Origin of the sequence: Lutimaribacter marinistellae (assembly GCF_042648365.1) — a bacterium.
Taxonomy (GTDB): Bacteria; Pseudomonadota; Alphaproteobacteria; order Rhodobacterales; family Rhodobacteraceae; genus Lutimaribacter_A; species Lutimaribacter_A marinistellae.
In genome coordinates this window covers 457,323-514,993 of record NZ_JBHRXI010000016.1, presented here as the reverse complement: position 1 = coordinate 514,993, position 57,671 = coordinate 457,323, and the positions used below count along the sequence as shown (strand labels likewise).

General features: G+C 59.4%; 36 protein-coding genes and 1 pseudogene (2 of these 37 cut by a window edge). 16 read left to right on the top strand and 21 right to left on the bottom strand.

What is annotated here, in order from left to right:
- The 3 genes from ACFORG_RS16465 to ACFORG_RS16455 form a co-directional block, all read right to left on the bottom strand.
- Positions 1–29 carry the 5' end (the start) of an ABC transporter permease gene (locus ACFORG_RS16465; RefSeq protein ID WP_386736602.1) on the bottom strand. The gene continues 913 nt to the left of window position 1, outside the view, so 29 of the gene's 942 nt are visible here — the first part of the coding sequence; it begins with the start codon at positions 27–29; its stop codon lies off the left edge, out of view.
- 78 nt (positions 30–107) lie between these two features.
- Positions 108–1,703: an ABC transporter substrate-binding protein gene (locus tag ACFORG_RS16460; RefSeq protein ID WP_386736601.1), complete on the bottom strand. Its 1,596-nt coding sequence runs from the start codon at positions 1,701–1,703 to the stop codon at positions 108–110.
- A 146-nt stretch (positions 1,704–1,849) separates the two neighbouring features.
- Positions 1,850–3,304 carry a M81 family metallopeptidase gene (locus ACFORG_RS16455; RefSeq protein ID WP_386736600.1) on the bottom strand — a complete coding sequence of 485 codons (1,455 nt, stop codon included), beginning with the start codon at positions 3,302–3,304 and terminating at the stop codon, positions 1,850–1,852.
- A 191-nt stretch (positions 3,305–3,495) separates the two neighbouring features.
- On the opposite strand from ACFORG_RS16455, the gene ACFORG_RS16450 reads away from it, so the two are divergent.
- A complete protein-coding gene (locus ACFORG_RS16450; protein ID WP_386736599.1) occupies positions 3,496–5,790 on the top strand; it encodes a penicillin acylase family protein in 2,295 nt (764 codons plus the stop codon).
- A 182-nt stretch (positions 5,791–5,972) separates the two neighbouring features.
- Here the strand turns inward: ACFORG_RS16450 and ACFORG_RS16445 are convergent, their stop codons facing one another.
- From ACFORG_RS16445 to ACFORG_RS16435, 3 genes are read right to left on the bottom strand one after another with little or no spacing between them, the layout of a single operon-like run.
- Complete coding sequence (locus ACFORG_RS16445; RefSeq protein ID WP_386736598.1) at positions 5,973–7,529, bottom strand: acyl-CoA dehydrogenase family protein; 1,557 nt, start codon at positions 7,527–7,529, stop codon at positions 5,973–5,975.
- A gap of 2 nt (positions 7,530–7,531) precedes the next feature.
- Positions 7,532–8,710 (bottom strand): cytochrome P450, encoded by a 1,179-nt coding sequence (locus ACFORG_RS16440; RefSeq protein ID WP_386736597.1) that lies wholly within the window; start codon positions 8,708–8,710, stop codon positions 7,532–7,534.
- The gene (locus ACFORG_RS16435) at positions 8,703–9,593 is read right to left on the bottom strand and encodes an amidohydrolase family protein (protein WP_386736596.1); all 891 of its coding nucleotides are present in this window, start codon (positions 9,591–9,593) and stop codon (positions 8,703–8,705) included. The genes ACFORG_RS16440 and ACFORG_RS16435 overlap by 8 nt, the downstream gene beginning before the upstream one ends.
- Before the next feature lie 83 nt (positions 9,594–9,676).
- Here ACFORG_RS16435 and ACFORG_RS16430 point away from each other — a divergent pair, with 83 nt between their 5' ends.
- From ACFORG_RS16430 to ACFORG_RS16415, 4 genes are all read left to right on the top strand, one after another.
- Positions 9,677–10,459 (top strand): crotonase/enoyl-CoA hydratase family protein, encoded by a 783-nt coding sequence (locus ACFORG_RS16430; protein ID WP_386736595.1) that lies wholly within the window; start codon positions 9,677–9,679, stop codon positions 10,457–10,459.
- A 51-nt stretch (positions 10,460–10,510) separates the two neighbouring features.
- Positions 10,511–11,548, top strand: a complete 1,038-nt coding sequence (locus ACFORG_RS16425; protein WP_386736594.1) for a TRAP transporter substrate-binding protein — start codon at positions 10,511–10,513, stop codon at positions 11,546–11,548.
- 80 nt (positions 11,549–11,628) lie between these two features.
- Positions 11,629–12,129 (top strand): TRAP transporter small permease, encoded by a 501-nt coding sequence (locus ACFORG_RS16420; RefSeq protein ID WP_386736593.1) that lies wholly within the window; start codon positions 11,629–11,631, stop codon positions 12,127–12,129.
- Positions 12,130–12,175: 46 nt separating this feature from the next.
- Positions 12,176–13,504: a TRAP transporter large permease gene (locus ACFORG_RS16415; protein WP_386736592.1), complete on the top strand. Its 1,329-nt coding sequence runs from the start codon at positions 12,176–12,178 to the stop codon at positions 13,502–13,504.
- Positions 13,505–13,543: 39 nt separating this feature from the next.
- Here ACFORG_RS16415 and ACFORG_RS16410 read toward each other — a convergent pair whose 3' ends face one another.
- The 3 genes from ACFORG_RS16410 to ACFORG_RS16400 are packed head-to-tail and all read right to left on the bottom strand — an operon-like array spanning position 13,544 to position 16,576.
- A complete protein-coding gene (locus tag ACFORG_RS16410) occupies positions 13,544–15,316 on the bottom strand; it encodes a feruloyl-CoA synthase (protein WP_386736591.1) in 1,773 nt (590 codons plus the stop codon).
- A gap of 10 nt (positions 15,317–15,326) precedes the next feature.
- On the bottom strand, positions 15,327–16,100 hold the full coding sequence (locus ACFORG_RS16405) for an SDR family NAD(P)-dependent oxidoreductase (protein ID WP_386736590.1): 774 nt from the start codon (positions 16,098–16,100) through the stop codon (positions 15,327–15,329).
- The gene (locus tag ACFORG_RS16400) at positions 16,097–16,576 is read right to left on the bottom strand and encodes a MarR family winged helix-turn-helix transcriptional regulator (RefSeq protein ID WP_386736589.1); all 480 of its coding nucleotides are present in this window, start codon (positions 16,574–16,576) and stop codon (positions 16,097–16,099) included. The genes ACFORG_RS16405 and ACFORG_RS16400 overlap by 4 nt, the downstream gene beginning before the upstream one ends.
- 79 nt (positions 16,577–16,655) lie before the next feature.
- Here ACFORG_RS16400 and ACFORG_RS16395 point away from each other — a divergent pair, with 79 nt between their 5' ends.
- The 4 genes from ACFORG_RS16395 to ACFORG_RS16380 all read left to right on the top strand — a co-directional run bounded on the left by ACFORG_RS16395 (position 16,656) and on the right by ACFORG_RS16380 (position 34,024).
- Positions 16,656–17,120, top strand: coding sequence for a DUF3237 domain-containing protein (locus ACFORG_RS16395; protein WP_386736588.1), 465 nt, complete (start codon positions 16,656–16,658; stop codon positions 17,118–17,120).
- A 1,093-nt stretch (positions 17,121–18,213) separates the two neighbouring features.
- Positions 18,214–19,149, top strand: a complete 936-nt coding sequence (locus tag ACFORG_RS16390) for a helix-turn-helix domain-containing protein (RefSeq protein ID WP_386736587.1) — start codon at positions 18,214–18,216, stop codon at positions 19,147–19,149.
- A 189-nt stretch (positions 19,150–19,338) separates the two neighbouring features.
- Positions 19,339–29,154 (top strand): beta strand repeat-containing protein, encoded by a 9,816-nt coding sequence (locus ACFORG_RS16385; protein ID WP_386736586.1) that lies wholly within the window; start codon positions 19,339–19,341, stop codon positions 29,152–29,154.
- Between the two features lie 370 nt (positions 29,155–29,524).
- Positions 29,525–34,024 carry a beta strand repeat-containing protein gene (locus ACFORG_RS16380; RefSeq protein ID WP_386736585.1) on the top strand — a complete coding sequence of 1,500 codons (4,500 nt, stop codon included), beginning with the start codon at positions 29,525–29,527 and terminating at the stop codon, positions 34,022–34,024.
- A 391-nt stretch (positions 34,025–34,415) separates the two neighbouring features.
- Here the strand turns inward: ACFORG_RS16380 and ACFORG_RS16375 are convergent, their stop codons facing one another.
- Positions 34,416–34,883 carry a GAP family protein gene (locus ACFORG_RS16375; protein WP_386736584.1) on the bottom strand — a complete coding sequence of 156 codons (468 nt, stop codon included), beginning with the start codon at positions 34,881–34,883 and terminating at the stop codon, positions 34,416–34,418.
- Positions 34,884–34,930: 47 nt separating this feature from the next.
- On the opposite strand from ACFORG_RS16375, the gene ACFORG_RS16370 reads away from it, so the two are divergent.
- Positions 34,931–35,164 (top strand): hypothetical protein, encoded by a 234-nt coding sequence (locus ACFORG_RS16370; protein ID WP_386736583.1) that lies wholly within the window; start codon positions 34,931–34,933, stop codon positions 35,162–35,164.
- 129 nt (positions 35,165–35,293) lie between these two features.
- Here ACFORG_RS16370 and ACFORG_RS16365 read toward each other — a convergent pair whose 3' ends face one another.
- From ACFORG_RS16365 to ACFORG_RS16345, 5 genes are all read right to left on the bottom strand, one after another.
- On the bottom strand, positions 35,294–36,013 hold the full coding sequence (locus tag ACFORG_RS16365; protein ID WP_386736582.1) for an alpha/beta fold hydrolase: 720 nt from the start codon (positions 36,011–36,013) through the stop codon (positions 35,294–35,296).
- The gene (locus tag ACFORG_RS16360; RefSeq protein ID WP_386736581.1) at positions 36,010–37,551 is read right to left on the bottom strand and encodes an ABC transporter permease; all 1,542 of its coding nucleotides are present in this window, start codon (positions 37,549–37,551) and stop codon (positions 36,010–36,012) included. Before ACFORG_RS16360 ends, ACFORG_RS16365 begins: the two co-directional genes overlap by 4 nt.
- Positions 37,548–38,600, bottom strand: a complete 1,053-nt coding sequence (locus ACFORG_RS16355) for a quaternary amine ABC transporter ATP-binding protein (protein WP_386736580.1) — start codon at positions 38,598–38,600, stop codon at positions 37,548–37,550. Before ACFORG_RS16355 ends, ACFORG_RS16360 begins: the two co-directional genes overlap by 4 nt.
- A 110-nt stretch (positions 38,601–38,710) precedes the next feature.
- Complete coding sequence (locus ACFORG_RS16350; RefSeq protein WP_386736579.1) at positions 38,711–39,670, bottom strand: ABC transporter substrate-binding protein; 960 nt, start codon at positions 39,668–39,670, stop codon at positions 38,711–38,713.
- A 45-nt stretch (positions 39,671–39,715) separates the two neighbouring features.
- Positions 39,716–40,759, bottom strand: coding sequence for a D-cysteine desulfhydrase (locus ACFORG_RS16345; RefSeq protein ID WP_386736636.1), 1,044 nt, complete (start codon positions 40,757–40,759; stop codon positions 39,716–39,718).
- 167 nt (positions 40,760–40,926) lie between these two features.
- On the opposite strand from ACFORG_RS16345, the gene ACFORG_RS16340 reads away from it, so the two are divergent.
- Positions 40,927–41,829 (top strand): LysR family transcriptional regulator, encoded by a 903-nt coding sequence (locus ACFORG_RS16340; protein ID WP_386736578.1) that lies wholly within the window; start codon positions 40,927–40,929, stop codon positions 41,827–41,829.
- Here the strand turns inward: ACFORG_RS16340 and ACFORG_RS16335 are convergent.
- The gene (locus ACFORG_RS16335) at positions 41,815–42,117 is read right to left on the bottom strand and encodes a hypothetical protein (protein ID WP_386736637.1); all 303 of its coding nucleotides are present in this window, start codon (positions 42,115–42,117) and stop codon (positions 41,815–41,817) included. The genes ACFORG_RS16340 and ACFORG_RS16335 overlap by 15 nt on opposite strands.
- On the opposite strand from ACFORG_RS16335, the gene ACFORG_RS16330 reads away from it, so the two are divergent.
- Positions 42,025–43,317 (top strand): ArgE/DapE family deacylase, encoded by a 1,293-nt coding sequence (locus ACFORG_RS16330; RefSeq protein ID WP_386736577.1) that lies wholly within the window; start codon positions 42,025–42,027, stop codon positions 43,315–43,317. The genes ACFORG_RS16335 and ACFORG_RS16330 overlap by 93 nt on opposite strands.
- Before the next feature lie 280 nt (positions 43,318–43,597).
- On the opposite strand, the pseudogene ACFORG_RS16325 reads toward ACFORG_RS16330, so the two are convergent.
- The 3 genes and pseudogenes from ACFORG_RS16325 to ACFORG_RS16315 all read right to left on the bottom strand — a co-directional run.
- Positions 43,598–44,588, bottom strand: a pseudogene (locus tag ACFORG_RS16325) (IS256 family transposase); the annotation flags it as partial.
- 159 nt (positions 44,589–44,747) lie between these two features.
- Positions 44,748–45,005 carry a DUF4242 domain-containing protein gene (locus ACFORG_RS16320; RefSeq protein WP_386736576.1) on the bottom strand — a complete coding sequence of 86 codons (258 nt, stop codon included), beginning with the start codon at positions 45,003–45,005 and terminating at the stop codon, positions 44,748–44,750.
- Positions 45,006–45,032: 27 nt separating this feature from the next.
- On the bottom strand, positions 45,033–48,593 hold the full coding sequence (locus tag ACFORG_RS16315; protein ID WP_386736635.1) for an ATP-binding protein: 3,561 nt from the start codon (positions 48,591–48,593) through the stop codon (positions 45,033–45,035).
- 390 nt (positions 48,594–48,983) lie between these two features.
- Here ACFORG_RS16315 and ACFORG_RS16310 point away from each other — a divergent pair, with 390 nt between their 5' ends.
- Complete coding sequence (locus tag ACFORG_RS16310; RefSeq protein ID WP_386736575.1) at positions 48,984–52,688, top strand: beta strand repeat-containing protein; 3,705 nt, start codon at positions 48,984–48,986, stop codon at positions 52,686–52,688.
- A gap of 229 nt (positions 52,689–52,917) precedes the next feature.
- Here the strand turns inward: ACFORG_RS16310 and ACFORG_RS16305 are convergent, their stop codons facing one another.
- Complete coding sequence (locus ACFORG_RS16305; RefSeq protein WP_386736574.1) at positions 52,918–54,219, bottom strand: glutamine synthetase; 1,302 nt, start codon at positions 54,217–54,219, stop codon at positions 52,918–52,920.
- Entirely contained in the window at positions 54,216–55,061 is an 846-nt protein-coding gene (locus ACFORG_RS16300) for a MurR/RpiR family transcriptional regulator (protein ID WP_386736573.1), read from the bottom strand. The genes ACFORG_RS16305 and ACFORG_RS16300 overlap by 4 nt, the downstream gene beginning before the upstream one ends.
- 80 nt (positions 55,062–55,141) lie before the next feature.
- On the opposite strand from ACFORG_RS16300, the gene ACFORG_RS16295 reads away from it, so the two are divergent.
- The 3 genes in view from ACFORG_RS16295 to ACFORG_RS16285 are tightly spaced (each overlapping or abutting the next) and all read left to right on the top strand, a layout consistent with a single transcriptional unit that may run on beyond the window.
- Positions 55,142–55,915: an N-formylglutamate amidohydrolase gene (locus ACFORG_RS16295; protein WP_386736572.1), complete on the top strand. Its 774-nt coding sequence runs from the start codon at positions 55,142–55,144 to the stop codon at positions 55,913–55,915.
- Positions 55,912–56,556, top strand: a complete 645-nt coding sequence (locus ACFORG_RS16290) for an isochorismatase family cysteine hydrolase (protein ID WP_386736571.1) — start codon at positions 55,912–55,914, stop codon at positions 56,554–56,556. The genes ACFORG_RS16295 and ACFORG_RS16290 overlap by 4 nt, the downstream gene beginning before the upstream one ends.
- A protein-coding gene (locus ACFORG_RS16285; RefSeq protein ID WP_386736570.1) for a branched-chain amino acid ABC transporter ATP-binding protein/permease crosses the window boundary here: on the top strand, positions 56,556–57,671 show its 5' portion. 750 nt of this gene lie beyond the right edge of the window; 1,116 of the gene's 1,866 nt are visible here — the first part of the coding sequence; its start codon is at positions 56,556–56,558; its stop codon lies beyond the right edge, outside the window. Before ACFORG_RS16290 ends, ACFORG_RS16285 begins: the two co-directional genes overlap by 1 nt.

Below are 57,671 nucleotides of genomic sequence, written 5' to 3'. Positions count from 1 at the left end.
ATCACGCGGCGCAGGAGGTAAGATACCATGCCGGATCACCCAATCGTCAGTAGTGAGAGAGGTCCGGCGGCGCAAGCAAGCACGCCGCCGGAGGTCTGATACCGCGATCAGTCCTTCGAGATGTTCCAGAACGTGGCCGCGCCTGTCGGCAGCACCCCGGAGACATTGTTTTGCATCGCCGCACGGCCGGTCCACTGACCCAGGTGAATATGGGTCGGGTAGTCATACCATGCCTGCTGAACCTGATCGACGATCTGCTTTTGCTCCTCGACAGACGTGGCGCGGGCAAAAGCGTCACGCAGTTCTTCGATCTTGTCATCGCATGGCCAGCCAAAGAGAGCTGTTTCGCAGCTGGAGTTCAGGAAGGCCGATGCCACAGGATTGAAGAGGTCGCCCGTGGTCCAGGACGTGATGAAGGCATTCCACCCGCCATCTGCCGGTGCGTCCTGCTTTGAACGACGTGCCACCAGTGTCTGCCAGTCCATTGACTGCATGTCGACGTTCAGACCCACAGCTTCCATCAGATCCTTGGCGACGGGCGCAAGGTTGGTCAGAACGGCAAGGTCTGTCGAGTGCATCAGCAGGATCGGCTCACCATCATAGCCCGACTCCGCGATAAGCTCGCGCGCCTTTTCAAAGTTCGACTCCAAGATGCCATCCATCCCGGCGGTCGACTCAAACGGCATGCCGCATCCAAACAGCGCCTTGCAGAGCTGGTAATACTCCGGATCGCCCACGACGGCCTGCACGAAATCCTCCTGGTTGAAGGCGTAGAGCAGAGCCTGGCGCATCTTCGGATTGTCGAACGGCGGGTGCAGGACGTTGAAGCGGAAGGTGAACTGGTTCCCCGACGGGTTGAAATCGTCAATGGTCAGGTTCGGATCATCCGTCACGAGCGGCAAGAGATCGTGAGGGACTGCTTCGATATAGTCGATCTCACCCGCTTTCAGCGCGTTAACCGCCTGCTGGTGATCGCGGATCGGCAGCCATTCGACACGGTCGACCTTGGCGACCTTGCCCCCTGCGAGGCCCGATGCGGGTTCAGCGCGCGGCATGTAATCGTCGAACTTTTCGTAAACGATCTTGGTGCCCGGCTCCCAGAGGTCTTCGCGGAAAACGAAGGGACCCGAGCCGGTGTAATCCGCGATCTGCTCCGAGGATGGCGTATTTGCCACGCGTTCGGGCATCATGAACGGTACGTTGGAACTTGGCTTTGCCAGTGCCAGCGTCACGAGGCCGGTCGGAGAATTCAGCTTGAACGTGATGGTCTTGTCGTCCGTCGCTTCGAGCGATGAGACAAAGCTCATCATTTTCTGACCCATGGCGTCTTTCGACCCCCAACGGTTGATCGACGCAACGCAGTCCGCCGCAGTTACCGCGGCGCCGTCGTGCCAGGTCAGCCCGTCGCGCAGTGTCATCGTCACGGTCAGACCATCATCAGACGTGGTCACAGTGTCGACCATCTGAGGTTGAACGTTGCCCTCCGCATCCAGTGCGAAAAGCGTGTCATAAACCATGTATCCATGGTTGCGGCTGATGTAGGCGGTCGTCCAGATCGGATCGAGGATTTTCAGGTCGGAATGCGGCACGGCCGTCAGGACAGTCTCCGCCTGAGCGGCAGGCCCCGAAAAGGCCACCCCAAGGCTGAGAACCATCGCACCGACGGCGCTCCGCAGAGCACCGCGTCGAGATGAGTTGAACATTAATGTCTCCCAGTCGGTTATTGGCGCAACTTCTGTGCGCCTGACCAACTATTCGAAATCAATCCGGACCTGTCAAACGATGAAGTTGTCAAATCAACGAAATTATTGACCCAACGTCATCCAAACAGGCACCTGCGCTGCGGATTTCAGCGCGCTGAAAACGGGTCGGCCACCTTGGGCCAGTAGTTCGGATCCCGTTTCGTGTAAGGAATGTTTGCGTAATCCGGCGTGATCGCACCGGGGCCGGAGATATAGACAACCTCTGCCGCGATCGGAGCAAATCCCGCATGGAAATGCTGCGACGATTTCACGACGATCAAGCGCATCCGGGACAGATCAACTCCCAGATCGGTAAAGCACATCGGATGAAAGGCCTGTGTCCTGCGGTCGCTGACAACGATATGCACACCCTCTTTCTCAAGCCAAACGCCAGTGCCCATCGGCATCTGCCCTTCGCCCATCTTCTGGGTCATGTTTTCCCGCACGCCCCGAACGGTCACCATCAGATCCAGCGGATCTCCCGACATAGCGCCGATCTTGCCGCCCAGCCTTACCTGCATGCGCGCGCCCACGCCCGCATCCTGGCACATCCGCACAACGACCGGATCCCAGAAGATGCCGATGGCCACGTTGCGCAACCCGCGCTCAAGAATGTCGCGCAACACAAAGGTCGAGTCCGCCGGCGCACCCCCTCCGGCATTGTCGGCGAAGTCAGCCAGCACAACGGGTGTCGCATTGGCCGCCACCGCGTGATCGACTGCTTCGGGGATTGACGGCCAGTCGACATAGATCTCGTCCCGCAGACTCCACAGCTTCTCGCCGAACTCACGCGCCACGGCCTCCGCCCCTGCCGCATCACCATCGGTGATGGCCAGCATCCGCGCACCGACACGCGCGCAATCCCCCCAAGGGAATCCGTGGGTGAGCGAGAGCGACAAAACACCGCCATGGCCTTCGCGCGCCTGCATGTCGTCGACGAAACCACGCATCGGGGCGCGTGTGGTATGAAACATCGCGATCATTCGGCAGTCATAGTCGCGCATCACAGGCCTTATCTTGCCCTCCGCAGTATCTGCGGCCAGAGCAAAAAGTTCCTGCGCCCGCAAATGCCCGTCAGTATGCGGATACTCCTTGTAAGACACGATCAGGTCGGCGGCCTCCAGCATATCAGCAGTGAGATGGTTGTGCGGGTCTATCTCCAGCCCGATCACTGCGCCCTTGCCAAGGATCGAGCGCGCCCGCTTGAGCGTGTCACCCTCGCAATCGTCGTACCCTTCGGCAATCATTGCACCATGCATGGAAAGAAGCAGGATGTCGGGCCGCGCGGCCTCGATATCGGCGAGGATCTCGTCCCGATAGGCTTCGTAGGTTTCGCGGATCGTGGGCCCGGCAGGCTGAGCAAAGGCAGAAAGACTTTCGATCACTTCCCAGCCCCGTGCCTCGGCCAAGCGACGCCATTCATGCTGAGGAGCCGAGAACAGGTTTGGCGCTTCTTGCGTCGCCTTCCGGCTGACAAAGCTGTCCTCAAAGGCCAACCGCCCGGTTGGAATAGGGGAAAAGCTGTTGGTTTCGGTCGCAAGTCCCGCGATCAGTACTTTCATGCCGGGCTCCTTCTGACGAATGAGTTTCGGGTACGCGAGGGCCAAGGCGCCCTTCACGTGCCGGCAGCTTTGCATGACCTCCGGGAAAATCAATGCCGCACTTGCGGGTAATGGAACTCGTCCGCTCTTGTCGGGACCGGCCCGCCTGCGGCAGACTTGCACCGGACAATTGCGCATTCAGGGAATGACAGATGGCGAACTTTGATCTGAGCGGCCTGCGTGCGCCCGCAAGCATTCACGTTGACCGGTGGGGTCTTCCGCATATCCGCGCCCAATCGGTTCACGACGCATTTTTCACGCAAGGCTTCAACGCCGCGCGTGACCGGCTCTGGCAAATAGATCTTTGGCGAAAGCGCGGCCTGGGGCGGCTGGCAGCCGATTTTGGCCCAGGCTACCTGATGCAGGATCGCGCGGCGCGTCTGTTTCTCTATCGTGGTCCGATGGAGGCCGAGTGGTCCGCCTATTGCGAAGACACGCAGGAGACTTGCACCGCTTTCGCGAATGGCATCAACGCTGCGATCGACGAGGTCATCGCAGGGCGTATGCCTCTTCCAGAGGAATTCGATCGAATGAGCACGGCGCCCGAACACTGGGCGCCCGAGGATGTAGTGCGTATCCGCACGCATTGCCTCGTGCGCAACGCGGCCTCGGAACTGGCGCGCGCGAAGGTTCTCGCACGGGCCGATGCCGAAACCGATCTTTTGCGCGCGCCGCTCAATCCATCGGTGGATCCGGCAGAGTGGCAGCTCAACGCAGGCTCGGACCTTCCCGCCGACGCGCTCGCCGTCCTCGATCTGGCCATGGCACCGGTCAGCTTCTCGCCTGAACGACTGGCCGCATCTTTGGAGGACGCGCCTCGCTGGTCGCAGGTCAACGCCGCCAAAACCGTGATCCGGTCGATCGCCATCGAAGGTTCGAACAACTGGGTCATTTCCGGCAGGCACACAGCATCCGGGCGTCCCATCATGGCAAGCGACCCGCACCGCGCCCATGCCGCCCCGTCGCTGCGCTACATGGTGCATATGACCGCCCCCGGGCTCGACATCATCGGCGCGGGCGAGCCATCATCTCCCGGCATAATGGCAGGTCACAACGGTCATGCCGCCTTTAGCCTGACGATCTTCTGCGCCGATCAGGAAGATGTCATGGTCTATGATACCGACCCGGACCGCCCTGACCACTACCGCTATCAGGACAGGTGGGAAGAGATGCGCAGCGAGACGGAGAGCTTCGAAGTGCGCGGCCATCCCGATCAGGTACTGGACCTGTCTTTCACCCGCCACGGGCCCGTGGTTTGGCGGGACGCAAACCGCGCCGTTGCCGTTCGCACCGTATTTTCCGAGCCAGGCACAGCCCCGTATCTGGCCAGCCTTGCGACCATGCGCGCGCGGAGTTTCGATCAATTCAAGCAAGACGCCACGCGCTGGGGCGCGCCCACTGTAAACCTTGTCTATGCGGACACCGACGGCGATTTCGGCTGGCAGGCTGCAGGCTTTGTGCCTCGTCGAACAGGCTGGCGCGGCCTGGTTCCCGCCGCAGGTGACGGGCGCTTTGAATGGCAGGGGTTCATCACGGCCGCCGACCTGCCCTGCCTCGACGCGCCCGAGGCGGGCTTCGTGTGTTCCGCGAACGAGATGAACCTGCCCGAAGAATGGCCCGCTGACGTGACGGTGGGCCATGAGTGGTTCGAAGACTTGCGTGCCGCCCGCATTGCCGAAGCGCTTGCCGCGGGTTCTGGCGGGCACGACGTGGCCAGCAGCTGCGCCTTGCAGACAGATACGTTTTCTCCCTTCGCGCCGCGCCTGATCGCGCTTTTGCCCGACGATGTCACCGGAGCCGATATACTGCGCGACTGGGATGGAAGATCCCAAGCACAATCCGCGCCCGCGTTGCTTTTTGAGCTCTGGCTTTCCTCGCACCTGCGCCCCGCACTACTGAAGCGTATCGCACCAGACGACGCATTGCGCCGCTACCTCGTTCCGGGAAACATCCCGGTGATCACCGCATTGCTCGAAGGCCAACACCCCAAACTGACCGATCGCGCAGGGCTTTCGACACAGGCAGACCGCGAGGCGTTTCTGTCGGACACGTTGCGGCGCGCTCATGAAGAAGCCAAAGCTCGCTTTGGCCCCGCGGAAAACTGGGCGTGGGGCCAATTGCATCAAGGTTACTTCGATCATGCGCTGCCAGAGCTTTCTCTTGGGCCCTGGCCAAAAGGAGGAAGCAGCACATCCATTATGCTGGCGCACTACGAAGCGTCCGACTACCGCGTCCGCGTCGGTGCCTCGGTGCGCATGGTCATTGATGTCGGTGCCTGGGATAACAGCGTCTGGATTAACGCGCCCGGCCAGTCGGGGCTACAAGGCACATCACATCTGGACGATCTCGCACCGCTCTGGGCAGAGGGCCAATACGTCCCGCTCGCCTACAGCCAAATCGCGGTTGATGCCGTGACCGAAGAGATTATCACTCTGTCACCTGCCTGAGCAGAGCCATCAAACAGCCCAGGTTGACGAGAGCCAGTGCGAGGTTTGGCAAGCCTCGTATGGGAAGGGATAGAAGCATGGCCCGCGGGACAAACCCTTCACTTTGCCAAGCGAATGGTCGCATCCCGGCCATTGAACGATGTCGAACCAATATCGAAAAAGCTTGTGCTCGTCGGACGACGCTACGAATTCACCCTGTCGGGCTCAACCTTGGTTCGCCTGGCAGTCCCAAGTCTGGCAAGCGTGTGCCGACGCATGGCATCTGGGTGCAGATCAGCAACCTTTCGGATTTTTTGCCAGATCGCGTTTTCAAACAATGCGGCAGACGCCTCATAAAACGCTCTGGCCCAGGGGCTCGGATCCTTGGACCCTTGCAACAGACGTCTGAGATGACGCCATGCGTCGAGGAGTTCGGGATCCGGTACACCTTCAGTCAACGTCGATACCAGCGCTTCAAACGCATCGGCCCCTCCGCCGGGTCGCAGGCCCCGGGTCACAAGGCCCTTGGTGTGAATGCCGTTGGCGCCTTCATAGATCGCGCAAATACGGGCATCGCGCCAGATCTGCTCCATCCCGTATTCCGTCAAATAGCCGTATCCCCCCATGATCTGCATTCCCAGATCGGCGGCACGGATACCGGCCTCGGAACCGTAGACCTTGCAAAGCGATGTCAGGAACTCGGCCAACGCAGGATCGGCGCCAAGCTCCATCTCGACCAGCGAGACGTGGCACATTGCGCGCGAGGTCAGAGCGAGGACCTCCTGCTCGTCCAGCATCCGCCGGACATCGGCATGATCGGACAGTACCGCGGGCGCGCCGGCAGCGTTGCGGCCTTGCTTGCGGTCCTGCGCATAGGCTTCCGCAATCCGGGCTGCCCTTGCAGCATGCGCCACCCCCTGCAGTGCTACATCGATACGGGCATGGTTCATCATCGTGAACATGGCGGCAAGTCCAGCGCCCTCCTCGCCGATCAATTCGGCCGCGGCCCCGTCAAAAAGCACCTGGCAGGTCGGCGAAGCATGCAGGCCCAGTTTTCTTTCGATGCGGGTTACCTTTGCAGCGGGCTGTCGCCGGCAAAGAAACAGCGACAATCCCCGAAGACCAACGTCGCTTGTCCGCGCAAGAACGAGGTGCAGTATCTCCTCGGACAGATCCTGATCACCACCTGAGATAAAGATCTTTTCCCCGTTCAGCCGCCAGCCATCGCCGTCCCACGTGGCCCTCGTGCGGATCGCCGAAAGGTCCGATCCTGCGGCCGGTTCCGTCAGGCACATGGTCGACAACGCCGTGCCGCTGGCCAGCCGTGAAATCCAGTGGTCCTGTTGTGCCAAGCTGCCAAAACGCAAAAGCGTGGCGATGGCACCCGGCACCAGGTTGCAGACCATCTGCAAGGAATGATTGGCCCCGGAAAACACCTCGGACACCCCAGCCGCGACCAGCGCTGGCATGGCCATACCGCCAAAAGCCTCGGGGGCGGTCAAACCCTGCCAGCCGCCCTGTGCCAATTGGTTGTAAGCTTCGCGGAAACCGTCTGGCATCCGCACATGACCATTCTCCAGCGTCGCGCCCTGGGCATCGCCTGTGGCATTTAGTGGGGCGATCACACCCTCCGCGAACTGGCTGAAATGGCCAAGGATATCTGCGGTCGCTTCGGAATCCCAGGCACCCACACGCGAAGCCCCCGCCACATGCGCGAGCGAAAACAGGATATCGTCGGTGGGCGCCTTGAAAGGGATCATGTTCAGTTCAGCAAAACGGGTATGGTGGTCGGGCCACGAAACCCGAAACCGCGCCAGATCACGGCATCCGGATCAGGCAGCGACATGTTGGGAAATCGATCGAACAGCATGGGCAACATCACCTGCCCCACCGCACGGCGCGCGACATGGGTGCCCTGACAGAAATGCGGGCCATTGCCAAAACTCTGATGTTGTACCTTTTCGCGATAGACGTCGAACACTTCTCCGTCGTCGAAGAGATCCTCGTCGCGGTTGGCGCTGGCCTGTATTGTCATCACGGTGTCGCCCTTGGGGATCAGGCAGCCGCGAATTTCAGTGTCTTCCATCACCAGCCGCGACGAGGCGGAAATGGGCGCAACCCAGCGCACGCCCTCTTCAAAAGCCTTGTCCCAGTCATCTTGCCGTTTGACTTCTTCCAACTGGTCGGGGTTGCTCAGCAGGCCGAACAAGGTCGTATTTAGCGCGTCGCGGGGCTCGTTGATGCCGCCACCGATAGCGATTTTGATGTTGGCATAGATCTGTTTTTCCGGGATCGGGTCGTCGGCATTGAGCATCACGGAAAAAGCCGAATTGTTCGGCACAGCCCGGTGCCGTTCCTGTAGACTGTCGAGCAGTGCATGAATGCCTTCGTTCGCCCGATCCGCACGTTCAAACGGCTCATCCCGCCAGCCAAAGTTACCTGCGCCTTCGATCAGCGCCTGGCTCCATTCCATCATCTCTTCGTCGCGGGCTTCTTCGATCCCCAGAAGGACCGCAAGCCCGCGCGCAGCATAGGCACCGGACAGGACGGCAAAAAGATCCACCACTTCACCGCGCGGCAGCCTTCCCACGTAGTCTCTGGCGATCTTCTGGTAGCGTGGCATCCATTCGCCGGTGATGACCTTGGGCGAGAATGCCGGGGCCATGGCCATCCGCTCCCGCTTGTGTGCCTCGCCGTCCTTGCGCATCAAGGTATGAGCCCAGAACGCGCGCTTCATGGGCGTATTGGGATCATCGGCGCTAAACAGTTCCGGGGTGTCCTTGACGTATTTCGTGTCCGCCGCCTTGGTCAACAATGTTCGCCCGGTGGCTTTTACCCGGCAGACCGGTGCCTTGGCGCGCAGGCGGCGATAAATCGGAAATGGATCACGGTCGAGCGCGTCGAGAGTGATCTCGTGATCAATCGGGGCAAGCTCAGGCATCGGCCTCCCCCAGAAGGCGCAGCGCGTTTTCCTTCAGGATCAAGGGGCGCACCTCGTCCTTGAAGGGGGCTTTCTCGAAATCGGCCAGCCACCGGTCCGGCGTGATCGCGGGCCAGTCCGAACCAAACAGCATCTTCTTCTTCAGGATCGAGTTTGCGTAGCGAATGAAGGTCTCGGGAAAGTATTTGGGCGACCAGCCCGACATGTCGTAATAGACGTTCGGTTTGTGCTGTGCGACGGCGAGTCCCTCTTCAGTCCAGGGAAATGACGGGTGCGCAAGTATGATTTTCATATCCGGGAAATCGACCGCGACATCATCCAGATGCATCGGGTTGGAATACTTCAGCCGCATCCCCATACCGCCACGCATTCCAGATCCAACGCCCGTTTGCCCGGTGTGAAACAGCGTGATGACATCTTCTTCGGCACAGGCCTCGAGCACCGTGTAGCAGGCATCGCGATCATTGGGAAAAAAGCCCTGCATGGTCGGATGGAACTTGAACCCGCGCACCCCGAAGTCGCGCACCAGCCGCTTGACCTCGCGCGCCCCGGCCTTGCCCTTGTGCGGATCGATTGAGGCAAACGGAATAAGGATATCGTCGTTTTCGGCGCAAAGCTCCGCCACCTCTTCGTTCGAGTAGCGCTTGAACCCCGTCTCGCGTTCGGCATCGACGGGGAAAATGACCGCAGCGATATTGCGTTCCCGGTAATATGCAGCGGTATCCTGAACAGTCGGCAACATACCTTCGGCACCGGCAGGGTTCTTGAAATAGGCCGCCATTCCCGCCTGGAACTCATTGTACCCGTCATCCCGTCCGTGGTTGCAGGGCTCCTCTGCATGCGTGTGAAAGTCGATGGCTTTGACAGTGCTGAAATCGATCACGGCGTTCCTCCCTTGAAAAATTGCTATACAGAAAAACCGTTACATAGTAAAACAATTTTGAGAGTCATACAAAGGCGAGCAAGATGGCAGACGGATCACAGCAGGGAAAAGTGACGCGCATCGATATCGAAGGCGACATTGCAACCATCACTTTTGACCGCCCTGACAAGCGCAACGCCATGAATGACAAGCTCGTCGCGGAGCTTGACGCGTTCTTCTCGGCTCCGCCCGAGGGTGTGAATGCAGCTATACTGCGTGGCGCAGGCGGGCATTTCTGCGCGGGCCTTGATCTGGCCGAGCATGAACACCGCGAGCCGATCGAGGGGGTATTTCATTCCCGGAACTGGCATCGCGTGTCCGACCTGATCGAATTTGGGCGGTTACCGGTAATCTCGGTACTTACCGGGGCGGTTATTGGTGGCGGGCTGGAAATCGCTGCCTCTACCCATGTACGCATCGCGGAGCCGGATGTGCGCTTCCAGCTGCCCGAAGGACGGCGCGGCATCTTTGTGGGGGGTGGCGCAACTGTACGCGTGGGCCGACTGATCGGCGCGGACCGAATGCGCGAAATGATGTTGACCGGGCGCAACTATGGTGCCGACGAAGGTCTCGCCCTTGGACTTGCGCATTACAGCGTTGGCAAGGATGAAGGCTTGCCCCTCGCCCGTGAGTTGGCGCGCAAGATCGCCGATAACGCGCCTTTCTCCAACTACCTGATGATGCAGGCCATCTCGCGTATTCAGGATATGCCACGATCCGAGGGGCTGTTCACCGAAAGCCTCGCTGCGGCGATGTCGCAGACATCGGACGGCGCCAAGGAAGGCCTGCGCGCCTTTCTGGAGAAGCGGCCGCCAAAGTTCAGGTAACCGCCCGGTACGGGGCTGGAAACAACCGAATGTCACATCAGGGAGGATGACATGAACAAACGCAACTTCATCAAGACGACCCTGTCAGGGTTCGTCGCCGCCGCGGCACTTGGCGGCGCGGCCATGGCGCAAGAGGTCACACTGCGCCTTCACCAGTTCCTGCCACCGCCCGCTCCTGTACCGGCGCAGATTCTCAAGCCGTGGGGCGAGAACGTGAAAGAGGCCTCGGGCGGGCGGATCGAAATCCAGCATTTCGATGCAATGTCCCTGGGAGGGCGTCCGCCCGAGCTGATGGACCAGGCACGCGATGGCGTTGTCGATCTGGCGATGACCGTCGTGGGCTATACCCCGGGACGTTTTCCGCGCACCGAGGTGTTCGAACTGCCGTTCATGATGACCGACCCGGTCGCCACGGCCAAAGCCTATTGGGAGATGGTCGAAACCGATTGGCAGAGCAACGAATACGCCGACGTCAAGGTTCTGGGCGCATGGGTGCACGGGCCAGGCCTGATACATACCCAAGACGGCGTCACCTCGCTTGACGACATGAAAGGCCTGACTTTGCGCGGCCCGACCCGGATCATCAATGATCTGCTCTCCGAACTGGGGGCCGAACCTGTGGGGATGCCGTTGCCCGCCATTCCCGAGGCGATCTCGAAAGGGGTGGTGAAGGGTACCGTTATCCCGTGGGAGGTCACGACGGCAATTCGCCTGTCGGAACTTGTCGGAAACCATACCGAGTTTTCGGGCGATGAGGCGCTTTACACCGCCGCGATCGTACTAGTGATGAACAAGGCCAAGTATGAGGCGCTGCCCGACGATCTGCGGGCGATCTTGGACGCGGAATCCGGCGCCAAGCTTTCGGCCTTTGCTACTCAGGTGATGTGGGACATGGACGCCCCAGCCCGCGAAATCGCGGTCAATGCCGGCAACAGCATCGCCACGCTGGACGAGGCAGAGGTCGCCCGGTGGAAAGACGCAGCCCAACCCGTGATCGAGCGTTGGATTGCCGACATGGATGCCAAGGGCATCGACGGTGCGGCGCTGATTGATCAGGCACGCTCACTGATCCAAAAACACGGCGGCTGAGCCGCCGACAATGCCTGGAGAGGCGCAACTGCGCCTCTCCGCGACTGTTGTTGGGAGGCAGAAAGCAGATGTATCGCGCATTGAGCAAAATCATCGAAACGCTTGCCGTGACCCTCGCCATCGCGGGCGGCCTTGTGCTGTTGGCGATCGTCGCCCTGACCTGTATCTCGATCATCGGCCGGGCGCTTGTGCCGCTCGACATCGGCGTCGGTCCGATCCGGGGCATCTATGACATGACCGAGATCGGAATGGCTGCGGCCATCTTTGCCTTTCTGCCCTGGGCGCAATTCAGGGACGCCCACGCGAGGGTGGATCTGTTTCAATCGGCGATGGCAGACGGGATGATCCGCATCTTTGACCTGCTGTTCAACCTTGCGATGTTCGTCGTGGCAACGGTAGGCACGTATCGCCTCTTTCTCGGGATGCAGGACAAACTATCCTACGGCGAAACCACCCTCATCGCGCAGATCCCGGTATGGCAGGGATATACCGCAGCGCTCGTGGGCGGCATCGGGTTCGTCGTGGTTGCGGCCTTCTGCATCCTACGCTCCGTCCGGCGGATCGTCGGCCTGCCAGCCTGACATCCCCGATGTTTCACTTGTCGCTTTTTGCCACGAGGATCTGGCCATGACCAATATTGAACTTGCAATCTGGTCCTTTCCTGTCCTGCTCGTTCTGGTGTTCCTGCGCATGCCGATCGCCTTGGCAATGATCGGGGTAGGCGTCGGCGGCACATGGTTGGTAATCGGCACGCCGATGATGACGCTCAACCAGCTAAAGACGCTGACCTACGGCACATTCTCGAATTACTCGTTCTCGATCATTCCCCTGTTTTTGTTGATGGGCCAGTTTGCCACCCTGTCGGGCATGTCGGCCGCGTTGTTCCGTGCTGCCGAGGGCTTCCTGGGTCATCGCAAGGGTGGCGTGGCGATGTCGGCGGTCGGGGCCTGTGCCGGGTTCGGAGCGATTTGCGGATCGTCGCTTGCAACCGCTGCCACCATGGGCCAAGTCGCTCTGCCCGAACTGAAACGCTACGGCTACCCCGGTTCACTGGCCACCGGTGCGCTGGCGGCCGGGGGCACGCTCGGCATCCTGATCCCGCCTTCCGTGATACTTGTCATCTACGCGATCCTTGCTGAGCAGAATATCGAAAAGCTGTTTGTCGCCGCGCTTCTTCCCGGAGTTCTCGCAGCCATCGGCTATATGCTGGCGATCTCGGTCTGGGTTCGAGTCTCACCTAATAGTGCCGCGGTGCGTGACCGCGTGCCATGGTCCGAACGCCTTCTCATGCTGGGCAAAGTGTGGCCAGTGGTAACGATCTTTGTTGTGGTCGTCGGCGGCATCTACTCCGGCATCTTCACCCCGACCGAAGCCGCGGCCGTCGGCGCGGCAGGCACCGGCATTGCAGCGATCGCATCGCGGCAGATGAACTGGTCCAAGCTGAAAGAGGCCATCCTCGCCACGGCGGCATCCTCTGCAATGATCTTTCTGATCGTTCTCGGCGCAGGTATTTACAACAGCTTCTTGTCGCTTACCCAACTGCCCCAAACCGCATCGAGCTGGGTCGGCGATCAGGGTTTTTCGCCGTGGTTGATCCTGACCATCGTGCTGATCATGTATCTTATCTTTGGCTGCGTGATGGACTCGCTCTCGATGGTGCTGCTGACCGTACCGATCATCTTCCCGATCATGTCGGCACTGGATTTCGGGATGAGCGCGAATGATTTCGGCCTGTGGTTCGGTATTCTCGTCCTGATCGTGGTGGAGGTCGGGCTCATTACGCCACCAGTGGGCATGAACCTGTTCATCATCAATTCGATGGACCGCGAGACACCCATTGGCCAGACCTACAAGGGTGCCCTGCCCTTCGTGATCACAGACATGATCCGCGTTGTGATCCTTGCCAGTTTCCCGGCGATTACGCTTTGGCTGGTCTGGATCATCGACGCACTCTGACGAAACCGCCTTCTCCGGGCTGCTTCCGCCCACCCTGTGTCAGGCGAGGATCACATCCCCGTCTCCAGCATACATCTCGGCAATAAGATCCTGGTAGTTTCTACGCATGGCCCTCTGGTTGAGGGAGCCTTTCTCAGTGATCTCACCACGGTCGAAACTCGGCTCTTTCGTCAGGAGCACGGCTCGCCTCACCCGGCTGGCTGAACCGGTGGCTTTTTCTGCCGCCTCTGACAACTTTTGGCCCAAGGCGATGCGCAGATCGTCCGCCGGCATGCAGGCTGCCTTCTCCGACGGAATGACCAAAGCGCCCAGTTCAGCTTCGTTTTCGCCGGTGATCACGGCGTCGCGGATCAGGCCCTCCATCGCATCGACCAATGATGCACGCACCGCACCGACGGCCACCCAAGTTCCGGTGGTCAGCTTGAAGTTCTCGGCCACCCGCCCGTCAAAGAAAAACCCTTTGCTGAGATCGTCCGGATCTGCGGGTCTGAGCGCATCTCCCATGCAGTAAAAGCCCTCGCCATCAAAGGCCTCTGCCGTCTTTACAGGATCGCCATAGTAACCGGGGGTGATACTTGGCCCCTTCAGCCGCAATTCCAGTTTGCCGCCATTGGGCACCAATTTCATAGTCAGTCCGGCGGCCGGAACTCCAACATTGCCGGAAAACTCCTGAACCTCGGTGCATGCCAGCGCAAATGGGGCGGTTTCCGTGGCGCCCAAGCTTGTCGCGAGCGGCACCTCGTGGCCGGTTGTCTTTCGCGCCACGGCGCGCAACCGGTCCCAAGTGTGTTGCGCCATGCCGGCTCCGGCATAGAACATCATACCCAACTGACTGAAAAAGGTCTCGGCCAGTTGGGCATCATTTTCCAACTCTTCGACCAGAAGATCCCAGCCGACGGGCACGTTGAAATACCATGTGCAAGCGATTTCACGGAGGTTGCGCAAGGTCTCGTCGAATTTGCCCGGCGCGGGTTTACCATCGTCGATATGGTACGTTCCGCCATTGGTCATCACGAGATACGACACCTTGTTCCCGGCCGCGGTATGGTTCCAAGGGGCCCAATCCAGTACCACCGGCGGGCGTTTCTCCAGAAAGCGATAACAATCGCGCACCATGGCCTGCATGGAGCAGATCATCTTGTTGGTATTGATGACGGCCTTGGGCGACCCGGTCGAACCGGAGGTGAACAGGTATTTCACCACGGTTTCACCGGACAAACTTGCTCGCGACGCTTGGGCCTTTGCCGGATCGCCCGACAGAAGGTCGTCGAACTGCACCGTGTTTTGACCTTCACGGCTTATCACGGCCATACCCCGTTGACCGATCGAAGCCATCGCCGATGCAAACGCATCGCCGTCCTCGGCATAGATCGCACCTGGTTTTAGCAGCGCGGCGATGTCCTTCAGCTTGGCATGATCCTCGGACACCAGCGAATAGGCCGGACTGACCGGGGCGTATGGAATACCCACATAAAAACATGCGGCGCCGAGCAATGCGTGCTCCAGGGAATTGCCAGACAGGATCAACAGGGGCCTGTCTGCACCCAGCCCCATTGCAAGCAGGCTAGCCCCGATCCGCCGCGCCGCATCCCGAGCCTCGGCATAAGTGATCTTACGCCAGTCATCACCCTTATCCCTTTGCGCGATCCAAGGTTGATCCGGAGTGGCGTCTGCCCATTTGTCCAGATAATCCGCCAAGGTAGGAAGATGGTCCGGTAAAGGGTCTTTCTGCTGCATCAGGGTCGAACCATCCGCGCGGGTGACGATGTCAAACCGCGGTGCCCAGAAATCGGTTGGGTCAAGGGTATTCATTTCGCCTCTCCTACCGCGGCGCCATCCGAATGGCACCATCCATCCGAATGACCTCTCCGTTCAGCATGGGGTTACGGGTGATCTGGCTGACCATGTCGGCAAATTCGTCGGGCGCGCCCAATCGCGACGGGAATGGCACCTGCGCCCCCAGAGACGCCTGAACCTCTTTGGGCAGTTCGTGCAGCAGAGGCGTCAGAAACAATCCCGGTGCAATCGTGCAGACGCGAATACCCTTGTCTGCCAGATCGCGCGCCATGGGCAGGGTCATCGCCACTATACCACCCTTCGAGGCCGCGTAAGCCAGTTGCCCGACTTGCCCGTCAAATGCAGCCACCGAGGCCGTGTTGACGATGACACCGCGCGCGCCGTCTCTGTCGACAGGCTCCGCTGCAGAGATCATAGCCGCAAACTGGCTCGCGCAGTTGAAACTGCCCATGAGATTGACCTTGATAACCTTATGGAACAGGGATGGGTCATGTGCCGCGCCACGAGAGACCGTCTTGGCGGCGCCACCGATCCCGGCGCAGTTCACCAAGACACGCGGCATGGTCAGCGCACGACCGGCCGCTTCGATACCCTTGGCAACTGAAACCGGATCAGACACGTCGACCGAGAAATAGTGTCCGCCTATCTTCTCGGCATGTACACGGCCCGCCTCTGCATTGAGGTCGAAAAGCGTGACAGTGAGCCCGTCCTGCGCCAGCCGTGCTGCCGTTGCCGCTCCCAAGCCCGATGCACCGCCAGTGACGATGGCCCCGTGTCCGGCCCAATTCAAGATCGTCATTGCTGCTTCTCCAATCCCCGGATCTTCTTGAGCAGCGCCAAAAGTGTGGCCCTTTCAGAACTCGTCATATCCGAGAAAAGGCGATCTTCATGTGCTCGCACGGCCTGGATTGCCGCGTCATAAGCTGCCCGTCCCGCATCGGTCGGAACAAGCGCTTGCACACGGCGATCGCCGGGAACACGCGCGCGCCGCAGGTGTTCCCTAGCCTCCAGCTCATCTACGATCGCAACCAGGCCCGAGCGTTCGATACCCATCATTCGTGCAAGTTCGCTTTGAGTGATGTTCGGATACTTCACGCAGAGAGACAACGCCGTGAACACCCGCGCAGACATGCCATCCGCACCCAATGCGTCGCGAAAATCCGATTGCACGATGATGTAGGCGCGCTTCAGGTTGTAGCCGATCAGATCCTCCAGATCTGAACGGCTGTGGTCAACACCGGGGCGTTGCGCGCCTTGTGCAGCCTCACGTGACATGGCGGTCCTCCTTCGCTTGGCAGTTTAAATGAAGACTGTTACATTGGTAAACAATTAATTCAGTGAAAGGCATGCCCTCATGCTCCTGCCACGACCAACGCTCACACATGTGTGTCAACTCAACGTGGATCTCGATCCCATCCTCGAAATGGGCGCCGGGCGCGCTGGAAAGCGCCGGATCATCCCCATCATAGGGGGGCAGGTCACGGGCGAGAGACTGTCTGGTCACCTTCTCAACCTTGGAGCTGACTGGCAGACGATCTTTCACAATGGTCTTGCTGAACTCGACACGCGTTATGCGATGGAAACAAATGACGGGGCGATCATCGAAATCACCAACTACGGGTATCGTCATGGGCCGACGGAGATTCTCGATGCAGTCGCCCGAGGCGACGATGTCGACCCTTCATCCTATTACATGCGGACCCATGCCCGTCTTGAAACAGGCGACGCGCGCTACGACTGGGTTAACCGAATGCTCTTTGTCGGCGTCGGGGCACGCATGAAGCAATCGGTTCTGGTGGACCTCTACGCAATGGAATGACAGCAAATCCGTGCCTGACGAGTTGTCGTGGCTGGTGCACGCATTATTGGCCTTATCCAAGGAGCGCGTTTTCGTTTAGCTATCAGTTTTTCGCGGCCGCGAGGCACCACTTGAGGCCGCCGCTTGAGAACGCGGACGTGTGAATGGCGGCGGACATCGGCCAACGGCGCGTTCGCCGAATTCGCCTGGGTATCTGCTCAGGCCGTTGAAACGGACAACAGGATTTTCCGCCGCTCATCCTATCGCTTGCGGCTACTTGGTTCTAATCAGTACTGGGCCCTTCGCGATCTTGGTTGGCCTTCGCGTTAAATCTGAACAAACTAGGAGCAAGAGAACGATGACGGCCAGCGCAGTATTGATACTTGTGGGCATTATTGTCGGATCATGCATTATCGGCGGTGCAGTTTACGAAGGGCTTTCCAAAATCGCTGAAGCCCTTGAGGACAAGGCTAACGCCTAAAACTCTCCATGCTGCGAAAGCAACTCAACGTCGCATGAATCCCGCCTGGGGTACGAATCACTGGAGTGCAGTGGTTTCGCACCCATCTCTCCGGCGACGGGAAAAGACCCTTCGCAAGCTAGGCTGCGCTGCCGCCAAAAGAGGCAAAATCGGACCTCTTTTGCGCCCATACCGTGCGTTCCGACATGTCAGGTGACAAGCCTGCCCAGCATTTTCCAACTTCATGCTATGATGCTTTAGGGGTATCTGCTGAAAAAAACACGATTTGATTGTCATGGTCAGCTCTCGCGAAACGCGCATGGTTGTGACGGCCGCACAGGTCCGTCCCGGCACCCGCGCCCTTTCGTTTACGCAAGACTGCATCAACCAACACAGACCAACTGCACTCGTCGCGAGAAGGCAGATGCCTCTCACCACGCTGCGCGTAAGTGGTCCAATGACCCGGAAGCACCTGAAGGCACGACCGCCCAAGAGACAATCCCAAAAGGTGCCCGCTGCTAACAGAACTGACCTGGCAGTATTGCGGCGGTTCGGAGCCATGCCCGTTTGTTTGGCTTCGACACCGCCCGCGTCCGTACCGCCCAGACGCACGCGCGCCACTCGCCGAAGTGCAGCGCAGGAGCGAGAGGCCTCATGACAATCCATGATGCAGACTGGTTGCAGGGGTTCGATCTCGATATCGACACCGCCCATGACCTGGCACGGCCGTTCTATGCCGTGAATACGTTACAAAATCAGCCCGAACTCCAGATTGCCGCCCGTCTCGAGCCGTACCGGAACCTTGTCGCCACCGCCGTGCAACTTTCGGGTTTGCGCATCGACCGAGACGGGCGTCATACTCGCGGCGGCCTTGAGCCGGTCTTGTTGATCGAAACCTACCGAACAGGATCGACGTGCGGTATTCAGGGCCCTCAGCGCACATGTGTCGATGCCAACACCGTTCACATAATCGATTTTTCTCGCCCTTATGCTGGCATCGTAAAGGATGCCCGGGGTATCGGCGCTTTGATACCCCATGCCGCGCTGCAATACGATCCCTCACACGATCCTAGCTATCTGTCATTCCGCAAAGACACTTCGCATGGCGCAGGGCTCGGACTCGCGCTGGAGCTTTTCGTCGAAGAGGTCATGACTGGCCTGACAGTCCAGGCCGAACTCAAGGCGCAGACGCTGCTTTCACTGATACGCGCCGCGCTAGACGGCGAAGCCGCCAAGGCCGAAGACCCGCAACAAGACCTCTCTCGCGCGCTGCTCGTCGAGCGCTACATCGCCAAGAACGTGGGTCGTGAGGATCTTGGAACGGAACGAATCTGTCGTGACCTCGCGATGTCGCGCGCAACGCTGTACCGGGTTTTCGGCAAGGGTGGGATTGAGGCGCGTGTGCGCGACGAACGGCTCGACCGTTGCTTGGCAGACCTCCTTCGTGCTCCGAAATTCCATGGCGCGGTGCGGCAGGTCTCGAACCGGTGGGGGTTTCACGACGCGTCCAACTTTCGCCGGGCCTTCCACACTCGATTCGGCGTTTCACCCTCGGACTGCATCGCGCAAAGCGCTTTCGAGACAAGTTAAGGCGCGTAGATTGAGACGCTGGGACCACGACGCGCACCGGATTCGGCGATATCCTGCCTAAGAACTTCGTGAAGCGCTTGTCTGTCCTCGGTCTTGCCGCGCGCTGACGTCCCTCACGCGTCAGACGGCATCATGCGCCGGGTCTGACTGGTGTTTGCCTGAAAAGGAAGAACGCTCGGGGAGGTCAAAATGGCATTATTCGTGGTCAGTGCAACGGGACTTACGCTCAATCAAGCGGTTGCGGCGGCAAATTCGGACAGTAGCGAAGCCCATACCATCCGTTTCGACGACAGCATGAAGGGTGTCACTCTCACGAACTTCACTGCGATGCGCCTGTCTGGCGACATAACGATCGACGGCGATATCGACGGCGACGATCGTGCGGATGTCACCCTGGACGGACGATACCGCAGTTCCGCCTTCGTAATCGACGGCACGGGTACGGTGGTTATCGAGTCTCTGAACTTCACGCAGGCGACCAACGCTTTCGGCGGGCCGAGCGCGATCGAGGTCTTGGCCGGCGGCGATCTGACGGTTCGGCACAGCACCTTTTTCGATACCGCAGCCACCAACGGCGGCGCGATCGACAATGCGGGCACGCTGCAGGTGGAGGGCTCACTATTCAAGAACAACTTCACAGTGCGCGGTGGCGAAGGCGGTGCAATACGAAACCAGGAGGGCGCGACACTCGAGGTGAAAGGATCGACCTTCTGGGGTAACGTCTCCGAAGGCCCGGGCGGCGCGATCTACAATGCCGGTCAGGCGACGATCATCGACAGCACCATTACCGGCAACGACGACCGCAGTGGCGTCGGTGGCGGAGGCATCGCGAACGCGTCAGCCGGAACCCTGAACCTTTCAGGTAATCTCATCATCAGCAACGAGGGTACCACACCGACTGAGAGTAATGTTTCAGGTACGTTTACCGAGACCGGCCCTAACCTTCTGACGCTGGTCGGTTCAAGCCTCGGTCAAGTCTTTGAGGGCACGACCAGCACCTCGGGCGTACCTACCGGCATCCTTGCCGACAACGGCGGACCTGTTCAGACGGTCGCGCTCAATACGAATGCCGGCAACCCGGCACTCGACGCCAACACCAGTTCTGAACTCACCGATGGTCGTGGCGCCATTCGCGGGGTCGACCTGACTGGCATCAACAATGGCGGCGTGGCCGATCTCGGCGCCTTCGAGGCCGGTATCCCGGTGGTAACGGTCACGGCGACGACAAGCCAGACCGAAGCAGCGGCCTCCTCCGTGCCGGCATTTACCCTGAGTCTGCCTGCGCTTTCCGGCACCGACACGCCCGCCGGTACATCGACACGGGTCCACTTCTCCATCTCGGGTACGGCCGAGCGTGGCACCGACTACAGTGTGACACTTGGCGGACCGGCGCAGGTTCAGGCCGAAGGCGGCGATCGGTTCAGCGCAGTCGTTGCCTATGGCGGCAGCGCGGTGATTTCGGTCGGCGTGGTTAACGATCCGCTGGCCGAAGGCGACGAGTCCATCGTGCTTTCGCTCGAACCGCCTACTCCGAGCGCCTCCCCCTCGAATGCCGGCTACCTGGTCGGTTCGACCAATGTCGCGACCTATGTAATCGGCGATGACGATCCAATTCCCGCGCTGTCGATTTCCAGCGCTCAAACGGCTCTGAGCGAAGGCGGGGTCGATCTGACCGTAACGATCTCCGTTGACGGTGGCGTACCGCCGTCATTGCCCCCTGTTGCTCTTGTGCAGGTGCCAAGTACCGGCGACTTTGCCGATCCGGTCGCCAAAACTGTCACCTTCGCACAAGGGGCCACCAGCGCGACGGGCATATTCACGGTCGCCGACGACGTGATCGTCGAACCGCTCGAAACCTTCGCGGTAGAGCTTGTCGCGCCGACCATCGACAATGGTGGCGCGCGCTACACGCTCGGTACGACGTCGACTTTCGATGTTACGGTCGCTGACAACGATGCCGATCTGCTTTTTACCGTCGGCCTTTCAGCAGGCAAAACAGTAAGCGAAGGCGCCACGGGCAGCGATGCCGCGCTCGCGACGGTGTTTCTGACCGATGGCGGTGGCGTGGCAAAGGCAGCCCCGGCAGGAGGTCTGACGGTGAGCTACACCGCGACCTTCAACGGACCATTCGCTGCCGCCCGTCCCGATGATTTCGTGCCCCTCAGCGGCCGATTGTTCATCCCCGAAGGGGAAACGCAGGGTGACATTCTGATCAGTAGTCTCGACGATATCATCGTCGAAGGCGATGTAAGCTTCGACATCGCACTGTCGCCCGCATCCGTTCGCGGTGCGAACGGCAATTACGATGTCGACCCGGCCGCAGCCACTGCAATGGCGACGCTTGCGGACAACGATACGCTCAAGGCAATTGTCACGGCCGTCGATGTCACTACCGACGAAACCGGAACCACGGCCGAGGCAACTGTCCGGCTGACCGCCGAGGTACCCGATGGCCGGATCTATGTCGTCGCCTTTTCCTCTGACGACACATCCGAGGTCACCGTCGCCACACCATTTACCGAACCTGCCGGGGCAGTCGGCGGCGGCACGGCCGATTTCATCGATCTCATGCTCGAATTCGGCACAGTCTCGCCGGAAGCCGCTGCAGTCCTGCCCGCTTCGGCGGCCACGGCAAACAATCTGATCGTGTTCCGCCCCAACGAAGGAGACAACGAAGGCCTGATCTTCTCTGACACCAATGGTGATTTCGACGTCCTGAAAACTGCTAGATTCCAAGGGCAGGACGATGCGCTCGCCGATGGCACGCAGTTTGCGGGGATTACTGCGACCATCGTCGAATTCAACGCGTTCAGTTTCGGGGTAAATGTCGTCGGCAGCGTCGATCTCTTCGGAACGGATGGCAGCCCCGTAACCGACATCCAGGTCGCCAACGTCGATGACGACTCGCCCGGCGTGTTGGTATCGGATGTCACCGGCTCGGTGAGCGAGGCCGATCTGGCCCAGACGGCGACCTACCAAATCCGGCTTGCCACCGACCCCGGTGGGACGGTCACCATTGACCTTGCACCAGATGCCGATGTGGAGGTTTCCACAGACGGGGCGACCTTTGCCTCGGCCGGGCAGATCACCCTGAGCGACACCACCGCGCAAACCATAACTGTGCGCGCGGTGGACGATGGAGACGTGGAAGGAACGTTGGGCGCGCTGATCAGTCACGCGATCAGCAGCGGCACGACCGATTATCCAACCTCCCTCAACATCCTAGACGCAACAGTCCGGGTTGTCGACGACGACACGCCGTCCGCCACCCTAGGGACCGCCAGCGCGGCCTCAGAGGAGTCCCTCATCAGTGCGTTCGTGCCGATCATCCTGAGCGCGCCTGCGCCGGTTGGCGGGCTGACGGTTGCCTACACCGTCAGCGGGGCCACCACGTCGTCGGTACAGACCGCCACGCCGGGCACCGACTTTTTCAATCTCCCGGGTACGATTTTCATTCCCGCGGGCGTGACCGGCGCCAATCTCGAGATCACGCCGCTCTTTGACGATTTCGACGAACAGCCGTTCGAGGAACTGACGATCACTCTCGACACAGGAACCAACTACCAGCTTGGCTCCAAAACTTCCGAGCGTGTCTCGATTTTCGACGACGATCAGGCGGGCTTTCTTGTTCTCGAAAGCGGGGCAACCACCATCATCCCCGAAGGCAGCAGCGACAGCTACACGATCCAGCTTACAAGCCGTCCGACAGCAGATGTCACCGTGATGGTAAATGCGGGCGGCAATGTTCAGCCGACTTCGGCCACCCAAAGCCTGACCTTCTCATCGGCAAACTGGGACACGCCACAGACTGTAATTCTCGAACTCGGCAATGACGACATACCCGGCTCGAACGGCGGGCTAGAACAGATAACCCACAGCGTGGCGAGTTCGGACCCCGATTACGACCCGACGGCCGTTTTCCCGGTGATCCCGCGGACGGTGGATGTGCAGACCGTGGACGGTGACGTTGCGCAAATCGTTTTCGTCAATGATGGGATCTTCCTGTCCGAGGATGGGTCGACCGCCAATGACAGCTATTCGATAACGCTTCTGGCCGCGCCGACGGCGGATGTGATCATCTCTGCGCAAGTGCTCTCGCCGACCCCGGCACCGCAGTTTGCCCTCACCCCCTCCAATAACGATGGCAACGGTAACCTCGTGCTGAATGCCGGAACGTTGTCGGGCAATTTCACCGTCGCACGGATTGAAGACGACGTCGATTACACCAATCTGTCGCCTTCGGACTTCCAGATCGCACACACGGTCACCAGCGCGGATCCGAATTTCGATGGTCTGAACCTGCCTACGATCCCAGAAATTACCCTGACACAGGACGACGCTGCCGGCTTTACCGTTACGCCGCTGGACAGTGCTGACACAACGGTGGTCGAGGGTGAGGCCGACAGCGATGGCTTCACCGTCCAACTCGATTCCGAGCCGCAATCCGAGGTGCGCATACAGCTCGACAGCGCCTGGCCCACGGCGACCGACGCCGGTGCCCTGAACATAGACGTAGATGGCGCGGCGCGCGGCACCGCGACCGAGCTTGTGTTCAATGCCTCGAACTGGAACACACCCCAGACAGTGACCCTTTCCAAAGTCGTAAGCGACGACATCGCAGGCGAGCCCTTCACTGTCGACCTGATCAAGGGTTTCACGACCGTTTCACCGGAATATGTGGGCCTTAGCGCACCAAGCCTCAGCGTCGATGTGGTCGAGGACGATGTCGAAGGTCTGACCATCACGGAGACGGGTGGAGGCACCCAAGTGGTCGAAGGCGGCAGCAACGACAGTTTCGACATCGTTCTCGATAGTCAGCCGACTGAGACTGTGACGATCCGCGTGACCGGAGACACCGGTCAATTTGAGCCGATCGCCGATCTGCTGTTCACACCTGAGACCTGGGACATACCGCAGACCGTCGCGCTCACTGCGCTCGAAGACGCAGACGTGGGTGATGCGACCTACACGCTGGGCATCGACGCGATCAGCGCCGATCCGAAATACGACGTGCTTAGCGACAGCCTGGCGGTCACCGTGGAAGAACTGGCCAACCGCGCAGAGCTGGCAGACGGTCTGAGCACTGCACTCACCGACATCGCCACGACGGTCAATAGCACGCTCAACCTGGAATTGCCGCTATTCGATGTGGGTGCTGTCCTGCCAGACTTCTTCGAAACCTTCACCAGCGTGCTCGTAGACATAGTACGCAACGACCAAAGCGGATCCATCGCTGCCCTTGGCGCTGCAATGGCAAATGGCATCGAAACCGCCTTCAGCACCGCCGGCATCACACTCGACGCCACCGTTACACCGACGATCAGTCTTGGCGAAGTAGCTTTCGACATCACGCTTGGCAACGAATACGCGACCAGCCTGCCGCTCAGCGCCGACTTCGGAGTGCCGGCCGTTGGCTTCAACGTCGAGGGGACCATCGATCCAAGCTTCAATTACCAACTGGCATTGGGCTTCGGCATAAGCGAGGAACAGGGCTTCTTCCTCGACACCGCGACCACGGGCTTCACCGCAAGCGTCGGCGCGTCGCTTAATGACAGCTTCGCGGCGAGCGGCAATATAGGCTTTCTGGGTATCGAGGCGACCAACCGAACCGACGACGAGGGCGACAGCCTGACCGGCGCAAGCGTCAATCTCGGGCTCGCACTCAACGATCTCGACGGCAACGACGGCACGTCCCGCGTCGCCATCGACGATTTTGCTGCAGCAAGCCCGAGCGACGTCTTTGGGCTAAGCTTTGATGCCTCGGCCAGTCTGGGCCTTGCCGTCAATACCACGCTCGGTGCCAATGCCGTCCTGCCGAGTTTCGGCTTTGACCTCGACGGGACATGGACAGCTCTTGAACTCAATGATCAGGGCGTCTTCGAGATCGGCGCCGCACCAACGCTGGCGTTCAATACGATACAGGTCGATACCGGCGAGTTCCTGACCAATTTCGCCGACCCGGTTTTTCGACGGATCGACGCGATCATCGATCCGCTGCGCCCGGTCATCGACATTCTTCAGACCGATATCGTCGTTTTCGACCGGCTCGGCATCGATCGCATCCGTGGAACGACCATCGACAGCAACGGTGACGGTTCGGATTCCCTCGTCGAGGTGCTCGAGGCGTTCGGCGGCGGCACGACGCGGGTCTCGGGCTTTGTCAACGCCATCGACAATATCGCCCAGCTCTCGGCGGACATCATCGACCTGCTCGACGATGCCGATGCCAACGGCACCAACATCATAATCGATCTTGGCTCATTCGAACTGGGCCTGAGCGACGAGAATTTCGACGCGGATCCGAATGATCCGGACTTCGACGATGCGAAGTCCGGCGTTCAGAACGGATCGACCTCTTCGGGCACCGGTCAGGTCGGCTCCCAGATCGACAACAGCACCACGCTTTCGTCCAAAGCCAAAGCACTATTCAACAACCTGCGCGGCAACGAATTCCTGTCCTTCCCCCTGTTGACCGATGCGGAGAGTGTCTTCGATCTCCTTACCGGCACCACCGATGTCTCGCTCTTTGAGTTCGACGTGCCGGCACTCGAGGTTGGCGCGTCGTTCGGCGTGGGCTTCAATGTCTTCGGCGTGCTCAAGGGCGATCTCGGCGTGAATGCCAGTATCCTTGCGGACTTCGCCTTTGGCTTCGATACCCAAGGATTTTTCGACTGGGCGAGCTTCGACTTCCTTCCGTCTGAGTCGTGGCGCATCTTCGACGGCCTGTTCGTCAGCGACGTGGACGAAAACGGCGAGGACGTACCCGAGATCGTTGCGACGCTCGACTTCTCGGGCGGGGTCGAGGCCAACCTCTGGGTTGCCAAGGGTTACGTACGTGCGGGCGTAGAGGGCACCGCCACCGTCGATTTCCGCGACACGGGCGAAGCTTCGGGAACCGGCGACGGCAAAATCCGCGCGATTTCCGAGATCGGCGCCAATCTGGCGACACCATGGAACCTCTTCAATCTCGCGGGCGCGATCTCGGCCTACGCAGCTGGCGAGGCCCGCGCATTCGGCGTGAAGCTCGGCAGCTTCTCTGTCTCCAAGGAACTCATACGCATCGAATATGGCGCCGACGGCCTTTCGATCTCGACGGTATTCGACGGCCCGATCATCGGCGGCGTGGCCTTCTTCGATGCCAACTTCAGTGGCGTCCGCGACCCCGACGAACCCTTCACGATCACGGGCGCGGACCCGAACAACCCCGATATCGGCCTCTTCGATCTCGCGGTGCCACTGGAAGTCTACGATCACAACGGCAATGGTGTCATCGACCCCAATGAGGGCCGTATAATCGTACTCGATGGCTACGACCTCGATACGGGCGACATCCAAGTCATTCCATATGTGACGGCGGCTGGCTGGACCGTGGCCTCGCCTCTCACACTTCTGGCGATCGAGCTTGCGCCGATCGACCCTGCTGCGGTTGAGACGAGCTTGGAAAGCGCGCTCGGCCTGCCGGCCGCCTTTGATCTGCGCGGCGGCGATCCGCTTGCGGGGATCCTCGCGGGCAATAGCGACGCGGCTGAGGTCTTCAAGGTTCTGGCGCAGCTGCAAAACCTGATCATCCTCGGCGCCAATACGCTGGGCGATGCCAATGACCCAACGCCCGGAGAGCTGATCAGCGGCAATTTCAACGCCTCCGGCCCGGATTTCCGCGAGGAGGGTGCAATTGCTCTGGTCAATGCGCTTGCAACGCTGGTGAAAGCAGGCACGAGTATTGATCTCAGCGATGGCGCGCGGCTGACAGCGCTTATCGAGACGGCAGGACTGGCCATCGGTCAGACACCGGTCGGGCTAGGCGCTGCAGTGGCCGACCTCGTTTTTCGCAACACTACGATTGCCGGTGTAAGTGGCACAGGCGTCGCGGCTAGGGATGCAATTGCGGACGAGATCGCCTTCGAACAATCAGACACAAGCTATGGCTACACGCTTGAGAACGTGTTCGCCCGGCTTCTCGGAGCCTCGGTTCCGAAGCCAAGTGTCGATACAGCTGCTGCGCAGGTCGAAGCCGCGCTTGGTCTTGGCATCGACATCTCCAGCTTTGACACCATAGGCGAGTTGCAGAACGGCAACGCCGATGCGCTGGATGTTTACGCCAAGCAGGTGGCGGTCAACGCCACGCTCGTGCAACTCGCTGAGCTGTCCAACGGCGCCTCGGGCGGCGGCTCGGAACCTGCCGCCCTTGCTGCGCTGGTCGGGGAAGTGAGCGGTGCCTCGACTCCGCTCGATCTGACCGATCCTGCCCTCATCGAGGCTTTGATCACCGAGATCGGCGCAGGTGTGAGCCCGGAAGCCACGCAGAAGGCGGCGCAAGTGATCGCGGGCTCCAACCGCGAAATGTTCGACATCGCAGAGAATGCCGGACCCAACCCAGATCTCAGCGCCCTGCGCCAGCAGATCGCGGAGGTGCAGACCAAGGCCCAAGGTGGACAGGCTGGGCTGTTGGGCGAGCTTGGCGGCGGCAAGATCGATGAGTCTGAGTTCGACGAACGTCTCGTCCTCGTACAGGAGGCGCCTGATGTCGGCGTCTTCGAAATCGACACGGACGAGGAAACGGTTGCGATTCAGAACATCTTTGACGGTATTGACGCCGACGTGTTGGACGCGATCACTATCGCCGAGATTGCCGACTTGCAGGACGCGCAGGGCACTCCGCTCAACCCGGTCACCGGCACAAGCATCACGCTGGCCTCGGGCGCGCTTGTCACGCTGTTGCCCAACGGCCAGTTGACCTACGACCCCAACGGGGCTTTCGATGCTCTAAACAACGGCGAGCGGTCACTCGATGCCTTCAAGATCCTGTTCCAGACCGCCGACGGGAGTTTCGACGGGCGCGTTGCCGTCACTATTGATGGCCTCGATGGTGTCTCGAATATAGCGCCTGTCGCAGCCGATATCGCTCGTGTCGTGGAATACAACAGGACGACCACGATCCGGTTGGATACGACTGCGTTGAATATTGATGGCGACAACGGATCACCACTGGTCACGGACGCCGACGGCGACACGATCTCGTTGTTATCGATTGACTTGGCAGGCGTCGTTTCCGATGCAGGTGCTGCGGTGAGCAGTGAAGGAATCGTTTTGAACCCGACGGGCACCTTCGCCTATCTCGCCGGCGACGAGACGGCGTCGCTTGGCACTGCGACCTACACGGTGAGCGATGGAAATGGCGGAGAGGACACTGGAGAGATCGCACTGAGCATTACCGGCGACGACGATCTTTTTAACACCGGTGGCCGGTTCTCATTTGTCATGAACACCAATGGCGGCGCAAATCGGTTTGGCTTCGACGGCGACGATTTCTTTGTCCAGGGCAAGGATGTCCGCGGGCGCGAGAAATTCAACGAATTTGACGACCTACTGACGCGCTCGGCAGAGCTCTTTAGCGGCGAAATCATAGCGGCCGGGATCATCGACGATCAGGCCCTGCCGTCCGGCAACGGTCCGCAAAGCGATGTGACCGGCGCCAACACCGTGGTCATCTCCGGCAGCGGAATCGACGGGATTTACGAGATCCAGTTCGACAAGGCGCGCCAAGCCGACCGGTTCGACTCCTTTTTCGAACGGATGTTGACCCGGATTGATGACAAGGATGTGGTCGCGAACGATGCCACTGATTTCCGCTTCGATATCGGGGATCTGCGCATCTTTTTTGATGACGACGTGTTCGAGTATGGGCTGACAACGGATGGCGGCCAGTCTCAGGGCCGGTTTGGCGACCTTGAACGGTTCGTCGAAGCCATCGCAGAAGAGTTCGGAGGTGTTCAGCTATACGACGGCAGATTCGCTCCGCAGCGCATTGCAGACGGCCGCGAGCCTTGGGTGGCCAACTTCTTTCACGACGATGTCGTCATCTTTGGCGCTAACGTACGCGGTGTCTTCCGCTTCGATTTCGAGGACCGAGAAACCGCGCGCATGGTCGAGCAAGGCTTTGAGGATTTGTTCGAAGCGATCAGTAGCAATGGCATAGTCGCAGTAGATGATGCGCCGCTTTCATAACACCAACGCGTTGCGTCCGGCCCCTAAGCCCAAACCGGGGCGCGGTCCATGTGAGTAAATGATCCAGGTGTGATGCTGCTCTACGAATGAAAGCCGCTCGTAGCCGAGACTTGGACGGTGGTGAACATCGGCCATCGACCTCCAACGGAACCTATGCATTGTCCTCGCGCGTCGTTGGAACCGGCCAGCCTACTGGGCAGAATGCTCATATTTCCGATCGCATTTTCCGACTGGCGCAACACGACGCGACGACCTGATCGATGAGTTCCGATCCCAGAAATTCATTGATGTTTTCGAATATGTCGCGTAGCGGTGAATTGTCGCGTTGCGCCAGATTGTCGCGCCGAGCGTGACAGTTCGGGGGGACAAAATGACCAACATTTTTCAGTTCGCGCTTGATGGGGCGCAAGCCAACGCTGCTGCCGGTACAGGCTCTGCTGCCACGGGAACGGGCTTCGGGATATTCGAGACGACAGCGGGAACGTTGACCTACCGCCTGACGGTCACAGGGCTGGATTTCGGCACCATCTTGCCCGGCTTTGACGCCCGGATCACCGCCGATACCGCCGACGATGTGACAACGGCACATATTCATGATGCCGCTCGCGGGGCAAATGGTGGCGTCGCGTTCGCTTTTCTCGGGGATGATGATCTGACCGCAAGTCTGAACCCTGACGGATCCTGGACCATGAGCGGTGTCTGGGAAAGTGACGAGGGAATAGATCCGTTCGCGACGGGGTTCGGGACAACGCCGCCGGGCACGGACATGCCCCTTTACTTCAACATCCACACGACCTCCTTCGGTGGCGGCGAGATCCGCGGCCAGATCGTATCCTCGGCGGATGATACGGCGAACACCATTACCGGCACGACCAACAACGATACGCTGCCGGGGTTGGGCGGCAACGATACTATCGACGGACTGGCCGGAGATGACCGGCTCGAAGGCGGCGCGGGCAACGACTCGCTGATCGGGGGTGAAGGCAACGACACCATGATCGGCGGCCCCGGCAACGATGTCTTCCACGTCGACTCTGTCGACGATGTGGTGACCGAAAACGCTGGTGAAGGTTCAGACCGCGTGACTTCTTCGATCAGCTATACCCTGTCTGATGATCTCGAAAATCTGATCCTGGTGGGAGACACATTCAGCGTCACGGACGTCAAATTCATCAACGGCACCGGAAACGACTCAAGCAATACTATCGGCGGCAATTTTGGCGCCAATCGTCTTGAGGGCTTAGGCGGCGCCGACAATCTCGTTGGTCAGGCCGGGAATGACACGCTTTCCGGCGGCGACGGCGACGATACCCTGTTTGGCGGCTTGGGCGATGACTCCCTTTCCGGCGGGGAAGGTACGGACTTTGCGCAGATTGGCGTGAACAGCGCAGACATCGCCGTCGTACTTGGCACAAATGCGCTGATCGCAACCTCGGCCCGCGGTGTCGATACAGTCATGGACGACGTGGAGCACATCCAGTTCAACGATCAAACGCTCGGTTATGCGCAGGTCATGGCGATGGCGCCTACTCCGGTTAGGCGGATTTATCAGATCGCCGTTGATGAAGCGCAAGCCCTCGCCGGTATCGGTACAGGATCTGCCGCCTCGGGCACGGGCTTCGGGATATTCGAGCCGACCACGGGCACGCTGACCTACCGCCTGACAGTCACAGGGCTGGATTTCGGCACCATCTTGCCCGGCTTTGACGCCCGGATCACCGACGATACCGCCGACGATGTAACCAACGCACATATTCATGAGGGCGCACGCGGAGAGGATGGCCCTCCCGTGTTTGCATTTCTCGGGGACGATGATTTGACCGCAAGTCTGAACCCTGACGGTTCCTGGACCATGAGCGGTGTATGGGAAAGCGGCGAGGGAATAGATCCCTACGTCCCGTGGTTCGGGACAACGCCGCCGGGCACAGACATGCCCCTTAACTTCAACATCCACACGACCTCCTTCGGTGGCGGCGAGATCCGCGGCCAGATCGTATCCTCGGCGGATGATACGGCGAACACCATTACCGGCACGACCGACAACGATACGCTGCCGGGGTTGGGCGGCAACGATACCATCGACGGACTGGCCGGAGATGACCGGCTCGAAGGCGGCGCGGGCGACGACTCGCTGATCGGGGGTGAAGGCGACGACGACCTTCTGGGCGATGCCGGAGATGACACCATGGTCGGCGGGCTTGGCGACGATGTGTTCGTTGTCACGGAAACCGGCGATAGTGCCCTCGAGCAGGTCAATGAAGGAACGGATACGGTCGTCCAGTGGATCGAATCCTATGTCTTGGGTGCAAATGTAGAGAACCTGGTGTTGAGGGGACCGGTGGCGCATACCGGCACCGGAAACGACCTCGATAATGTGATCATCGAGTCGCGCGTTCCCGAGGATAGCACCATCGCGCTCAGCCTCAGCGGTCTGGGCGGCAATGACGTTCTCGGCGGCGGCGGTGCCAGCGACACCCTGCTCGGCGGAGACGGTGACGACCGCCTGAACGGATTCGGTGGCATCGACTCGATGGTTGGCGGACTTGGCGACGACCTTTTCACCCTTAGTGAACCGTCCGATATCGTTGTCGAGAATGCAGGCGAAGGTAACGACACTGTCAGCGCCGTGTTCGACGTGGATCTACGGACATTCACCGCCGAGATCGAGAATTTCTCCTTGGCCGGGTCCGATGCGGACCTTACCGGCATCGGGACCGATGGCGACAATTCGGGTGTCGGAAGCCACGGCAGCAACAACTTGCAAGGTCTGGGTGGCCACGACACATTGCAAGGTCTCGGCGGTGACGACACGCTGCTTGGCGGCGACGGTGACGATGAGCTGCGCGGAGGCGATGGCGACGACTCTCTGACCGGCGAAGCCGGTGATGACACGCTCTTTGGCGAAACCGGCGCGGATACCCTTTCGGGTGGGCAAGGCAACGACTCGCTGCGTGGCGGCGAAGGCGTCGACACGGCCGAGTTCGACGTCGCAAGTACCGGCATTGAGGTCGCAGCGGACGCGTTCAATCTGTTCATCACCTCGGCCGAGGGCGTGGACACCGTTCACAACACAACCGAACAGCTGCAATTCGCGGACCAGACCCTGACATATGCCCAGGTGGTAGCCCTTGCGCGAGCCCCGGCCACGCCGGGGGACGATGTGTTGGAAGGTACCGCCGGAAACGACACGATAGACGCGCTGGATGGCAATGACAGTGTAACAGGATTGGACGGCGACGACTCCCTTGTCGGCGGGAACGGGCAAGACACGCTCAATGGAGGCAACGGTGACGACACGATCCTGGGCGGGCCTGGTGTCGACGTGATCAACGGAGGTGCGGGAAACGACAGTATTGTGACCGGTGATGGTGCCGACGGGATCTACCTGCTTGCTGGCGGTGGCAACGATACCGTCAGCGATTTCGACGTTGGCACGGACAGTGTGGCAAGCGCGGGCTTCACAGTCGGCACTGATGGTGAGGACAGGCTGCTTACCCTGACCGACGGCAGCACTCTGACGTTGGCCGGGGTGCCGCGCAATTATGCGCCCGAGGGGGAACTGCTTCTGACCGGCGAGGCGCGGGTGGGCGAGGCACTTACCGCGGACGCCTCGGGTATATCCGACCGGGATGGAATGGGTGCCGGGATGCCGGGTATCTACTGGTTGCGTGACGGCGTCGAGATCGAAGGAACGGCGGTCACGCCAGACGGTGATGGTCTTGCAACCTACACCCTGACCGACGCTGACGTTGGGGCCGCAATTGCCGCCGAACTTCGCTACACCGACGCCTATGACACGGCCGAGAGCGTACGAAGCAACACGACGACCGCCGTCGAGGCCGTCAATTCCGCGCCAGTTGGGGCTGTTGAGATCATAGGTACAGCGCGGGTCGGTGAGACGCTGGAGGCAGACACGACCGGGTTGTCAGACGCGGATGGGCTCGGCGCCTTCAGCTATACTTGGTTGCGCGACGGTCAGCCCATCGATGGGGCCGCGGCAAACAGTTATTCGCTAGTCGAGGCCGACCTCGGCTCGGCGATATCATTGCGCGTAACATACACAGACGGGCGCGACACCGCGGAAAGCGTAACCAGCTCCGCAACCGGTCTCGTCGAGCCCGGACCGCTCCTGCTGGAGGGCACTCCCGACGATGATGTACTCGTGGGCGCAGCGCTGAACGATACCATATCGGGCGTGGCCGGAAACGACCGGTTGATCGGCAACGAAGGCGGCGACCAGATCGACGGCGGCATCGGCGCCGACACGCTCAATGGCGGGGATGGAGATGACACGATCATCGGCGGTCCAAGCGGCCACGAAGCCGACCAGCGCGACGTGATCTTTGCCGGCTCGGGCGACGACCGGGCCGAGGGCGGTGGCGGCAACGACCAGATCTTTGGCCAAGAGGGCAACGATACGCTCGACGGCGGGTTCGGGGCCGATGATTTGCTAGGCCAGGACGGCAATGACGCAATCTCCGGCGGCGCGCTATCGGACCTAATCTTTGGCGGAGCGGGAGACGATTTCGTCAACGGCGGCTTCGGCTACGACCGCATCAACGGCGGGGATGGGGCGGACCGGTTCTTCCATCTTGGCGTAGCCGATCACGGCTCGGACTGGGTGCAGGATTACGATGCGACCGAGGGTGACATGCTGGTCTTTGGCCAGACCGCGACGGCGGATCAATTCCAGGTCAATCTCGCACATACCGCAACCGCCGATGGCGAGCGTTCAGGCGATGACGCCGTGCAGGAGGCATTCGTGATCTATCGACCGTCCGGACAGATCATGTGGGCGCTGGTCGATGGCGAAGGTCAGTCCAGCATCAACCTGCAGATCGGCGGCGAACTGTTTGACCTTCTGGCATAGGAAGCGAACATTTGAACAGCGAAGCTCGCCGCAGACGTTTGAGACGCTGCAACTGGTTCGGCACGCTCTCCTACGCCGAAATGTTCGCCTCAATCCGTCTGGCACGTCCGGATGCGATCAACTTGAACTGAAGCGGTTCTGCCGTGCACATACGGGTGTGTTCATACGCTTTCATTGATGCCCAGAGCGGTTTCAATGCGCATCCCCTGTGGCGTGTCATTGAGCACATTGGGGTTTGCCATAAACATGTACTGCAAAACCGCGTTGCCCTGAATTTCTCGACAGTACTGACAGTGCGTTTGCGGACTTGAGGCAACAGCTTGTGGATGTTTTGGATCGGACCGAAGACAACATGCGTCTTGACGCGTCTGCCCGCGAATGGACCTAACCCTCAATATGCGGGATCAAACAGCCAAAGGTCCCAAAGGGCATTCACCAACATGATACCCCCGAGGACGGCTAGTACGAGGGCGACCATCAGCGCACCGTACTCCTCCATAAACTCGCTCAACAGCCGCAGTGGGCGCTCGGCCCGCATTCCACGCGCGAGGGACAACGCCATCGGCAGTGCCGTCCCCACGCTCGAGAGGGCGATAAAACCGGAAATCACGACAATCTGCTTGCCAAACACGTATATGTTGGACGCGATCATCAAAGCGCCGGATACGTAGAGAGCTGCGTTCTTTGGGTTCGCGACCGCCAGTCCGCCCCCTGCACCAGACGTCCCCCCCGAAAAAAGGTGACATCTCTTTGAACACCTAGATCCAAGCCGGCGGCGCGTCCTCGGCAGACTTTTTCGCCGCAGAATTTTTCGAATACCCAAGGAATAACCAGCATGGAAAAAGGCAGCCTCAGCCACATGATCCAAACAGCCGGAGGTTGTTGGTTCGGGGTGCTAAGGTTTGAATGGAATACGGCAAGCAGGCACACTATCAGCGCTCCGGCGAACCAGCCTGCAAGGAAAGCAAGGTAGGCATGTTGCCTGGGGCGGTCGACAAGAAGCAGAGCAACCCCGGCAAGCGACAATATGGTAAGGACGATGCCAAGGGCAACTGGCAAAGCTTCAAGGAAGACACTGAGCATGCGCGTCTTCCGGATCAGAGAAACACTTCATCTAAAACGGCAGTGTATGAGACCTAGCCCCGCCACGCTCGAAAAAAGAACACCGCCCCCTTCTCGGAAAGCAATTCCGCCTTGGCACGGACCATGATGGGTTCGTGCCAGTTCGACGTCATCGGTATCGGCAAGGGGAGTATGGGTTTTCCATGTTCAGTGAAGAAAGTCCGACAGCAATCGTTGGAACATGTCGGGCTTCTCGGCATGAACCGCGTGGGCACAGCCTGGAACCACAGCAAGTGACGCACTAGGGATCGTTTTCCAAAGCATTTCAATCTGCGACCACGGATAGGTCCGATCACAATCTCCCCAAAAGACCAGCGTCTTTTGCAAGATCCGCTCGAGGTTCTGCTCTGCCGACCATGAGCTCATCGCGTCGAGACCGGCGTTCATCGAGACAAGAGGGGTTTCGGCAGCAATAGCGGCGCACTGCTCGAAACCGTCTGCGGCTTCGCGGTGCAGGAACCAGGTTGCCGCGATCCGGCGGGCGGTAGCGGCAGGACCGTCTTCAGCCGCGCGTCTTTTGCTGTCCTCGATGGTCTCGAACCGCCCGGGCAAGACCCCAATCGCGCCAGTCGCATAAAGCACCAATTGATCGATCCGCTCGCCGTCGCGAAGGGCAAGTTCCTGGGCGATCATCCCGCCCATGGAATGGCCGAGAAGATGGTACCGGTCCACCCCAAGGCTTCGCAGGTGCTGGATGACCCAGTCCGCGTATCCGCCAATGCTGTCGATTGGTTGCAGATGAGCGCGTTTCCCAAATCCGGGCAAGTCGACCGCAATTATGTCGAACTGCCCCGCGAGCCCATCAACATATCCATCCCACTGCGCGCTGCCCCCCATGAAACCATGGACCAAGACAAGCTGTGTCACTTACGTTGGCCCTGGACAATCCGATCAAGGATCATTGCGCAGAACAGGATAGAGAAGCCTGCCAGAATGCCCTGCCCGACATTGGCGTATTGCAGCGCTTCGAGCACGTCTTCGCCGAGACCCTTGGCCCCGATAAGCGATGCGACCACCACCATGGCAAGCGAGAGCATGATCGTCTGATTGATACCGGCTCGGATGGACGGGCTGGCCAAAGGCAAATCCACTTTGGTCAGCAGATACCATTTGTTCGCACCGAAACTGATCGCCGCTTCGCGCACGCTTTCCGGAACGCCTCGCAGCCCCAGCACCGTAAGGCGCACGACAGGGGTTCCGCCGAAGATCATCGTTGTGACGACCGCAGCCGGTTTGCCGGTACCGAAGAATGCGATGACCGGAATCATGAATACGAAAGCCGGCATCGTCTGCATGAAATCCATGATCGGCTGGATAAAGGAATAAAATCGGAGGCGGCGAGCCGCGAACATTCCAAGAGGAATGCCAATCACGATGGATAGGCAGGCCGCCGTGCCAAGGAGCGCAAGCGTCGTCATGGCTTTCTCCCAAAAGCCCAGAAGCCCCATGTAACCAAGAAAAGCACCCGAATAGATCGCCATCCGCACCCCGGCGGTCAGCCAGGTCAACAGGATGATCAGAGCCGCGATGACGACCCATGGTGTCCGGACGAAGATCGTTTCCAAGGCATCTAGGACCAGCCTGATCCCGTAGGTAATTCCGTCAAACAGTGCTTCACCGTTCAGCACAGCCCAGTTGAAGAACGCCTCGACACCGTCAATGGACGTCAGGCGAATATCCGGATCGGTTGGAAAATCGGTGAGTAATGCAAAGCGTCCTGGAAAGCTGTAATGCACGACGGCGGCAGCCACTATGAGGCCCATGAAAACCGCCGAGAACACGATCTGCTGAACGGGCATCCCCGACCGGATGTCACGGTCGCTCAGCCAATCGGAAAACCGCGCTTCGAGTGCCGTGTTGGCAGTCAAGGCCTGTGCCAGTTTGACGATGATCAGGATCGCCAAACCTGTCAGGGCTATGGTCGGACCTTGGGCCGCGGCCGCTTCTGCCTCGGCCCGGAACCCTTCGATATTGGCCTCCAGCGATTCAACCGTGCGGCGGAAGGCGTCAACCCGGTCCGAATTGTTTTCGATCGCGGCGGCCAGTTGCTGACGCCGCAAATCGAGCGTGCCTTCGATCGAGGCGATGCGCTCCATGGCTTCGGCTCCCAAGTCGCCGAACAATCCACGCGCGATCTGTACGAAGGCCAGCGCTTCGAGAATCAGAAAGGGAAGCGCCCAGGACCATAGGCCACGCGCGCCGAACCAGATCGGACCAAAGAGACCCGCGAACAGATTGAACGTCGGCGTGAAGCGTGCCGAGGCGCCGATCTTGTCAAAATTCCGGATGTAATAGTCCGGCGACGTGCGGACAAACTCCCTGATGTTTTCACGTCTTTCTTCGGCATAGGCCTGCGCGGCGGCAGATGTCGTGTCTTCGAGCGGGTTGGTACTGTCATCCTTCATGACACTTCGGTCCCTTCTATGACGGTGCGTAGAAGATCTGAACGGGTGATCACGCCCACATCGGCGCCCCCCTCTTCAACCAGGATGGCATCATTCTTTTCGATGGCCAGGTTGATAAGGTTGCTAAGGGTTTCGTTTTCGTTGACGCGAGGTGCATTGGATGGGATCGGACCATGGGTCTTGATATGCTCGTCCACTGGTCGCATCACCGCATGGGCATGCACCACCTTGAGACGTGAGATCCCTGCCACGAAGTCTGCCACATAATCATCCGCGGGATGCATGACTATGGTCTCGGCGGTCCCCATCTGCACCACCTTTCCGTCGCGCATGATCGCGATGCGGTCGCCGATGCGTACGGCTTCATCCAGGTCATGAGTGATGAAGACTGTGGTCTTTTTCAGGATCTTTGACAGTCGTATGAATTCATCCTGCAACTGTCGGCGGATCAACGGGTCCAATGCAGAGAACGGCTCATCCATCAACAGCACATCGGGATTGGCAGCCAAAGCACGGGCAAGACCCACGCGCTGCTGCATGCCGCCCGAAAGCTCATGGGCGAACTTGGAGCCCCAGGCGCCAAGTTCCACGATGTCCAGGATGGCAGCGGCCTGGCGCATCCTCTCGTTCTTGGCCACCCGCCGGATTTCCAGCGGCATGGCGACATTGTCCAGAACCGAGCGATGCGGCATCAGGGCAAAATTCTGAAACACCATGCCGATCTTCTGGTTGCGGAAACGTTGCAGCTCTTTCGGGCCAAGCGCCATCACGTCGGTGCCTTCGATCTGGATCGTGCCTGCTGTTGGTTCCAGCAACCGGTTGAAGTGCCGCACTAAGGTTGATTTGCCCGACCCCGACAGGCCCATGATGCAAAAGATCTCGCCACGATTGACGGACAGGGACACGTCCGCGACGCCAACCACCGCATTGAATTCATTCAAGACCTCGGCTTTGGTAAGCCCCCGGTCGCGGATCGCTTGCAGCGCCGCTTCGGGCTTGTCCCCAAAGATCTTCCAGACATTCGAGATTTCAATGACGGTTTCGGTCATGTGATTTTCTCATTGCATGAGGCCCGATAGATTCTTCCTCGCATCTCCTCGAGCCCGCTGGTCCAGCGAGCCCGGTGAGGCCCCGGATCCGCGCCCGGGGCCCAGTGGGGTCAGAGACCCAACATCGCGTCGACGCGGTCCGAATTCGCTTCGACCCATGCCTTGGCGACATCAGCAGGTCCCCTTCCGTTCGCGCTGATCTCGAATGCCAGAGAGCTGACGTCATCGGCTGTCAGGGCGAAGTTCTGGAAGAACTCGGCAATCGCAGGAGATCTGTCGACCAGCGAATTAGACCAGGCGATCTGTACTTCCTTCAGTGCATCTTTCGAGGCGACCATAGACTTGTTGTACCAATCCGGATCGTCGGACGGTTGAACCATGACATATTTTTCAGGATCGTAAGTCGGCTCGGTCAACATTTCGACATCGAACATGAACCACACCGCATGCGGTTTGTAGCAATAGAATGCGTAACCTTCGCCCTTCGCGATACTGTCCTTGATGCGGGCGGTTTTCACTGCTTCTTCAGCGCGGATCGGCTCGATGAAGTCGAGCAGGCCATAATCTCGGACCTTCACCTCATTCACATTGGCTGAGGCCCAGCCGGGGGCGCCAATCCACATTTCCCCCTTGCCATTGCCATCGCTGTCCATTTCCGCAGCCACATCGGGACGGCCAAGGTCGGCAATGTCGGTAATGTTCATCTTGGCGCCGAAATCCTTGGACACGCAGAACCCTTGATTGCCCTCATAAGGGTTGGAAGACAGGGTCACCGTTCCTGCTTCGTCGACGTATTTCTTGGTAAAGCTTTCCTGGTTGGGCAACCAGACATCCGGGTGAACGTCAATGTCGCCCTTGCCCTGATCCATCGCCTGGAAAATCGTGGCATTGTTGCCAGGTACGTACTCGACCGTTCCGCCAATGCGGGAGGTCACGATTTCACCGAGTACGTGCGCGATCGCTTGCGCGCCTGTCCACGATGGGACACCGATCTTCACCTCTTCTGCAAAGGTAGGTGCGCTCATCAAACCGACGAAGGCGGCGCCGACGATAGTTTTCTTCAGTGACATGGGCCAGATCTCCTTGTTGGGTGGTTTTTGTGTAGGTTGGGTTTTTCAGTTCACATAGCCAGGCAGATCAAAGGTTTCCGGGTAACCGAACAACGCAGCGCTACCTCCCGTATGCAGAAAGACGACATTATCCATGCCGTCGAAATAGCCCTTTCGGATTTGATCGATGAGACCGTCCAGCCCTTTGCCCGAATAGACTGGATCGAACAAAAGCCCTTCGGTCCGAGCCAGCAGTTTGAGTGCCTCGATCATACCCTTTGTAGGCAAGCCATAGCCGGGCCCGACATAGTCGCAATTGGCCCTGACGGTATCGCGCGAAATGTGCGCATCGGTGCCCATAAGTTCCGCCGTACGAACGGCCAGATCATAGACCATTCCTTCCTGTTTTTCTTTTGGGGCACGCACTCCAATACCGAGAAGGTGAATATCGCTTTCAAGCGCCGCGAGACCGGCGACCAGTCCAGCTTGCGTTCCCGAACTCCCGGTCGCATGGACCAGCGCGTCGACTCTCAAACCCGCATTGGCAGCCTGTTCGGTCAGTTCGCGCGCGCAATTCACATAGCCCAAAGCACCAATCGGATTCGAACCCCCGCCGGGAATTATGTAAGTACGCTTTCCATCTGATCTGATTTTTTCGGCTAACATCTCCATTTCTGCGTTCATGTCCGCACCGCCGGGACGCTTGGAGACACTGGCGCCGTGCAGCCGATCCAACAGAACATTTCCATTCAGAACGTAGGTCGGATCGTTCGAACCCGTACGATCCTCAAGAAGGATATGGCACTCCATTCCAAGTCTGGCCGCAGCCGCCGCGGTTTGGCGCGCGTGATTGGATTGCGTCGCTCCCTGGGTGATAACCGTGCCGGCACCTTTCTCAACGGCGTCGGCCATCAGAAATTCCAGCTTACGGGTTTTGTTCCCGCCCGAGGAAAGACCAGTGCAATCGTCTCGCTTGACCCACAAGCGAGGCCCCCCCAGCATCTCGCTAAGTCGGTCCATCGGCTCGAGAGGCGTAGGAAGATGCCCCAGCGAGACCCGAGGGAATTTTGCGAGCGTCACGGATAGCTCTTTGCAAAGGCTCAAAACCATTTCCGGAGCAGCCATCGCTTCACCACTGATGGCCCGATTTGACTTAACCATAGAGCAACCCCTTCTCTTTTCCGCGCAGCCAAACAGTTCCAAAGCGAAAAGCAGAAGAACAGTGCTTTTTACGCAGACTACCCATACGTTTACTTTGAGCAAAACGGGGGGCGCCTATGAATATGCTATGGTTTGACGATGTCCTGACGCTCTTGGAAGAGCGGAACATGACCCGTGCCGCAGCCCGTCGGAACATCACGCAACCTGCGTTTTCGAGGCGGGTTCGAAGTTTCGAAGAGTGGCTCGGGATCGAGGTGCTTGACCGGAAATCCAACCGGGTCGAGATCAGCCCGGCATTGACCATGAACGAAGCGGAAATCCGTTCCATGATCGCTCGTTTGAACGAGCTGCGTACAAAAATTGCGCAGCATGACCCGGCCGTGTCGACAACGACCATCGCGGCAACGCATGCCTTGGCCTATTCTACCTTTCCCGACATGGCCCTTCGTGCGCGTGCAAGCTTCCAAGGTCTGCGCTTTCGCCTCAGAACGGCCAACCTAAGCGATTGTGTCACCCTATTCCTGCGCGGCGATACCGAAATGTTGTTGTGTTACGAGGCAAAGAGCCTCGCGCCGATGCAATTCGGAGCAGACATCCTTCGTGGCACATGGGGCGAAGACTACCTGATCCCGGTCGTCGGAGGAGGATTGCGTTATGCAGTGCGTGGAACCAGCGATGTACCCCCCGAAACACCAGCCGTCGTCTATCCCGCGAACAGTTATTTCGGTGAAGCATTGAACAAGGGCCAACGTCCTTTTGGAACAGCCGACTTCAGTACGAATCCGATTTGCCAAACAGCTTTTTCGAGTGGCGCCAAGGAGATGATATTGAATGGTCTGGGGGTCGGCTGGCTGCCCTTCAGCATGGTGCACAAGGAAATAGAAAGCGGCGAGTTGATCTCCCTGCGCAACCAGTTTGGTCAGGAAACGCTCGAAGTGGCTGTCTATGCACACCACCAGTTGGAGATGGCAAAAAATCTGGTCGCTTTCTGGGCAAACAAACCGTTACCAAATGCATAAACCAAGGTAACCGCCGAACTTTTGCGCGCCAAAGTCATGGTTCCCAAGGATCGCGCCCGTTGCGAGAACGTAGATCAGCATTGGCTTGCTTATCGACCCCACCGGGATAAGCTTTCGTGCGCGCACTACTTTTGGATATCGGGCATCAAGCTCAGACGACAGCGCATTTACGACAACACCTGAACCGGAGGCGATGTGACCCTTTCTCGTGAGATACAGAATGCGATCAGTTCTGCCGTCGATGCCGCGTTTGAGACCGAAGTCGCCTTTCTTCAAAAGTTCGTTCAAATTCCAAGTGTCCGATTTTGCGAGGGACCCGCGCAGGACTTCATGGCTGACGCTCTGAGCGCGCGCGGCTATGACGTGGACGATTGGCAATTACGTCTTGAGGATCTTGAACACCTTCCGGGGTTCGGCGCCATTGAGGGCGATTTTTCGAAGGCACGCAGTGTTGTTGGCACTCATCATCCCGCGCAAACCAAAGGGCGCTCGTTGATCCTTCAAGGTCACCTTGACGTTGTACCCACCGGGCCTTCGGACATGTGGAGCGATCCTCCGTTTTCTGGGCACGTAAGGAATGGATGGATGTATGGCCGCGGGGCCGGTGACATGAAAAGCGGAACCGTTGCTGCGCTTTTCGCACTGGATGCCATAAGGCAGGCAGGGTTCGAACCGGCCGCGCGGGTACATTTTCAGTCGGTTATCGAAGAGGAAAGCACAGGCCTGGGCGCGCTCTCGACCCTGCAACGCGGTTACCGCGCCGATGTTGCCTTGATCCCCGAACCTTCTGACTTTCGCATAAATCGAGCCCAGATCGGAGTGCTGTGGTTCAAGTTGCGCGTGCGCGGCCGTCCCGTGCACGTGGCGGTAGCCGGTGAAGGATCAAATGCAATCATGGCCACATTCGATGTTCTCGATGCGCTCAAGATGCTCGAGATAGAATGGAACGCACGCGCCGCGCATGATCCTGTCTACGGTGATGTGGCTCATCCATTGAACCTCAACGCCGGGAAAATTGCGGGTGGCGACTGGGCGTCCAGCGTTCCGGCATGGTGCGATGTCGATTGCCGAATGGGGGTTTTGCCCGGTGCCGACCTGAACGAGGCAAAAGCCGAGATAGAAGCCTGCATTGCGAAGGCCGCCCGAAATCATCCCTTTCTGGGCAACAACCCGCCAGAAGTGATCTGGAACGGGTTTCAAGCCGAAGGATACGTCCTTGGCGAAGACGCGGACCCGGCACTTTCTATCATGCAAGAGGCCTATCGAAGCGTTTTTGGGCCTGCAGAAACCCTCGGGGAAAACAAGATGACCGCGCTGACCGACAGCCGCTTTTATGGCCTCTATTACGACATCCCGTCATTCTGCATCGGCGCAAGGGCCGAGAACATCCATGGTTTTGACGAACGTGTGGAACTTGAATCCGTTCGCAACCTTACAAAGGTTCTGGCGGGCTTCATCGCCAGATGGTGTGGGGTGAACCAGGTCTAGATCCTGGATTCATTGATTTGCTTTCAGCCGCCGCGCCACGTTGATACAAGCCATCGACCTCCATGGGTCATGAAGAGCTACCGGCCTTGGCTGACCGAAGAATTGTTTGGTTCACAAACTCGTATCCGGCCACGCTTATGGCCGCCTTGTCTGTAAAGAAGCGGACAGAGCAACGCTATTTGGCAAAGGACCTTGCAGAGCGCCAACCGGGCCAGCCTGTCGAAATATGCTTGAAGCTGGGTCGCGCGGCCTGATCAAGCGGAGGATTTTCGGCGTCGATGATCTCGACACCGTCGGTGAACTTGATGCCTTTGATCACCTTTGGCAACTGATTTGCACCTTTCAGACGACGCCAATTCTTCGACGCAGCCTGGACATGCTTGAATACCATGACCTTCGCGGTCTTCTGAGAAAGGGGGCCCTTGGTCTGGTTGGTTCGGTGTCTGACGGTGGCGAAGGGCGGATTTCACGCTCGGGATCATCGCCTTCGGGAATTTGTTCAGGGCGTTGGCTATCTTGTGAACCCAGCATCGCTGGTGACGCGTATCCGGCCAGACCTCGTCGATCGCCTTCCAGAACCCCATGGCTCCATCACCGGCCGCGATCTCGGGAGGAACCGCCGGCCCACGTCCCTGGATGCCGACGAGTAGTTCGCGCCAGCTCTAGGCGCTCTCGCGGACCCCGACATTGAAGCCGAGAAGCACCTTCTTTCCTTCTGGTGTCGCGCCGATGATTACCAGGATGCACTCGGCCTGGGGTTCCATCCGGGCAAGAAGGTAGACACCATCGGCCCGGATGTAGACGTAGCGCCGGGCGGAGAGATCACGAGCCTGCCAGCGCTCGTACTCTTTTTCCCAGCCCTTCGTGAGCCGTGCGATCATAGCCGGGGAAAGGTTCGGTGCCTCGGCACCCAGGTTCGCCGACAGGGCATCCTGAAAATCCCCCGGAGAGATACCGCGTAGGCAGAGGACAGGCAGAAGCGCATCGAGGCTCTTTGAGCGACGCGCCCATTTCGGCAGGATGCTGGAGGAGAACTTCACCTACTCGCCGTCGCCCCGGTCGCGCACCTTGAGACCCCGGATATCCAGCGCTCCGATCCCGGTCTGGATCTTCCGTTCGGGGCCGTACACATGCCGGACGACACGTTGCTGGCCGTCATCCGGAACCTCGGCAAGGAACTGCTCGACGAAGGCATCCGCCTTCGCTTGCAGCGCTGCGGCCAGCATCCGTCGGGCACCTTCGCGTGCGATCTCGGTCAACGGAGCTTCGATGCGTCAAGGGTGACGAAAGGCGCCAATATCAGTATCTTCGCTCATGGCGCATCGCTCCTTCTGGAGGTTCTGGCAGGATTCAGCACCCGCCACGATACGCCGCCCTCTCAGACCGCGTCGCCCAATTTCCCGCCTAGCCCCAACCTGTCAATATGGAGCTCAGGCGAAAACGCCTGGGTCGATCTGGTCAACCGGGGTGATAACGTCGGCCGGGATGTTCAATTTCTCCGCCGCGCGGCGGATTGCTTCGGCGTCCGGCGCCTCGTACAGGCAGTAGGTCTTTCGCTTGTCTGCACTGAGGAATGAGAAGATCCACTCAACGCCCTCGGTATCGTTGATCTGCTTGATGTGCAGCTTGCCATCGTCCGACAAGGCAAGTTCTTCGGCAAAATTTCGCTCGATGATAAATCGTGGCATCGGTCAACCCCCATTGACTTCAACGCCTCAGTTCAGGTCGTGTCGAAGCGTCGCCTTCAAACCGACCATACCAAACTTCGCCGCTGTTTCCATTGCTTCCTGCAAAAGCCTGTCGATTGAAGGTATGTCGCCGCTGCGTCCTCTCGCTTGCATGGCCATGGCATAGCCCGCCTTGGTCCGCGCCAACCAGGGCACGGCGTCCATGGATGTGTCCATCGCCAGCGCGGCTTCGAAATGCTCTTCCATCCTTGTCCAATCGCCGACCTGGGCAGCGAGAACACCAAGCCGCCGGTCGGCCGAACCATAGCAAACCGTGGCAACACCTATGGTGATCGTCAGCCCGCGATAGGGCAGCAGACGGTCATATAGCATCTGGCAAATCTCGGTATCGCCGATCATCGCGGCGGTATCGGCAAGATAGCCAAGCGTGGCACTGTACTTCGCATCAAGCGGCAGGTCGAACCCGTCGGCTGACATGGCGCGCATCATCTGTGCAGCGGGCTCTAGGTGTCCAAGCTCGGCCGCGATCAACGCAAACCCGGGCTTCCAGCTGAGATCGCCCTCGCCTTCATTCAGAAGCCGCTTGATCACAGGTGCAACTTCCGCCAGTCGGCCCTGCTCACGCCGGATGGTGAACATCTGAACGCCGTAAAGCCCCTCAACATGGCTGCCATGGGTGGTCACACCCAGCTTAAGCGCCTCATTCGCAAGTCGTTCTGCCTCGACAAAATCGCCGTCGAGGATTGCTTTCATGGCCCTGCCATGCCGGGCAACCCAATCGAGATGCATATGCTGCCGGACGGCGCCGACATCGTCCAGACGGCCAAGTGCCTCCTCCATCAAGGTCCGGTCGCCCATCTCGGTACCAACATACGTCGCGATCGAGGCAGCACGCCCGCGATCAGCGTCATCCGTCAGGTCCGCGAGATCCAGAAGCTGCTGGACCCGGTCGCGCCAATTGGCAACCTCCTCAGGGTCGCGAGCCACAACCGGTGCCAGAAACCGGGACATCATCTCGTTGAACAGAGCATTGTTGTCGCCCAACTCTCGAGCAAGCGCCTCGGCCTTTCGTCCAAAACGGGTACTTTCCATAAAGCTCCCGTTCATCATGTGCCCGCGGGCCAGATGCGCCAGAAGTTTGCATCGCAGACGAACATCGTCGATGCGCTTGTCCGCCAAAGCCTCCTCGCACAGATCGATTGCCGCCTTGGGATTGTCGGCAGAGAGCATGACTGCATCCATGTAGGAAATAGCGGCACTTGAAAAGAGAAGCGGATCGTCATGCTCCCGCGCCTCTCCGGCCGCTTGCCAAGCCGTTTTGAGCGCCACCGGCAGGTTGCCGGATTGCGTGTATGCTTCGGTCAACAAGATACGTGCCCGGGTCACCTCTACTGTTGGACCGGTCTTTCCCGCGAGGTCCTCTGCCGCGGCAAGTGCTTCTTTCGCATGGTTGACGGCTTCGTATGTGGCCGATCTTTCCAAAGCGCGCCTAGTTGCCGCCTCCCAGCGGCTCAGGGCCTCCGCGGTCTCTCCGGCTTCGGTGAAATGCCTCGCGGCAAGTTCGGGTTCACGGGATACCTCTGCGCCTCTCAAGCGCTCCAGGGTCCGGGCCAACTTACCGTGCAGCGTGCGCCGGTTCCGGCGCAGCAGCGCCTGATATGCGGCGTCCTGAATCAGGGCATGACGGAACACGAAACTGCCCGGCGCAAGGCCGCTCTCATAGATGATATTGGCACGCCGCAATTCCGCCAGTGCGGCCTCGAGCTTTGGCGGGGGCACACCAGACAGATCCCCCAAAAGATCGCGATCGAACTCTCGCCCGATAACAGACGCCACAAGCGACAAGCTGCGCGCCTTGCGCGAGACACGTTCGAGCCTAGCCAACAGCGCGCCCTGAAGGCTTTCCGGCACCGCGGCTTGGACTTCACCATCGGCACTGTCACCGATTGCCCGGGCCAGTTCCTCGACGAACAGGGGCACGCCATCGGTGCGGTCAACCAACTCCTCGATCAAAGCAGGCTCCACGGGACGGTCAAGAACACCTTCGATCAGCAGGGCGATCTGCTCGCTGCTCAGCGGGCCCAATCGCAGAGCGGAGACATGAGGATGTCCCGCTGGCCAGTCGCAGGTCCAGTCGGTACGATGGGTGACAAGCAGCATTACCGGAAGATCGCCACATATTTCGACTACGCGCTCGAAGGCTTCCAAGCTCGAGGGGTCGATCCAATGTGCGTCCTCAAGAACCAGCAGAAGGGGGTAGCGTTCAGCCCGCGCCGCGACAGATCGGGCCAGTGTGTCGATGATCCGCCGTTTCAGATCCTGGGGTTCGAGCCCAGAGAGCGCGTCGTCCTTCCGTAGAGCAACGCCCAATAGCTTCGCATAGACAGGTGCATCTCGATCACGGTCAAGGAAATGTGCCTCGACCAGTTCCTCGATCTGTTCAAGGTTCTGGTCTGGGTCGGTCGATCGTGACAGGCCGGCCGCGCGGCGCAACCGCTCCGCGATCGGATGGAATGCCGAATTGACGTGGTAGGGCGCACATTGATAGCGCAGGACGTCACCGGGCATTCTGTCCAATGAATCTAGAAATGCCTGCGTTATCCGTGACTTTCCGATCCCCGCCTCGCCCGAGAGCAAGATGACCTGCCCCTTGCCGGTGGAGGCGGTACTCCAAGCACGCATCAGCAGAGCCATTTCCTCGTCTCGGCCCACTATGGGTATGTCGTATTCGCTTCTCGTCGCCTCGAACCGAGTTTCCAGCGCGCGCTCGTCAATCGCCAAGTAGATTTTGCGGAGGGTCTCAAAGCCCTTCAACATTCGCGGCCCTAGCTCTCTCAGATCGAAGCCGCGCCCAATAAGATCCCGCGTTTCCTCAGACAGGGCGACAGAGTTCAACTCGGTTTCGCCTTGTAGCCGTGCCGCCAGATTGACAACGGCGCCGACCATCGCGTTGTCTTCCCGCATCTGGTCACCGACCAGGTCGCCAGCCACCACCTTCCCTGAGGCCACTCCAACCCTCACTGCATATGGCGCGGGCTGTCCGGGTTCGACTCGCCGGATATCATCGACAATCGCCAGCCCTGCCCGAACCGCACGCTCGGCATGGTCCTCATAGGCTTCGGGCCAGCCAAAATAGGCAAGAACCCCGTCACCCATGTATTTGGCGACGTAGCCACCGAACCGTTCGACCTGCGCTACAACCTTGTCATGGTATTGGCGCAGAAGATCGCTCATATCCTCGGGTTCGAGCGTCTCAGCCAACTGCGTGGATCCGGCCATGTCAACAAATGCAACGCTGAGATGCCGGTATTCCGCCTCGGTCCTTGCCCCGGCCAACAGGCTACCTGCTGGCTCGCTCGCGGGTGCGGCCTCGGGTGCAGGAGAGGGATCCGGTGCTGCGGCTGGAGACGTACTTTCAGACCGGATCGCCGCGAGGAATATGCGCCTGTGACCAAGCGAAAGCCCAAGTTCGCGCAAGTCGTCTTCGGTCAGATGAGGCAGTGCACGCATGTCAACATCATTGTCTCGGAAAACCTCCTTGTATTTTCCGAGGCCATGATCAACGAGCCATTTTTCAGCATCCGCCATCTCTCCGAGCATGCGCGCGAAGCCCCACGAATTCAACTGCGCAGCGGCAATCTGCAAATGGAACAAATCACCGGCGCCGCTTGGCCGGTTCAATGGCGGACACCGATGCCACGCTTTAGAGGAGTTTTTCAAAACGCTCGGCTGCGGCGCAAACCGGATTAGCCGGAAAATCATCAGCCGGATGATCCAAGCGATAATTCTGACGTAGCAAAATGCCAAAACTTGCAGGCTAAGAAAGCCCCCTGCTCTGCGCACTCAGGGATTCTCTGATCGTGACAAACGGGACGCAGAACAACACAGCGAAACACATTCCGTAAACTTGATCTATCTCAAACCAGCTTGCCGTTCGGTTCGATAGCCTCGGTCCCACTGCGCTAGGGGAGGACACGCATGGCCGACTATCCTGTTACCAATCACTATGCCAATGGCACCGAAACGCTGACTGGCGGTAGTGCAGACGATCGCCTGATCTTTACCTATACGATCCCCGACAGCGGTGTCTCGACCGGGTACTTTGCCGGAGATCTTGCCAGTGGCTATTCGGGCGTTCTGGATGGCCTGGGCAGCAACAACGTCTGGTTTGCAGGATTTCAGCATTTCACTTTCAACACGACCGTCACCGGCAACGAAAACCTGCATACGGGCGATGGCAACGACATTCTGAATACCGGTGCGGGCGATGACGTCATAAACAGCGAAGGCGGTAACGACCAGATCAACGGGGGAGCAGGCAACGACATCTGGATCGCGGATCACGGTGACCAGAGCTCGGCCTTTTCCATCGATCTGAATGGTTTTTCGACGTTCCTCACCACTGGCTCGGTCCAGAATATCGAGGCGATGCGCCTAACGACCGGGAACGGCAATGATGTCCTGACAGGCCACGCCTCCAGCCGGATGACGGACAATATCTTTGCGGGTGCCGGCGCTGACGTGATCACGATGCACATCGGAGGAGATGACACCGTTAATGGCAGCCTGGGGTCTGATCGTCTGATCGTGACAAACAACCTTGGCGACGACCTGGGGGGCGTATCTACGGGCTATTGGAACACGGGTGCCGAAGACGGGTATTCGGGCGTCTTCGATGGCTCCGGTGGTAACAACCTCTGGTTCAACAACATCAACCACTTCACCTTTGTCGATAACAGCAACGGAAACGACAATATCCGGACCGGGGACGGCAACGACTCCCTGTCAGGCGGCGGCGGGAACGATACGCTGAACAGCGGTTCCGGCAGCGACACCGTGGATGGCGGCTCGGGTACGGATTACTGGATTGCGGACCACTCGTCGGCAGGTGCACTGGACCTGAACCTGAACCAGTCCTCGGCACTGCCGAGTGGCGGCTCGGTGGTTAACATGGAAGGATTCAACGTCACGACCGGCGCGGGCAACGATACCCTTACCGGTCATCTCGACAGTGTCATGAACGATGTTGTCACGACGAATGACGGCGATGATCTGATCACAATGCGCCAGAATGGCGATGACACTGTCAATGGCGGCGAAGGCTCGGACCGTCTGGTCGTCATCAACGACCTTGGCGATGGCAGCGGCGGCGTGTCGACCGGGTACTGGAACACCGGAGCTGTCGATGGCTTTTCTGGCGTCTTCGATGGCTACGGCGGCAACAACCTCTGGTTCAACAACATCAACCACTTCACCTTTGTCGATAACAGCAACGGAAACGACAATATCCGGACCGGGGACGGCAACGACTCCCTGTCAGGCGGCGGCGGGAACGATACGCTGAACAGCGGTTCCGGCAGCGACACCGTGGATGGCGGCGACGGAAACGATCTGTGGATCGCCGATCATTCTGGTCTCAGCTCAGCGCTGGAAATCGATCTGAACGGGACCTCCGCCCTGCCTGGTCTCGGACTGGTCCAGAACGTGGAGGCATTTCGTCTTCAAAGCGGTAGCGGAAACGACACGCTGAGCGGTCATGAATCCAGCGGCATGATCGACATCGTCAGGGCCAATGGTGGTGACGATGACATTCGCATGGCCATAGGAGGGGACGACTCTGTTTACGGGGGATCGGGCTCCGATCGCCTTACGGTTCACATCGGATTGGGCGAAGGCGTCAGCACCGGGTACTGGAACTCCGGTAGCACCGATGGCTATTCGGGCGTTTTCGACGGGTTGGGTGGAAACAACCTGTGGTTCAACGATATTGACCATTTCACAGTCACCGACGCTGTTGGCGGCAATGACAATATCGTAACCGGTGCCGGAAACGACATGGTGTCCAGTGGCGCCGGCGATGACGTTCTCAACACCGGAAGTGGGCGAGATACCGTAGATGGCGGTGAAGGCACGGATCATTGGATCGCAGACTTCGCCGACCAGACTTCGCCCCTTTCCATCGATCTGAACGAAGTATCCACGTTGCTGGGAACAGGCTCAGTGCGAAACATGGAAAGCATGGATGTCACCGGTACGGCCGGGGACGACCTGCTCACCGGGCATCAGACGAGCGCGCGTCGTGATCGGTTGGATGGCGGCGGAGGAAACGACAGCTTCCGCATGTGGCTCGGCGGCGATGACTCCGTTTATGGCGGACAAGGCAATGACGTGCTGAGAGTTACCGATGCCCTTGAACTTGGAGATGTCTCTTTCGGCTACCTGTCCCAAGACGAAAACGGCTTTTCCGGCGTGGTCGACGGGTACGGCGGCAACAATCTCTGGTTCTACGGCATCGAAAGCTTCGGCTTCGTAGCGAGCGGCGACACAGACAACCGGTTCACCACCGGTGCGGCGGACGATACCCTGGATGGCGGGCTCGGAGACGACTGGCTCAATTCGGACGGCGGCGATGACAGCCTGATGGGGGGTGCCGGGGACGATACCCTTCTTGGCGGGAACGGTGACGACACGATCGAAGGTGGAAGCGGTAAAGATCAGGCCATCATCGACTCCAATAGCGGCGATGCGGCGGTCAGCGTCGTGACCGGGGGGATACAGGTCACCTCGGCGGCGGGCGTAGACCTCATTCGCAACACCGTTGAAACCGTCGTGTTCAACGACATGTCGATGTCCTACGACGAACTCGGAGGGCAATCGAACAATGAACCCAATGGCGCGGTGACCATCACCGGCGACTTGGTGGCAGGTGAAACCCTGACAGCCGACACCTCGACACTCAGTGATTCCGATGGCCTTGGAGTTTTGTCGTATCAATGGCTGCGTAACGGCGCTGACATAGCAGGTGCGACCGGGCAAACCCATCAGCTGACCGCTGATGACGTTGGCGCGGCAATGAGCGTACGGGTGAGTTACACTGATGGGCTGGGAACAAACGAAACCGTCACCAGCGCCGCGACCGACCAAGTCGCGAGCGGCGGCCTTATGCTGACCGGTACACCACAAGTCGACACGCTTACGGGATCCTCTTTCAACGACACGATCGACGGGTTGGCAGGAAATGACCGGCTGATCGGTCTTGAGGGAGATGATGAGATCGATGGTGGCGTCGGGGCGGATACTCTCAACGGAGGTGACGGCAACGACACACTCACCGGCGGCCCTGACGGCCACGAGGCCGACCAGCGCGACGTGATCTATGCAGGTAGCGGCGACGATCTGGCAGTGGGCGGCGGCGGCAACGACCAAATGTTCGGCCAGGAGGGTAACGACACGCTCGCCGGCGGGTTCGGTGCCGATGAGTTGCAGGGCCAGGACGGAAATGACGTGATCACTGGCGGCGCGTTGTCGGACCTCGTCTTTGGCGGAGCGGGAGACGATTTCGTCAATGGCGGGTTCGGGTATGACCGCATCAACGGCGGCGATGGCGCTGACCGGTTCTTCCATCTTGGCGTGGCCGATCATGGCTCGGACTGGGTGCAAGACTATGATGCGACCGAGGGCGATGTCCTGGTTTTCGGTCAGGCCGCGACGCCGGATCAGTTCCAGATCAACCTTGCACATACGGCGACGCCCGATGGGGTACGCTCGGGCGACGCGTCCGTCCAGGAGGCGTTCGTGATCTATCGCCCGACGGGGCAGATCATGTGGGCGCTGGTCGATGGCGAGGGCCAGGAGAGCATCAACCTCCAGATCGGTGGCGAGGTGTTCGACCTGTTGACTTGACGGCCTCTCCAACCTCCTGGCTACAGGCTGCTTCACGCTCAGTAAGTGTTACGATCCTGCATAGCGAGTTACCCGCGGTCGATATGTGCCGCTGGTTGCTCCACCGGCCGCGGATGCAGCATGCGTTCACGCTTGTGACGATGGCGCGAAACGCTACGTAAACGCCCTGCCCGCCTCAGGGCGATAGCGTCCCACAAACGCGACGGAGGGCCCATTTGGTGCTTCATCGTCAATACGTCTGGCTGTAGGCCAAGCATTGCGCGGCGGTGTCCATCTCGGCCACATGTTCGATCTCGGCGCGCTTGTGGGCAAGGTAGACAGGCGCAAATACCTTTGGGAACCATCCACGCACTGTCTCATTGGCCTCGAACCGTTCCAGCGCGCTTCCGAGCGTTTCGGGAAGGCGGATAAACCCCCGCGCATCAAGGTCTGCAGGTGGCAGCAATGACAGGTCTTCTTCGGTCGGCGCAGGCGCACTCAAGCCATCTTCGATCCCTTGGCATCCAGCATGGACAATGGCGGCCAGCGCAAGATGTGGACAGGCTGCTGCATCTGCCGCGCGGTACTCAATGTTGAATTGACGTGCAATGCTGGCGGGATCTTTGGCGGTGACGGGACAGACACGCAGTGACGCTTCGCGATCGCGAAAGCCGAGATTGTTGTAGGCGGCGGACCAGCGATGCGGAGTCAATCGCAGGTATGACACAACCGACGGCGCTGTCAGCGCAAGGATGCTGTCGAGATAGGTCAGTACACCGGCAGAAAACGCCGCCGTCAGGTTCGACATGCCGCAAGGACCGTTTGAATCATAGGTCGCGGGTTCACCCCTAGTGTCAAGAAAACTCATGTGGATGTGCACACCGTTGCCCACGCTGGAAGCGTCCAGGATGGGTGCATAGGAAGCGTGCTCCCCGGCATGGCGCGCAGTGGAACGGGTAAGTTCGCGCACAATCACCGCCGCATCTGCAGCGCGAACGCCGTGTTCAGGACCGATGACAACCTCGTATTGGTTGGGGCCGTATTCCTTCATAATGCTGTCAGGGCTAAGGCCAGCCGCCGCAAGGTTAGACATCAAGTCTTCGCAAATCCCGCGCTGGGCTTCGAAACCGGCTCGGCCGTAGGCCTCATTCGGCAGCGTTTCGCCTTTGATCAGTTGGAATTCATGCTCGAACGCTGCCAGAAGGGAAACGCCGCCGATGCGTTGCAACCGCTCGAGCGCGCCGCGCAATATGGCGCGTGTGCAGAGATCCCACGGCTCCCCTTCGAGCGTGACGATATCACCCAGCATGAAGCGCTCTACACCATCGTCGAACTGTGCCGTAACGCCTGCGTTGTTATCCGGGATCAACAGCAAGTCACCCAAGGCACCGAATGGGCTTTCGGCGATGCGATCGAAACAGGTGATCTGAACATTGGTCGGTGTCCAACCAACGCCGCGCTTTAACCTTTTGTCCAGTTGATCGGCGGGAAAGGCTTTGCCTCGGACCTTGCCAGCCAGATCGCAGGTTGCGGCAAAGATCAGGTCGGTCATGTCTTGGTCTCCGTTATCAGGGCGCGGGTTGCATCCCACATTTCGATACGTTCGCGCGTCTGTTCCCAGGTCAGCTCTGCAATACGCGCGACGATGGCCTCGACGATGGCCAGCGCTGCGGCATAGCTGTCCCAGATCGTGCCCGTCTCGATCGGTACCGCCAGCACCTCTGCCGCGTGATTTTTGATTGGGGAAAGCCAGCTGTCGGTCAGCAGCACGATCTTTACGCGTTTCCGAGCCATTGCTTGTGCAAGACGTTCCAACGCATGTTCGTAGCGTCGGAAGTCCACCAGGAAAACCACGTCCCCCGGTTTCATTTCCAACAGGTGGACCGGCCAGGACTCGGGATCGCGCGCTATGTGGTGCACGTTTTCGCGGGATTGCGCGAGGTGAAAGGTCATGTGCCGTGCAATGGTGTCGCTGATCCGACCGCCCATTGCGAAGACTTGTCGACGCGGATCCGAAAGAAGCGCAGTGATACGGTCGAATTGACCGTCTGTGATGGCGTCCCCGGCGGATTCAATTTGAGCCGCGGCCCGTGCCAGGAAGCCCGCAAGAAAGCTGCCTTCGATCCGGGTACTCCGGTCATGCAAATCGACCGGCGAGATATCACCACTGCGCAGCTCTTCCAGCAGTTTTCGCTGCATATCTGCATACCCGTCCAACCCCAGCTTGATCGTGAAACGGGAAATGGACGCAGCAGAGACACCGGCCTCTTCGGCAAGCTCCTGGATGTTTAGCAAACCCTTGAAAGGGTAATTCGACAGGAGCGTTGCGGCCAATTTCCTCTCTGACTGGGTGAGGCTATCGGAGGCTGCACTGATGGTCGTTCTTACTGTCATTTCACCAGAATGATGAAAACAATTTTTCAGTCAATCAAAAATTGTTGACATAGAAAACAATTTTTCCAACGCTGAAGGCTATGTCGTCCAACGCAGTCACATCGATTCTCAGTGATTCCGACCCATCCCCGGTGTCGATTGTAAATGCCGAGTCGCACGCACCAGTCCTGTTGCTCTGCGAGCATGCCGGCCAAGCAATACCAAAATCGCTGGCAAAACTGGGGGTATCGCAGAATGTAATCGACAGTCATCGAGGCTGGGATATCGGTGCGCTTGCCGTTGCGCGGGATGTCGCCTCGCACTTGAACGCTCCGCTTGTGATCCAGGCTTACAGCCGACTTGTGATCGACGCGAACCGCCCGCCGGACAGCCCACACGCCGTTCCGGTAGAGGTCGATGGTGTCACTATTTTCGGCAATGTGGGGATCACCCCCGAACAGCAGCTTCAAAGGGTCGAAGAGATTTTCGCGCCGCTTGATAACACCCTCATCGACATGATGCGCACTTTGCAACCGAAAGGTTGCTTTTCAATCCATTCCTTCACCCCGATCATGGACGGCAACTCACGGCCTTGGCATGCCGGCTTTCTCAGTCGCCGCGACATGAGCACGGCGCATGCGCTCTTGGAGGCCATCGCGCGACAAAAGCCGGGGCTGACCATGGCGGTGAACCAACCCTATCAGATTGATGATGAGACCGATTGGTTCATCCCGCGACATGCAGAGCCCAGTGGCGCGGCTCACGCCCTTATCGAAATTCGCAATGATCTGATTTCCGATGCACAGGGGGCTGCCGAATGGGCAAGGATGATTGCCCACGCGATATCGTCCGTCATGCAGGAGACAGGAACATGACACTAACCCGCGACGTTCCGCTTGTGCCGGATCAATCTGCGCTTCTTTTCATCGACGTGCAGAATTTCTCGGCCGAGCGCGACGGGGCCGAGTTCAAAGGGTTGTCCCCGAATGATTTCGAAGGGAAATACGGATGGTATTTCGACCAGTTGGACAGCCGCGTTATTCCAAACATGCAAGCGATTCAAAAGGCTGCACGGGCCGCTGCCGTAGAAGTCATGTATACCACTATCGAGAGCCTGACGCTGGATGGCCGGGACCGCTCCCTCGATTACAAGATCACCGGGTTCAACGTTCCGAAAGGCAGTTGGGACGGCAAGGTCATTGACCGGATCGCGCCGGAAGTGGACGAAATCGTGTTGCCCAAGTCATCGTCGTCGGTTTTCGTCTCGACCAATATCGACTACATCTTGCGTAACCTCGGAGTACGGCAGCTGGTCCTTGCGGGCCTGATCACGGACCAGTGCGTCGAGAGCGCAATCCGCGATGCCTGTGACCTTGGATACCTGGTCACGCAGGTAACCGACGCCTGTTTGACCTATTCGCAAGAACGCCACAACAACTCGTTGAGCGCGATTAAAGGCTACTGCCGTCAAGTGACCAGCGCCGAGTTGATCGGGGAACTTAAGGCGGGCGGCTGATGAACGGCGAGCCGCTTCGCGCCCATCCGGCCCAACTTCGTGCGGCCAACGTGGCACGCACATTCGCTGCGCTTGGGGTGTTGATCGGCACAGTCGCCTTCCTGACATTGGTTTTCGGACGAACCGGAGAGCGCATTGCCGTTCTGATGTGCGTGAACGTGGCAGCAGTGGTCGCCTTGGCCATTTATTGCGGGAATACGGGCATCGTGTCGTTCGGGAATGGCGCGTTCATGGCTCTGGGGGCCTACCTGTCGGGTATCCTGACGATGCCCGCAGGATTGCAGCGCAGTGCATTGCCGGATTTGCCCGCGTGGCTTGCCGGCTACGAGTTGAGCGTTTTGGGTGCTTTGCCCCTTGTCCTGTTGGCAGGCCTGACCTTTGCACTGCTCACAGGAAGCGCAATTTCGCGGCTGCTTGGGCCGTCGGCAGCAATCGCGACACTCGGGCTTTTGATCATCGTCCATAGCATTGCCATCAGTGCGCGCGAGTTCACCCGCGGCAGCCAGACATTTTACGGCGTACCAAGGGTAACCGATCTGACCTTTGTTCTGATCGCAGCCATGCTGTTTATTCTGATCGCCCGGCTTTTTCGCGAAAGCCGATGGGGTTTTTTTGCCCGTGCTGTCCGAGATGATGAGGACGCGGCGACCGCTCTGGGAATCTCGCCGAGGCGTGCGCGATTGGTGGCGTGGACCTTGTCCGGTACTCTGGCCACCGTCGCGGGGGCACTTTACGGGCATATCCTGGGCGCGTTTTCACCGGCGTCGTTCTATCTCAGCCTCGTCTTCGCCCATGTCGTCATGATGATCGTCGGCGGCATGAGTTCCGTAGGCGGTGCCGTCGTCGGCGTTGTGGCGGTCACCCTACTGCAGAACACGGTAAGAAACCTCGAAGGCGGTATCACCCTTGGTAGTGTTACCCTGCCCGAGGTCTTTGGCCTGACGACCGTCTCTTTGGGTATTGCCATCCTGTTGGTCATTTGGCTGCGCCCCCAAGGTTTGGTTGGAAGCTTTGAGCTGGGTCCCGGTGCCGGCGCGCGGATGTTTCAGCGTATCAAGGGCACTGCCAAGGCCGCTCCGGCGCCTCGTCCCGTGACATCCGAAACACTTGAAGCG

Excerpts from the sequence above, each read along its gene's own strand:
- ACFORG_RS16460 (WP_386736601.1), bottom strand. The coding sequence starts at position 1,703 with ATGTTCAACTCATCTCGACGCGGTGCTCTGCGGAGCGCCGTCGGTGCG.
- ACFORG_RS16455 (WP_386736600.1), bottom strand. The coding sequence starts at position 3,304 with ATGAAAGTACTGATCGCGGGACTTGCGACCGAAACCAACAGCTTTTCC.
- ACFORG_RS16450 (WP_386736599.1), top strand. The coding sequence starts at position 3,496 with ATGGCGAACTTTGATCTGAGCGGCCTGCGTGCGCCCGCAAGCATTCAC.
- ACFORG_RS16445 (WP_386736598.1), bottom strand. The coding sequence starts at position 7,529 with ATGATCCCTTTCAAGGCGCCCACCGACGATATCCTGTTTTCGCTCGCG.
- ACFORG_RS16440 (WP_386736597.1), bottom strand. The coding sequence starts at position 8,710 with ATGCCTGAGCTTGCCCCGATTGATCACGAGATCACTCTCGACGCGCTC.
- ACFORG_RS16430 (WP_386736595.1), top strand. The coding sequence starts at position 9,677 with ATGGCAGACGGATCACAGCAGGGAAAAGTGACGCGCATCGATATCGAA.
- ACFORG_RS16425 (WP_386736594.1), top strand. The coding sequence starts at position 10,511 with ATGAACAAACGCAACTTCATCAAGACGACCCTGTCAGGGTTCGTCGCC.
- ACFORG_RS16415 (WP_386736592.1), top strand. The coding sequence starts at position 12,176 with ATGACCAATATTGAACTTGCAATCTGGTCCTTTCCTGTCCTGCTCGTT.
- ACFORG_RS16410 (WP_386736591.1), bottom strand. The coding sequence starts at position 15,316 with ATGAATACCCTTGACCCAACCGATTTCTGGGCACCGCGGTTTGACATC.
- ACFORG_RS16405 (WP_386736590.1), bottom strand. The coding sequence starts at position 16,100 with ATGACGATCTTGAATTGGGCCGGACACGGGGCCATCGTCACTGGCGGT.
- ACFORG_RS16400 (WP_386736589.1), bottom strand. The coding sequence starts at position 16,576 with ATGTCACGTGAGGCTGCACAAGGCGCGCAACGCCCCGGTGTTGACCAC.
- ACFORG_RS16395 (WP_386736588.1), top strand. The coding sequence starts at position 16,656 with ATGCTCCTGCCACGACCAACGCTCACACATGTGTGTCAACTCAACGTG.
- ACFORG_RS16390 (WP_386736587.1), top strand. The coding sequence starts at position 18,214 with ATGACAATCCATGATGCAGACTGGTTGCAGGGGTTCGATCTCGATATC.
- ACFORG_RS16385 (WP_386736586.1), top strand. The coding sequence starts at position 19,339 with ATGGCATTATTCGTGGTCAGTGCAACGGGACTTACGCTCAATCAAGCG.
- ACFORG_RS16380 (WP_386736585.1), top strand. The coding sequence starts at position 29,525 with ATGACCAACATTTTTCAGTTCGCGCTTGATGGGGCGCAAGCCAACGCT.
- ACFORG_RS16370 (WP_386736583.1), top strand. The coding sequence starts at position 34,931 with ATGGAATACGGCAAGCAGGCACACTATCAGCGCTCCGGCGAACCAGCC.
- ACFORG_RS16360 (WP_386736581.1), bottom strand. The coding sequence starts at position 37,551 with ATGAAGGATGACAGTACCAACCCGCTCGAAGACACGACATCTGCCGCC.
- ACFORG_RS16355 (WP_386736580.1), bottom strand. The coding sequence starts at position 38,600 with ATGACCGAAACCGTCATTGAAATCTCGAATGTCTGGAAGATCTTTGGG.
- ACFORG_RS16350 (WP_386736579.1), bottom strand. The coding sequence starts at position 39,670 with ATGTCACTGAAGAAAACTATCGTCGGCGCCGCCTTCGTCGGTTTGATG.
- ACFORG_RS16345 (WP_386736636.1), bottom strand. The coding sequence starts at position 40,759 with ATGGTTTTGAGCCTTTGCAAAGAGCTATCCGTGACGCTCGCAAAATTC.
- ACFORG_RS16340 (WP_386736578.1), top strand. The coding sequence starts at position 40,927 with ATGAATATGCTATGGTTTGACGATGTCCTGACGCTCTTGGAAGAGCGG.
- ACFORG_RS16320 (WP_386736576.1), bottom strand. The coding sequence starts at position 45,005 with ATGCCACGATTTATCATCGAGCGAAATTTTGCCGAAGAACTTGCCTTG.
- ACFORG_RS16315 (WP_386736635.1), bottom strand. The coding sequence starts at position 48,593 with ATGGCGGATGCTGAAAAATGGCTCGTTGATCATGGCCTCGGAAAATAC.
- ACFORG_RS16310 (WP_386736575.1), top strand. The coding sequence starts at position 48,984 with ATGGCCGACTATCCTGTTACCAATCACTATGCCAATGGCACCGAAACG.
- ACFORG_RS16305 (WP_386736574.1), bottom strand. The coding sequence starts at position 54,219 with ATGACCGACCTGATCTTTGCCGCAACCTGCGATCTGGCTGGCAAGGTC.
- ACFORG_RS16300 (WP_386736573.1), bottom strand. The coding sequence starts at position 55,061 with ATGACAGTAAGAACGACCATCAGTGCAGCCTCCGATAGCCTCACCCAG.
- ACFORG_RS16295 (WP_386736572.1), top strand. The coding sequence starts at position 55,142 with ATGTCGTCCAACGCAGTCACATCGATTCTCAGTGATTCCGACCCATCC.
- ACFORG_RS16290 (WP_386736571.1), top strand. The coding sequence starts at position 55,912 with ATGACACTAACCCGCGACGTTCCGCTTGTGCCGGATCAATCTGCGCTT.